This window comes from Streptomyces sp. ADI96-02, from assembly GCF_003846185.1.
Classification (GTDB): domain Bacteria; phylum Actinomycetota; class Actinomycetes; order Streptomycetales; family Streptomycetaceae; genus Streptomyces.
In genome coordinates this window covers 3,758,826-3,815,751 of sequence record NZ_ML123034.1, presented here as the reverse complement: position 1 = coordinate 3,815,751, position 56,926 = coordinate 3,758,826, and the positions used below count along the sequence as shown (strand labels likewise).

Sequence of the window (56,926 nt, the reverse complement as noted above, 5' to 3'; positions counted from 1 at the left end):
CCCTTGTTCTTCTGGGCCTGCCGCGCCCAGGCGGCGTAGTGCTCGTCGGCCGCCGCCGACGCCTTCCACGCCTTGGTCAGCGAGGTCGTCAGGTCCGCGTTCCGCGGCAGCTCGTCCAGGCTCAGGCCGCCGAGCCGGGTCACCAGGTCGCGGCGCTGCTGGGCGGCGCCCCGCAGGTCGGCGCCGGCCCGGTCCAGGTCCTTGCAGGACTTGATCTTCTCCACCGCGCTGATCACCGCGGCGCGGCTGTCGTTGCTGTCGGCCAGCAGCTTGTCCAACGCCTCGGCCTGGGGCTTCGCCGGGTCGACCGCCGCCTTCGTGGTGGGCTCCTCCTGCGCCGTGGTGCTCTGCGAGGCGACCGGCCGCTTGTCGTCGGCGGGCTCGTCGCCGCCGCTCATCAGCGCGCCCGCGCCGAGCCCGATCACGGCGCAGCCGCCGACGACCGCGGCGATCAGGACGCGCGCGGACCGCCGGCGCGGGGCGTCGCCGCCGTGCTGCCGGGGCGGCTCGTGCGGGCCGCCGCCGTGGGGCCCCTGGGGGCCGGGCCCGTAGCCCGGCGGGGTGTGGGGCGGCAACTGGCCGCCCGGGTAGGGCTGCTGGGGCGGCGGGGCCTGGTGCGGCTGCTGCTGCCCGTACGGGGGCGGGGGCTGCTGCCCGTACGGGGGCGGGGGCTGCTGGGCCGCGTCGAACCGCGGCATCTGCTGCGTGGCGCCCGCGGGCCCCTCCGCGCGGAAGAGGTTGTCGAACTCGGCGGGCGGCTGCCGGTCCCCCGGCGCACCCGGCCGGATGTCGTACGGGGCGCCGCCGGGCACCGGCGGTATGTACTGGGTCGCGTCCGCGTCGCCGCCCGGTCCCGGCGTTCCGGGGTAGCCGCCGGAGGCGGCCGGAGGCTGCTCGGGCGGCAGCCCGCCGGGCCCCGGGCCGCCGGGCACGGGGGCGATGAACTGCGTGGCGTCCGCGTCGCCGCCCGGCGCCCTGTGCGGGCCCGGCCCGCCGGCCTCCGGCGGCAGCGGCTGCGCGTACGGCTGCGGCTGCTGGTAGGGCCCCGGGTGGGGCGGCTGCTCGTACCCGCCCGCGCCCTGGCCGTATCCCTGCCCCGGCCCCTGCTGCACGGGCGGCAGCGGCTGCGGGTAGCCGTACGCCCCCGGCGCCTGCACGCCGGGCTGCTGCGGCGGGGCCTCGGGCCGCGGCTCCCAGGACCCGCCCCACGGCTGCCCCGCGGCGGGCGCCGCCTGTCCGCCCCGGTCGTCCTGACCGGCCGGGCCGCCGGTGGATTCCCCCGGGTTCCAGGGGGCCCCGCCGTCGGAGGGCAGCACGACACCTTCGTGCGCGGGTCGTCCAGCGGGGAGCTGTCGCTCGCCGCCCTGTCCGCTCTGCGTCACCGGGACTCCTACGTGTGAACCTACGGAATCGTCGGCTCACGCTATCGGGTGGCCACCCGGCTCCGCCAAGCGCGTCGTGCCCGCGCCGCCCCTTCACCGGCCGGGTAACACCCGGCCCGCCGACGGCGCTGTTATGGGGCGCGCCGGCCGGTCCGCGGCTCAGGCGGCCTGGAGCTCCAGCCGTTCGCCGAACTCGCGCACGGCCGGTTCCTGCCCGTACGGCACGAGCCGCTGCTGGAGGTCGTCCAGGTACTCCGCGCCCCGGCTGGAGCGCACCGTCCCCAGCAGCTCCATCGCCCGCGTGCCCGTGCGGCAGGCCCGCTCCACGTCGCGCTGCTGCACCTGCGCCGAGGCGAGCAGCACCAGGGCGATGCCCCGGCGTCGGGCCCGGGTCTCCGGCAGCTCGGCCAGCGCCTCCTTCGCCCGGCGCGCGGCGGCGTCCGCCTGGCCCAGGTCCCGGTGGCAGTGGGCCAGTTCGTCCGCGAGGTACCCGGTGTCGAAGTGCGCGATCCAGGCCGGGTCGTCGCCGCCCTTCGGGTCGGCCTGCTCCAGCGCGGCCACGGCCCGCCCCGCGACCGCGTCGCACGTGCGGGCGTCGCCCATCAGCGCGTGCCCCCGGGCCTCGGCCGCGTAGAACATCGCCTGCGCGCGCGGGGTGACCTGGCCCCGGGCCCCTTCCTGCGCGGCCCGCGCCAGTTGCGCGATCTCGCGCGGGTTGCCGAGCTGCGCGGCGAGATGGCTCATCGAGGCGGCCAGCACGTAGCCGCCGTAGGCCCGGTCGCCCGCCGCCTGGGCCAGGCGCAGCGCCTGGATGTAGTAGCGCTGGGCGAGTCCGGGCTGACCGGTGTCCACGGCCATGTAGCCGCCCAGCTCGGTGAGCCGGGCCACCGCGGCGAACAGCTCCCGGCCGACCGCCTCCCGGTAGGACCCCGAAAGGAGCCCGGAGACGACGCTGTTGAGGTAGTGCACGAGCACCGGCCGGACGTGGCCGCTGCCGAAGCGGTGGTCGAGGTCGACGAGCGCGGCGGTCATCGCCCGCACGGCCTCGACGTCCGCCGGCCCGACCCGGGACCCGGCGGACCGGGCGACCTGCGGATCGGCTCCCGAGATCAGCCAGTCGCGGCTGGGCTCGACCAGGGCGGACGCGGCCACGGCCGAGCCGGAGAGCAGATCGCGCCGGCCCACGTCGCTGCGCCACAGCTCGCAGACCTGCTCGATGGCTCCGAGCACGGTCGGCGCGTACTGGAGGCCGACGCCGGAGGCGAGGTTCTTGCCGTTGGCCATGCCGATCTCGTCGATCGTGACCGTGCGGCCGAGCTTGCGGCCGAGCGCCTCGGCGATGATCCCCGGGGCCCTGCCCCGTGGTTGCTGGCCGCGCAGCCAGCGGGCCACGGACGTCTTGTCGTACCGCAGGTCGAGTCCGCGCTCGGCCCCGACCATGTTGACGCGGCGCGCGAGGCCCGCGTTGGAACAGGCGGCTTCCTGGATGAGCGTCTGGAGCCGTTCGTTGGGCTGGCGGGCCACGAGAGGTCGTGCTGCCACATTTCCCCCTGAAACAGTCTGAATACGCGGTGATCGGTGGAAGGATCACTGCCCGTCACATACACAAGAAATGCGCATATTCCATCGGCATTCGTTGAGGGCACGGCGAGTTGCCCGGTCCCGCTGGTGGCTACCCGCGCGTCGGTGCGTCGGCCCCTGCGCGCCCCCGCCCGTGCACCGATGCGCCCCGCGTGCGGGGCCGCTGCGCCGGTCCCGGCTCCGCCGCGCCCGTAACCCCAGGTGGCGGCGGTAGTTGTGCTCAGCGTGGAAGAGCCCATCGGAGTCACGGAAGCCGCCCAGGTCCCCCAGCAGCGAGGGGATCACCTGCTCGACGCCGCGGTGCGGTACGCGGAGGAACGCCACTGGGACGTGTTCCCCGGCACCTGGCTGGAGGCGGCGGACGGTTCGGAGCGCTGCTCCTGCGGGGAGCCGGACTGCGCCCGCCCCGGAGCGCACGCGCCCCGGCCAGACTGGGCGGGCCAGGCGACCGGAAGCGGCGCGGCGGCCCGGCGCATGTGGTCCCGGCAGCCCCGGGCCTCGGTGCTGCTGCCGACCGGCCGCACCTTCGACGCCCTCGACGTCCCCGAGTCCGCCGGATTCCTGGCGCTGGCCCGGATGGAGCGGATGGACCTCACGCTCGGCCCGGTCACCTGCACGCCCGACCGCCGGATGTTCTTCTTCGTCGCGCCGGGCGCGGCGGCCAAGGTGACCGACCTCGTGCGCGCGCTCGGCTGGAACGCCCGCGCGATCGACCTGGTGGGCCGCGGCGAGGGCCACTACATCGCCGCGCCGCCCACCCGGATCGGCGGGCGCGGGGCCGTGCAGTGGGCCCGCCGGCCCACTCAGGTCAACCGGTGGCTGCCGGAGGTGGACGAACTGATCAGCCCGCTGGCGTACGCCTGTGCCCGCGAAGCCGCCGACGCCCGGGCGCGCCTTTCGTAGGCTGGTCCCCACCTATGGGGATATCGAAAGGCTGTGCCATGCCGGACCGGGCGGATGCACGTACGGATACAGAGGCGGAGGCGGGTGCGCGCGCGGCGCGGCCCGCCGTTCGCATACAGGGGCTGTGGAAGCGGTTCGGCGAGCAGGTCGCCGTCTCGGGCATCGATCTGGAGCTGCCAGCGGGGAAGTTCGTCGGCCTGGTGGGTCCCAACGGAGCGGGCAAGACCACCACGCTCTCCATGGTCACCGGCCTGCTCCGGCCCGACAGGGGGACGATCGAGGTCGCCGGGCACGACGTGTGGAGCGACCCGGTCGCGGTGAAGTCCCGGATCGGCGTGCTGCCGGAGGGGCTGCGGCTCTTCGAGCGGCTCTCGGGACGCGAACTGCTCGCGTACAACGGGCGGTTGCGCGGGCTGCCGGGCGCGGAGGTCGACAAGCGGGCCACCCAGCTCCTGGACGTGCTGGACCTCGCCGGCTCGCAGCACAAGCTGGTGGTGGACTACTCGACCGGGATGCGGAAGAAGATCGGCCTCGCGGCGGCGCTGCTGCACAACCCCGAAGTGCTCTTCCTGGACGAGCCGTTCGAGGGCGTCGACCCGGTGTCGGCCCAGACGATCCGCGGCGTGCTGGAGCGCTACACCCGGTCCGGCGCGACCGTGGTCTTCTCCAGCCATGTGATGGAGCTGGTCGAGTCGCTGTGCGACTGGGTGGCGGTGATGGCGGCCGGCCGGATCAAGGCGCAGGGCACGCTGGCGGAGGTCCGGGGCGACGCCCCCTCCCTGCAGAGCGCCTTCCTCGAACTGGTCGGCGCGGGCGGCCGGGACACCGGCGACTCGCTCGACTGGCTGGGCGGCGACCGATGAGCGTGCTGGACGCCCCGGTGGGCGGCGCGGCCCCGGCGGCCCCCACCACCCGCCTGACCCCCGTCTTCGTCCGGCTCAAGCTGACGCTCCTGCGCAACGGGCTGCGGCAGTCCGCCGGGCGCAGGGCGGCGTTCATAGCCTCGCTCGTCGTCACCCTGCTGCTCGCCGCGGGCCAGGTGCTGGGCCTGGTCCTGCTGCGCGGCCACGAGCACGCGGGCGCGCTCGTGGTGCTGCTGACCGGGGTGGTGGCCCTCGGCTGGGCCGTGCTGCCGCTGTTCTTCCCGAGCGGCGACGACACCCTCGATCCGACCCGGCTGGTGATGCTGCCGCTGCGCCCGCGGCCACTGGTCCGGGCCCTGCTGGTCTCCTCGCTGGTCGGCATCGGCCCGCTGTTCACGCTGTGCCTCGTGCTCGGCTCGGTGCTCGCGCTGGCGCACGGGGCGGCCGGCGTGGTCTTCGCGGTGCTCGCCGTCCCGCTGACGCTGCTGCTGTGCGTGGCGCTGTCGCGGGCCGTCGCCACCGCCAACGTCCGGCTGCTCAACTCCCGCAAGGGCCGCGACCTCGCGGTGCTGAGCGGGCTGGTGATCGCGGTCGGCATCCAGTTCGTCAACTTCGGTGCGCAGCGGCTCGGCCGGGCGGGCGGGCTCTCCGCGCTGGAGCCGGCCGCGGACGTGGTCCGGTGGCTGCCGGGGGCCTCGGCCGTCGCGGCCGTCGACGCGGCATCGCAGGGCGCGTACGGGGCCGCGGTCGCGCAGACGCTGATCACGGGCGCGGCGCTCGGCGCGCTGCTGTGGCTGTGGCGGCAGAGCCTGGTCAAGCTGATGACCTCGCCGGACGGCTCCACGCTGGCCGCGGCGGAGCCCGAGCGCAAGGAGTCGGGCCGCTCCGGGCTGTCGGCGCTGCTGCCGGAGGGCCGTACGGCGACGGTCGCGATGCGCAGCCTGCGGTACGTGGCGCGGGACCCGAAGACGAAGGCGGCCTGGGTGACGGCGCTGGCGATCGGGCTCATCGTGCCGGTGCTGAACGCGTTGCAGGGCGCCGGGTCGGTCTACTTCGCGTGCTTCGCCGCCGGGATGCTCGGCATGCAGATGTACAACCAGTTCGGCCAGGACACCTCGGCCTTCTGGATGGTGGCGCTGACGATCTCCTCGACCCGGGACGCGTACGTCGAGCTGCGGGCGCGGGCGCTGGCCCTGCTGCTGATCACCCTGCCGTACACGCTGCTGGTCTGCGTGGTGACGGCGGCGGTGCTCGGGGCCTGGCGGTCGCTGCCGGGGGTGCTGGGGCTGTCGCTCGCGCTGCTGGGCGCGATGCTCGCGACGGGCGCGGTGGCCTCGGCGCTGTTCCCGTACTCCATCCCGCAGGACGGGGCGTTCAAGAACGTGGTGCCGGGGCAGGGCGGGCTGGCGTGGATCTCGATCCTCGGCGGCATGGCGGCCTCCGCCGTGCTGACCGCGCCGGTGATCGCCCTGGTGGTCTGGCTGCACGTCTCGGACCGGCAGGACGCGCTGTGGCTCGTGGTGCCGATCGGGGTCGCGTACGGCACGGCCCTCGGGTGGGCGGGACTGCGCGTCGCGGCCCCGCGCACGGCGAACCGGCTGCCGGAGATCCTGGCCGCGGTCAGCAAGGGCTGACCGCGGCTACGGGGCGACCGGTTCGCGGTCCTCGCGGTTGTCCTCGGCGAGCTGTTCCAGGAACGGCTCCACCGCCGCCCGCCAGCCCTCCGGCTGGTCGTAGTGGACGAGGTGGCCCGCGTCCGCCACCTCGGCGTACTGGCCGCGGGGCAGGACGCGGACCATCTCCTGCGCCTCGGCCCGGCCCAGCTCGCCGTCCAGCCCGCGCAGCACCAGGGCGGGGCACCGCACCTGCGCCAGCTCCTCCCAGTGCGCGTCGAAGATCCAGGTGGCGCGGGAGCGGAGCATCTGGCGGCGGGAGAAGACCGGCCGCCAGCCGTCCTCGCGCTCGGCCATCACCTCGGCGTAGAACGCGCCGCGGGACGGGTTCGGCCGCTCGACCCACGGATCGTCCTCGCCGAACCACTTCCGTACGTCGGCGAGTGTGGCGAAGGGCAGCGGCCAGGAGGCGAACCAGTCGCTCCATTCGCGCTGCGAGGCCGCGCCCAGGGCGGAGGCCCGCATGTCGCAGATGACGACGGCGCGCACCAGGTCGGGACGCTTGGCGGCGAGCTGCCAGCCGGTGAGCGCTCCCATCGCGTGGCCGACCACGGTGACGGGGCCGAGCCCGAGCTGTTCGATCGCGGCCTCGGCGTCGCCGACGTAGGCGTCACGGGTGTACGGCCCGTCGGCGGGCTTCTCGCTGCGGCCGTGGCCGCGCTGATCGAGGCCGACCGCGCGGTACCGCTCGGCGAGCCAGCGGGCGGTGGGCGCCCAGTGGGAGGCCCGGCCCATCAGTCCGTGCAGCAGTAATACGCCCGGAGCCCCGTCCGCCTCCGCGCTCTCCTTGGGCGGATCCGCGAACTCCCACGCCGCGAGGTTCACGCCGTCGGCTCCGGTCACGTCGATGCGCCGCACCATAGTCCTGGCACCCCTTCTGGTCCTCGATCACCGACTGGCTGGTCCTCGATCGCCGACTGGTTCGCGTCCCGTCAGACTATCGAACCTTTATTCGAAAACGAGGATTCGCCGTTCAACATCCCACGTTCGAGTGACACCCTCCGAGGATTGGCCCCGGCGGCCCGGGAAAAGATCTATCCCGGGAGGCGGGCCGCTCGGGGACATCGGCCCACGGGAGTTGACCTTGAGAGCTCGGGGCTCCGGGTCAGCACGGGGGAGGACCGGCCCCGGCGCCCGCGAGCGCCGGGGCCGCCCCCTGTTCCGGACCGGCGCACGCCCCTCGCCCGACACGACGGCCCCCGAACGCCGGACGGGCCTGGGGCGCACAGCGTGAAGCCGTGCGCCCCAGGCCCGTCCGCCGACGGCGTTCCGTTCGACAACGTTGGCGAGGTGCGGCGCGAATCTCCGCCGCACCCGCGCCTTCACGTGCTCCAGGACCGGAGCGGGCGGCGTCGGGGCAGCCGGCAAGGGGGCGGGCGGCTCCGGCGCATCCGGGACCGCGACGCCCGCCTCGCGGTGCGCGTTCCGGTACGACGGGCGCATTTCCCGCTCCCTCCCCGGCCGCCGACCGCACCGGCCGGCGCCCTCAGGTCATATGCCTGACCTCAGCGTGGCACGCCGCGCGGCCGGGCGCTGCTGTTCCGCACGGAAATCGACGAGCGGGGCGTCACGGTTCGGTAGCCGTGGCGCCCCGCTCGCGGCGACCGGGTCAGCGCTTGGCGACGAAGACGTGCGCCGCGACGACGGAATCCAGCTCGGCGGCCTCCCCGCTGGAGCCGACCAGCACCCCGCCGGGCGACTCGGTCACGCTCACGACGGAACCGGGCTGCACGCCCGCCCGGCGCAGCGTGTACATCAGCTGGGCGTCCGTCTGGATCGGCTCCCCGATCCGGCGCACCACCACCGTCTTGCCGTCCGCGCCCGGGTCCAGCTCGGCCAGGCTCACCATGGAGTCGTCGAGGAACGGGTCGGCCTCGGTCTTCTCGCCCAGCTCCTCCAGGCCCGGGATGGGGTTGCCGTACGGGGACTCCGTGGGGTGGCGCAGCAGATCGAGCACCCGCCGCTCCACCGCCTCGCTCATCACGTGCTCCCAGCGGCATGCCTCGGCGTGGACCTGCTCCCACTCCAGACCGATCACGTCGACGAGCAGGCACTCGGCGAGCCGGTGCTTGCGCATCACGCGCGTCGCGAGGCGGCGGCCCTCCTCGGTCAGCTCCAGGTGCCGGTCCCCGGCCACCTGGACCAGCCCGTCGCGCTCCATGCGGGCCACCGTCTGGCTGACCGTCGGACCGCTCTGGTCCAGCCGTTCCGCGATCCGGGCGCGCATGGGGACCACGCCTTCCTCTTCGAGTTCGAGGATGGTGCGGAGATACATCTCCGTGGTGTCGATCAGTCCGGACATACGTGCCCCTCGATGCTGTGACAAACAAACGTCGTGCGATGGCCCTGCGTCAATTCTGACGCATCGCGCCGACAACCGTGCCGCGCCGACGGGAGGCCGGGCGGAAGGCTGGGCGGAAGGCTGGGCGGAAGGCTGGGCGGCGGAGCCCGCCGGGCCCTGTTGACAGGCCACTGGTCCAGACCGCAACGTAATCCGCGGCGCCGGCATTCCCACCCCGCGCAGAACGCCCCGATCCTCTCGATCATCCCGCCGAAAGGGCTCTCCCGATGAGCGACAGCAAGCTGGCCGGTCAGTTCTTCGACGCAGCGATCGGCCTGCTGACGCGGGTGCGCGACGAGGAGGCCGACGGCATCGCGACCGCCGGGGCGGCGATCGCCGACACCGTGGCGGCGGGCGGCCGGCTGTTCGCCTTCGGCGCGGGGCACTCCTCCCTCGCCGCCCAGGACGTCGTCTACCGGGCGGGCGGACTGGCCCTGATGAACCTGCTCACGGTGCCCGGCACGGTCGGCGTGGACGTCATGCCCGCCACGCTCGGATCGGCGCTGGAGCGGGTGGACGGACTCGCCTCGGCCGTCCTGGACTCCTCGCCCGCCTCCGCCGGCGACCTGCTCGTGATCATCTCGCTCTCCGGCCGCAACGCCCTGCCCGTCGAGATGGCGCAGAACGCGCGCGCCCTCGGCCTCACGGTCGTCGGCGTGACCTCCGTGGCGTACGCGGACGGCACCCGCTCCCGGCACGCCTCGGGCGGCTTCCTGCGGGACCACTGCGACATCGTCCTGGACAGCAAGATCGCGGTCGGGGACGCGGAGCTGACCGCGCCCGGCGTCGAAGCCCCGTTCGCCCCGGCCTCGACGGTGGTGACCAGCGCGATCATGCAGGCGGTGATGGCGGCGGCGGCCGAGCGGCTGGCCGCCCGCGGCGTCGAGCCGCCGCTCCTGCGCTCGGGCAACGTGGACGGCGGCCACGAGTGGAACGGCCGGGTCATGACGGAGTACCGCGACCGGATCTTCTACCGCCACTGACACGCGCCGCTGACACCCGCCGCCGATTCCGCCACCGGCACCGCCTCCGACCGGGCCTCGCCCGCGCCGCTACCGCCGCGTCGGCAGCGCGACCCGGGCGGTCAGGCCGCCGCCCGGATTGGCCCTCGCGCTCGCCTCGCCGCCGTGCGCCCGCGCGACCGACGCCACGATGGACAGGCCCAGACCCGCGCCCTCGCCAGGTGCGTGCCGACGGGCCTGCGCCCGGCGGAACGGCTCGAACAGCAGCGGCACGGTCGCCGGGTCCACCACCGGCCCCGTGTTCGACACCTCCAGCCCGCCCGCGCCCACCGTGACCCGTACGGTCCCACCGGGGTGGTTGTGGCGCACCGCGTTGGCGACCAGGTTGTGCACGAGGTGGTCCAGCAGGACCGCGTCGCCCTCGACGGCCACGGGCCGCGACGACACCTCCACGGTGACGGACCGGGCCTTCGCCTCGGCGGCCAGCCTCCCGGCGACCTCGGCCGTCGTCTCGTCCAGGGCGACGCGTTCGCGCCGGCGCAGGCCCTCGTCGGAGACCGCGAGCAGCAGCAGCCCCTCGATCAGCTGCTCGCTGTCGGCGGCGGTGTCGATGAGCTTGTCCCGGATCCAGGCGACCTTCTCGGGCGACGGGTCGTCGGCCAGACCGATCTCCGCCGCCGCGCGCTGCACCGCCAGCGGCGTGCGCAGCTCGTGCGCCGCGTTGGCGGCGAAGCGCTGGCGGGCGGCGACCAGTTCCTCGATCCGGTCGAGCATCCCGTCGAACGTGTCGGCCAGTTCCTTGAGCTCCCCGGGCGGGGCCTTCAGCGCGAGGCGCTCGTGCAGGTTGCTGCCGGAGAGCCGGCGGGCGCGGGCGGTGATCACGCCGACCGGCCGCAGCACCCGGCCCGCCATCCACCAGGCCATGGCGACCGAGAGCGCCGAGTACGCGGCGAGGGAGATCGCCGAGACGGTGAGCAGCTGGTTGAGCGCCGCGTCACCGGCCACCGTGCTGACCCGCTGGGCCATGGCGTACTGCCCCGGTTGCAGGACGGCGGTCTCCGCCAGGGCGGACGTCGGCAGCGCGGGCGCCACTTCGACGCCCCGCTGGACGGCGCCGGCGGGCACGGTCGGGGCGACCGCCATCAGGACATTGGCGTACAGGTCCTCGCTGACCAGCAGGTAGACGCCGCCCATCAGCAGCACCCCGGCCAGCACCAGCAGCCCGCCGTACAGCGCCGTGAGCCGGGCGCGCTCCCCGTTCACCGCGCGTCCTCCGGTCCGGCGGCGGGGCCCTCGCCGATGCGGTACCCCGCCCCGGGCACGGTCTCGATCACCGGGGGCGCACCCAGTTTCGCGCGGAGCTTGGAGAGGGTGACCCGGACCGCGTTGGTGCGGTAGCTGGTGTCCTCCTCCCACACCTCCTCGATCAGGTCGTCGCCGCTGACGACGGCGCCCTCGGCCCGCAGCAGGGTCTCCAGCACGGCGAACTCCTTGCGCGAGAGCGAGAGGTAGCGGCCGTCGCGGCAGACCTGGCGGCGGGCGGTGTCCAGGGTCAGTCCGGCCCGCTCCAGGACCGGCGGCAGCGCCGGGCGGGCCCGCCGGCCCAGGGCCAGGACCCGGGCCAGGAGCTCGTCGTACGCGAAAGGCTTGGTCAGGTAGTCGTCGGCGCCGATCCCCAGACCGGTGACCCGGTCCCGTACGGTCCCCGAGGCGGTGAGCATCAGGATGCGCGTCAGCAGGCGCGCGCCGACGACCCGGCGGCACACCTCGTCGCCGTGCAGCCCCGGCAGGTCGCGGTCGAGGATCATCACGTCGTAGGCGCCGAACCGGAGCTTGTCCAGCGCGGCGAGGCCGTCGCCGGCCACGTCCACCGCGATCGCGTCGCGGCGCAGCCCCTCGGCGATCATCCCGGCCAGGAATTCCTCGTCCTCCACCACCAGCACACGCATGGGTTCTGTGTACCCGAAGAGGTTGTTTCGTCGGCATAAGCGTTCGGGCTGAGAGAAACGAAACCGGCCCCTCGCGCACCCTCGGACCGTTCGCATCCGCCTGTCTGCAACGGACGAGGAGCCCTCATGAACGCGATCCTTTCCCGACCGAGCACCACCACGCGGTCCCGTCGGCGCACCACCGCCGCCGCCTGCCTGATGGCCCTGTCGGTGGTCCTGACCGCGACCGCGTGTTCGGGCGACAGCGGCGGCACCGGCACCAAGGGCGCCGGCTCGGCCTCGGACACCGAGAAGACGGCCGAGGACCAGGCGCTGGAGCACCGCAAGTGCCTGCGCGAGCAGGGCCTGAACGTCCCCGAGCCCAAGCCGGGCAGCAAGGAGATGTCCACCATCGACGGCGGCGGCAAGACCAAGGCGGAGATGGAGAAGGCGTTCAAGACCTGTCAGGACAAGTCCCCCAACGGCGGGCCCAAGGAGCTCAGCCAGGCCGAGAAGGACAAGATGCTCGCCTTCGCCCGGTGCATGCGCGAGAAGGGCATCGACATGCCCGACCCGAAGTTCGAGGGCGGCGCGATGGCGGCGGCCCCGGCGCTGAAGCCGGGGGACATGAAGAAGTTCGAGAAGGCCAACGCGGCGTGCGAAAGCGCCGGTCGATGAGGCGCGGACGCGTCGTGGCGGCCACCGCGGCGGTGCTCGCGGTGGCCGCCGCGTCGGTGGCCCTCACGCAGTTCGGCTCCGGACCGGAGGCGGCGGCCCCGAAGGACGGCGGGCTGCCGCCGGCCACGGCGCTCGTGGAGCGCGGCGACCTGCGCGACAGCGCGCGGGCCGACGGCACCCTCGGCTACGACAGGCAGCGCAAGATCAACGCGGCGGTGGCGGGCACCCTGACCTGGACCCCGCGCACCGGCTCCACGGTCGAGCGGAACGAGCGGCTGTACGAGGTCAACGGCAGGGCGGTCCGGCTGATGTACGGCTCCGGCCCGATGTACCGCACGCTGAAGCCGGGCGACAGCGGCCGGGACGTCGAGCAGTTGGAGCGCAATCTCGCACAGCTCGGCTACACCGGTTTCACCCCCGACGACGAGTACACCGAGCTGACCGCGGCGGCCGTCAAGCGCTGGCAGAAGTCCCACGGCGTCAAGCAGACCGGGAAGGTCGGGCCGGGGGACGTCGCGTTCGCCGCGGCCAAGGTCCGGATCAAGAGCGTCGCGGCGTCCGTGGGCGACCTCGCCCAGCCCGGCGCACCCGTCCTGACGACCACCGGCTCCGAACGCGTCGTGACGTTCCAGCTCGACGTCGCCGAGAGCCGGCTCGCCAAGGCCGGCACCGAGGTCACGGTCGACCTGCCCGACGGCAGCACCGCGCCCGGCACGGTCTCCTCGGTCGGCAGGACGGCCAAGCCCGGGACCGACCCGCAGGACACCAGCCCCAAGGTCACCCTGACCGTGTCGTTCGACAAGCCGGACGACGTCGACGGCTTCGACCAGTCGCCGGTCACGGTGAACCTGGCCGGGGAAACCCGCAAGGGCGTCCTCAGCGTCCCCGTGAACGCGCTCCTGGCCCTGCCCGCCGGCGGTTTCGGCCTCCAGATCGTGGCGGACGGCGGCGTCCGCGAGGTGAAGGTCGAGCTCGGCATGTTCGCCGAGGGCCGCGTCGAGGTGTCGGGCGCGGGAGTGCGCGAGGGCATGAAGGTCGGGGTGCCGAAGATATGAGCACGGTCGTCGGCCTCACGGGCGTCACCAAGGAGTACCCGGGCGGGGTCGCCGCGCTGCGCGGCGTGGACCTGACCGTCGAGGAGGGCGAACTCCTCTCCATCGTCGGCCCGTCCGGCTCCGGCAAGTCCACCCTGCTGCACATCGTCGGCACCCTGGACCGGCCCACCGCCGGTTCTGTCCACATCGCCGGGCACGACGTGGCGAAGCTCTCCGACCGCAGGCTCTCCGCACTGCGCGCCCAGCACGTCGGCTTCGTCTTCCAGGCGTTCCACCTGGTGCCGGGCGTGAGCGCCCTCGACAACGTCGCCGAGGGCCTGCTCTACTCCGGCCTGTCGCGTTCCGTACGGCGTCGCCGGGCCGCCGCCGCGCTGGAGCGGGTCGGGCTCGCCGACCGCCTCGACCACCGGCCGCACCAGCTCTCCGGCGGTCAGAAGCAGCGGGTCGCCATCGCGCGGGCCGTCGTCGGCGAACCGGCCCTGCTGCTGGCCGACGAGCCCACCGGCGCGCTCGACTCGGTGTCCGGCGCGGCCGTCATGGAGCTGCTGCGCGATCTGAACCGGGAGGGCGCCACCATCGCGGTGATCACGCACGACGGGGAGATCGCCCGGGGGCTGCCCCGCGAAGTGCGCATCCGGGACGGCCAGGTGGTCGCGGACGTGCGCAACGGGCCCGCGGCCGACCGCGCCCCCGCCGCGACGGGAGCGCGGCTGTGACGGGCCCGCGCCGGGACCCGAGCCCGACTGTGACGGCCCCGCGCCGGGACCCGGACGGCGGCGACCGCCCGCGCGGACGGCGGCTGAAGGCCGCCCGGCTCGGCCCCCGGGACGTCCTGCACGTCGGCTCCTCCGGACTGCGGAGCCGCCCGATGCGGGTCGTGCTGTCGGCCCTCGGCATCGCGATCGGCATCGCCACGATGATCTCGGTGGTCGGCATCTCCGCCTCCAGCCAGGCCCAGTTGCTGCGCGAGCTGGACCGGCTGGGCACCAACCTGCTCGTCGCCTCGCCCGGCGAGTCGATGTTCGCCGGGGAGGACGTCCGGCTGCCCGAGAACGCGATCGGGATGGTGGGCCGGATCAAGGGCGTCCAGGAGGTCGGGGCCACCGCCGACCTCGACGCGACCGCCCGCCGCACCGAGAAAATCGACGAGGAGGACACCGGCGGCATCACGGTCCGGGCGACCACCGAGGACCTGCTGAAGGTGCTGCGCGGCGAGGTCGCCGAGGGCAGCTGGCTCAACGCCGCGACCGCCCGCTACCCCTCCGTCGTGCTGGGCCACGTCTCCGCCGAGCGCCTGGGCATCACCGCGCCGGGCCAGCAGGTGTGGATCGGCGACCGGTACTTCACCGTCGTCGGCATCCTCGCCCCGCTGCCGCTCGCCCCGGAGATCGAACGCTCGGCGCTGGTCGGCTGGGAGGGCGCGAAGCGGCTGCTGGGCTTCGAGGGGAACCCGACCTCGGTGTACGAGCGCTCGGCCGACGCGGCGGTCCAGGACGTGCGCAAGGTGATGGCGGCGACCGTCGACCCGCGGAACCCGCAGAACGTGAAGGTCACCGACCCGTCGTCGGCGCTCCGCGCGAAGGCGGCCACCGAAGGGGCGTTCAGCAGCCTGCTGCTGGGCCTCGGCGGCATCGCGCTGCTCGTCGGCGGGGTCGGCGTCGCCAACACGATGATCATCTCGGTGCTGGAGCGGCGCTACGAGATCGGGCTGCGCCGCTCGCTGGGGGCCACCCGGGGCCAGATCCGCGTCCAGTTCGTCACGGAGTCCCTGATGCTCTCCGGGCTGGGCGGGCTGGCGGGGGTGGCGCTCGGCGCGGCGGCGACCGGCGTGTACGCGAGCGCCGGCGGGCTGCCGTGGGTGGTGCCGCTGTGGGCGGTCGGCGGCGGCTTCGGCGCCACGCTCGTCATCGGCACGGTCGCGGGCCTCTATCCGGCGGTGCGGGCGTCCCGCCTGTCCCCGACGCTGGCGCTGCACGCGGCGTGAGGCCGTCCGGCGGTCCGGCGGGCGGGCGGTCCGGCGGGCGGGCGGTCCGGCGGATGGGCGGTCCGGCGGGCGGGCCGTCGGGCTGGCGGCACGGCGATCCGGCGGATGGGCGGTCCGGCGGATGGGCGGCCCCACCCGCCGGACCGTCCCCCGTCACCCCTCGGCCGCTGCCACCGCCCGCGCCAGGTCGACGGCCCCCGCGACCCGGGCGGCCACCGTCTCCGCGTACGCCGCGTCCGGCCGTTCGAACCCGGCCCGGCCGGCGGCACGCAGGAACGTGAGCACACCGAGCGTCCGGCCCCGGCTCCGGAGCACCGCGCACAGCGCGTGCGCCGCGTCCCGGGGCCAGCGGTGCTCCGCCGCCCAGGCGGGACCGGCGTCGCCGGGGCCCGCGCTCGTACGGACGGTGCCGGTGCGCTCGACCGCCAGGAGCGCCGGGTGGCCGGGCCCGTAACGGGCCGGGAGGGAACCGCCGTCGACCGGCAGGCAGGGGCCGGGGCGGTCGGCGGGGGTGGCCGCCCTGCGGACCAGGCGCTCGCCGGCCGCCAGGTCGACCAGCACATGGTCCGCGAACCCGGCGAGGGCGTAGTCGAGGAGGGTGGTCGCCGCCTCCATCGGGTCCTCGCACTCGGACGCCGTACGGGCCGCCCGGTGCAGCTGCCCCGTCCGGAACCGCAGCCGGTCCGCCTCCCGCTCCGCGAGCTTCGCCGCCGTCACGTCCCGGAACAGCCAGCCCACCCCGAGCGGGACCGGCTCCTCCGCCAACGGCGAGGCCAGCCGCAGGAATCCGCTGCGCCAGCAGCGGCGGCGCTCGCCCCGGGCCGTGCGCAGCGTCACCCACAGCTCGGCCGGAGCGCTCGGCGCGCCCTCGGCCAGGACGTGCTGGAGCGCGCCCTCCAGCTCCTCGACGCCCTGCACGACCAGCTCGCCCAGCGGCCGGCCCAGCAGCGCGGTGCCGTCCCCGCCGAACGCGCGGGAGGCGTAGGCGTTGACGACGGTCGGGCGCAGGTCGACGTCGACGAGGACCACGCCCCAGGAGGCGTCCTCCAGCAGCGCCTCGCTCAGCGCGATGGCCCGTTCCAGGTCGATCCGGGCGTGCGTCTCGCTGAACGCGCAGTACACCCCGGCCGGCCGGCCGTCCGCGCCCCGCACCCCGGCCGACTGGCTCCGCACCAGGACCCGGCCGCCGTCCTTGCGCAGCAGCGCGAACTCGTGCACCTGGCGGCCCGGCGCGTCCATGGCGGACATCAGCCGCGTCCGCACCTCGTGCGCGTCGGCCCGGCGCACCGCCCACCCGGCGAACCCGCTGCGGCCCACCGCCTCCTGGGCGCTCCAGCCGAGGATCCGCTCCGCCTCGCGGTTCCAGTGGGTGACCGTCCCGGCCGCGTCGAAGGCGCAGAGCGCCGCGTCCATACCGTCGAGCAGCGCCGCCAGCAGCTCGGAACCGGTGTCCGGAAGCGGCGGCCCGACCTCGCGGACCGGCTGCTCCGGGGGCGCCGCGCCCTTCGGGCAACCGCTCCCGGGACCCTCCTCCGGTCCGAGCGCGTCGGTGGTGCCACTGCTTCTGGAAGCACTCACTCCGTACCCCCCGCAGAACGTGTCGGGCTGTCGCGCCGCGCGTCACCGCGCGTATTGCTGCACGTCAGACCATTCAACTCGAACGTGACCCAGCGCACAGCCACTTCGGCGAAATCGTTTCGGCCGACGCGGACCGCCGGCTCGAAAGCCGTGCCGAGGCGGGGAGTTCACCGGGGCCACGACGACGCGTGGTGTCCTCGTCACCCGGAGTGCACCGGGCGGGCCGACCCTTGGGTCGCCCTTCGAGCCCGGCCCGCCCCCGCGACGGGACCCGGACCCGCACCGCCCACCACCGCCCACCACTGCCCACCACTGCCCACCACTGCCCACCACCGTCCAGCAGCAAGGAGCCGTACCGTGACGCCCCTCCGCTCCGTACGCCCGGCGGCGACGACCGCCCTGGCCCTCTGCGCGGCCCTCGCGCTGACCGCCGCCGTCCCCGCCCACGCGCACCCCGGCCCCGCCGCCCTCCCCGCCGCCCTCCCCTCCGTCACCCCGCGCGCCCAGACCGCCCCGCTGTACGACGACGAGCAGGGCGGCAACGCCGACGCCGACGACCCGGCCATCTGGCGGAACGCGGCCCACCCCGGCCGCAGCCTGGTGATCGCCACCGCCAAGGAGGGCGGGCTGCGGGTCTACGACCTCGGCGCCCGCCTGGTGCAGTCCCTGCCCGCGCCCGCCGCGCCCGGCCCGGACCACGCTCCCGGCCGCTACAACAACGTCGACCTGGTGCGGGGCGTGCGGCTCTCCTCCGGCCGCGCGGACCTGGCCGTCGTCACCGACCGGGGCCACGACCGGCTGCGCGTCCACCGCATCGACCCGTCCCGGCCCGGCGCGCCGCTCACCGACGTCACCGACCCGGCGGCCCCCCGCGTCTTCTCCACCGGCCAGGACGAGGTCGACGAGCAGGCGACCGCGTACGGCCTGGCCACCTGGACGGACCGCGCGAGCGGCCGGTCCTACGCCCTGGCCAGCCGCCGCAGCCGCACGTCCCTCGCGCTGCTGGAACTGCTGCCGACGGCCGCCGGGACCGTCACCTACCGCAAGGTCCGCACACTCGACCTGCCCTCCGCGTTCCGGCTGCCCGACGGGTCCTCCTGGACCCCGTGCGGGGAGCCGGGCGAACTGCCGCAGGTCGAGGGCATGGTGGTCGACCCGGCCGACGGCACGCTCTACGCGGGCCAGGAGGACGTGGGCATCTGGCGGATGCGCGCCGACCTGACCGGGAAGCCGGCGCTGGTCGACAAGGTCCGCGAGTACGGGGTGCCGGGGACGTACGACGAGGAGAGCGAGGAGTGCGCCCCCGGCGCGGACCCCGGCTTCGGCGGCGCCCGCGTGGCGGCGGACGTGGAGGGCCTCGCCCTGCTCACCGAGCGGAACGGCGACGGATACCTGCTGGCCTCCAGCCAGGGCGACGACACCTTCGCCGCCTACGACCGCGCGCCCGCCGCCCGCAACGCGTACCGGGGCGGCTTCCGCGTCGGCTCCGCCCCGGGCGGCCCGGACGGCGTCGAGGAGTGCGACGGGGCCGCCGTCCTGGACGCGCTGCACTGACGGGGGCCGGGAACCTCGCCGCGTAAATGGCTTGAACCCGGCCCCGGACCGCTCCTAGGCTGAGGTCAGCGAAGAAAGGAGGTGTTCCGGAAGTGATTTCTTCTCGGACTCGTGAGGTGGCTGCGGGCTGACGCCCGTCGTCGCGCTCTTTGCAGTGCATGGCCGGACGCCGGCCAATTCCCAGCAGTCACCGACCCGCAGGCTCGCCGGTAAGTCCGGCCGGCTCCTCCGTGCACGGAGGACCGGAGCCTGCGGGTTTCTGCGTGTGTACGGGCGCAGGTGCGGGCCGGTGGTGCGGGGCCGGTGGTGCGGGCCCCGATGCCGAGCCCGCGGTCAGGGCGAGAGCCGTTCCACCCGCCATCCCTCCGCCCCACGCCCGTCCGCGCTCCGCCTCACGTACCGCAGCCGGTCGTGCAGACGGTTCTCGTGGCCCTGCCAGAATTCGATCGTCTCCGGAGCCACCCGGAAACCGCCCCAGTGCGGCGGGACCGGGACGCTCTCCCCCTCGGGGTGGCGGGCGGCCAGCTCCGCGAACCGGGCGACGATCTCCTCGCGCGAGGAGATGACGGTGGACTGGGCGCTGGCCCACGCGCCGAGCTGGGAGCCGTGCGGGCGGGTGTGGAAGTAGTCGGCGGTCTCCTCCCGCGAGACCTCGGCCGCGGTGCCGGTGACGATGACCTGGCGGGCCATCGCGTGCCAGGGGAAGAGCAGCGAGACGTGCGGGTTGGCGGCCAGCTCCCGGCCCTTGCGCGATTCGTAGTTCGTGTAGAACACGAAGCCCCGCTCGTCGTACCGCTTCAGCAGGACCGTGCGCGAGGACGGGCGGCCGTCCGGGGTGGCGGTGGAGACGACCATGGCGTTCGGCTCGTGGAGCACGCCGCCGGCGGCGACCTGGCGGAACCAGCGGGCGAACTGGTCCATCGGATCGGCGCTGAGGTCGCGCTCGGTGAAGTCCTCGGTGCGGTACTGCTCGCGCATGGCCGCCGGATCGGCGGGGGCGTCGGATCCGGCCGGGGCCGGGGGGACCCGGCGGGACACGTGTTCTGGTGTGGGCACGGGGCCATCCTGCCGCAGCGGCTCGGCTTTCCCCGGGGGAACGGAGGCAACCGCGCACCGCCGCCCGGGGCCCTGTGCCGGATGTCACGCTTCCCCGCACCGGGGGAACAGACCAATATCTTGGGGACGGGCCCCCGGGGCCTTCGTACAGCAGCGGCTCGCACACCTGCTTTCGTACGTGCGTGGCCGCGTCCGCCGCCGAACTGAGGGAGCCGCCTGATGTCCGACTTCGTACCCGGTCTCGAAGGGGTCGTCGCGTTCGAAACGGAGATCGCCGAACCGGACAGGGAAGGCGGTGCGCTGCGGTACCGGGGCGTCGACATCGAGGACCTGGTCGGCCACGTCTCCTTCGGCAACGTGTGGGGCCTGCTGGTGGACGGGGCGTTCAACCCCGGTCTGCCGCCGGCCGAACCGTTCCCCCTCCCCGTCCACTCCGGTGACATCCGGGTCGACGTGCAGTCGGCGCTGGCCATGCTCGCCCCGGTGTGGGGCCTGAAACCGCTGCTGGACATCGACGAGGCGACCGCCCGGGACGACCTGGCGCGGGCAGCCGTCATGGCGCTGTCGTACGTCGCTCAGTCGGCGCGCGGCCAGGGGCTGCCGATGGTGCCGCAGAGCGAGATCGACAAGGCGCACTCCGTGGTCGAGCGGTTCATGATCCGCTGGCGCGGGGAGCCGGACCCCCGGCACGTCAAGGCCGTCGACGCGTACTGGACGTCGGCCGCCGAGCACGGCATGAACGCCTCCACGTTCACCGCCCGGGTGATCGCCTCGACCGGCGCGGACGTCGCCGCCGCGCTGTCCGGGGCGGTGGGCGCGATGTCGGGCCCGCTGCACGGCGGCGCGCCGTCCCGGGTCCTCGGCATGATCGAGGAGATCGAGCGGACCGGCGACGCCACCGCCTATGTGAAGCGGGCGCTGGACCGGGGCGAGCGCCTGATGGGCTTCGGCCACCGCGTCTACCGCGCCGAGGACCCGCGCGCCCGCGTCCTGCGCCGCACCGCCCGCGAGCTGGCCGCCCCGCGCTTCGAGGTGGCCGAGGCGCTGGAGAAGGCCGCGCTGGAGGAGCTGCACGACCGCCGCCCCGACCGGGTGCTGGCGACGAACGTGGAGTTCTGGGCGGCGATCGTGCTGGACTTCGCCGAGGTCCCCGCGCCCATGTTCACGTCGATGTTCACCTGCGCCCGCACGGCCGGCTGGTCGGCGCACATCCTGGAGCAGAAGCGCACCGGCCGCCTGGTGCGCCCCTCGGCCAGGTACGTCGGCCCCGGCACGCGCGACCCGCGCGAGATCGAGGGGTACGACGGCATCGCCGGCTGATCGCCGCCGCGCGGTGGACGCGCCGCGGACGGGTATACGTACCGGCACCTGTCCGGCACCCAGGAGGCGCACCATGACCCCACGACCGACGATCATCCTGTCCAGCACCGTTCTGGACGCCCCGGACGCGGCGGAGCTGGCCGGCTTCTACCGCCGGCTGCTCGGCTGGGAGCCGGTGCAGGAGGAGCCGGACTGGGTCAAGCTGGCGGCGCCCGGCGGCGGGGCGGGGCTGAGCTTCCAGACCGAGAAGGCGTACGTGCCGCCGGTCTGGCCGGCCTCGCCCGACGACCAGCGGATGATGCTGCACCTGGACTTCGAGGTGACGGACCTGGAGGCCGGGGTGGCCCACGCGGTCGCCGAGGGCGCCACCCCGGCGGAGTTCCAACCGCAGCACGACGTACGGGTGCTCCTCGATCCGGCGGGCCATCCGTTCTGCCTGTTCGTCCGCGACCAGGTCCCCGGGCGGACTCCGGCGATCAGCCCGGAGTGGGTGGCCGAGCAGGCCCGCGACATCAGGGCGCAGGACCGGGTGACGGCCGAGGACGCGATGGCGGCCCGCCCGCAGGAGCCCGTCCGCCCGGTGGCGGAACCGGACGAGGCGGTGGGCGGCGTGTGAGAAGCGGGACGGCCGTGGGCTGTCCCGCTCCGACCGCGTCACGGCCCGGACCGCCGTCCGGGGTGATCCCGGACGGCCTCGCCGCCACCGTCAACGGCTGCGGGGCCCGACCGTACCGACGTCATCGGGACGCTCGTCGCCGCCTCGGCCCAGCCCCCGCTCCACCAGCGCCGCCCACTGCGCCACCACCCGGGCGCGGCGGGCGGCGTCGTCGGTGAGGAGGTTGGCGAGGCCGAGGCCGCGGGCCATGTCCAGGAGGCCCTGGACCGTTTCGCGGACGCCGGGCCGGGATTCGTCCGCGCCGAGGAGTTCGACCGCGATGCGGTGGGTCTCGCGGCCCACCCGCGCCTCCAGCTCCGTGACGCGCGGGCGCAGCGGCTCCTCGTCGGAGGCCGCCACCCACAGGTGCAGGGCCGCCCGGAACAGCGGGCCGGTGTAGAGGTCGACCAAGGCCGCGACCACCTCGGCGCGGCCCTGTACGGGCAGGGCGCGCAGGGCGGCGGAGCGCTGCTCGGCCACGTACTCGACGGCTCCGGTGAACAGGTCCTCGCGGGTCGGGAAGTGGTGCTGGGCCGCGCCGCGCGAGACCCCGGCGCGTTCGGCGACGGCGGAGACGGTGGAGCCGGCCCAGCCGTGTTCGGCGAGGCAGGCCACCGCCGCCTCCAGGAGCCGCTGCCGGGTGGCCCGGCTGCGGTCCTGTTTGGGCGCGTTGCCCGTCCTGTGCGCGCCGGTCGGCGTCGTCGTCACCGCAGCCATGCGGGGTCCCGTCGTTCGAGGAAGGCCGCCATCCCCTCCCGGGCCTCGTCGGAGGCGAACAGCGCGGCGGAGCGGGCGATGAGGTCTTCGGCGTACTGGTCGAAGCTGTTCAGCACGGTAGCGGTGACCAGTCGCTTGGACGCCGCCAGGCCCTGCGGCGAGGCCCGTCGCAGCCCGTCCAGGACCGGGACGAGCGCCCGGTCCACGTCCTCGGCGGCGAGCGTGACCAGGGAGATCCGGGCCGCCTCCGCCGCGTCGAACCGCTCCCCGGTGAGGTAGTAGCGGTTCGCCGCGACCGGATCGAGGCGGGGCAGCAGGGTCAGCGAGATGACCGCGGGCGCGAGGCCGAGGCGGGACTCGGTCAGGGCGAAGGTCGAGGCCGGGCCGGCCACCGCTATGTCGCAGGCCGCCAGCAGGCCGAGGCCGCCCGCCCGGACGTGGCCGTCGACCCGGGCCACGACCGGTTTGGGCAGCGCGACGACGTCCCGCATCAGGCCGACGATCTCCCGCGGATCGGGCGGCGCGCTCAGATCGGCTCCGGCGCAGAACGTCGAGCCGGTGTGGGTGAGGACCACCGCCCGCACGGTGTCGTCGGCCGCCGCCTCGGCCAGGGCCGCGCGCGCCTCGGCGACCAGCGCCGCCGAGAGCGCGTTGCGGTTCGCCGGGGCGTCCAGGGTCAGGACGGCCACGCCCCGGTCGTGTCCGGCACGGATGCGTTCGGTACGGATGCGTTCGGTACGGATGTCTCCGGTACCGATGCGTCCGGTAGGGATGTGTTCCACGCTTCCTCCGTCTTCCGCGGGCGCGCCGGCCTCAGTACGACTTGGGCAGGCCCAGCGACTGGTGCGACACGTAGTTGAGGATCATCTCGCGGCTGACGGGCGCGATCCGGGCCACCCGGGACGCGGTGACCAGCGAGGCCAGCCCGTACTCGCGGGTGAGGCCGTTGCCGCCGAGGGTGTGGACGGCCTGGTCGACCGCCTTCACGCACGCCTCGCCCGCCGCGTACTTGGCCATGTTCGCCGCCTCGCCCGCCCCGGCGTCGTCGCCGTCGTCGTAGAGCCGGGCGGCCTTCTGCGTCATCAGCCGGGCCAGCTCCAGTTCGATGTGGGCGGTGGCCAGCGGGTGCGCGATCGCCTGGTGGGAGCCGATGGGGGCCTTCCACACCTGCCGGGTACGGGCGTACTCGACGGCCCTGCCGAGCGCGTACCGGCCCATGCCGATGCCGAACGCGGCGGTCATGATCCGCTCCGGGTTGAGCCCGGCGAACAGCTGGAGGAGCCCGGCGTCCTCGTCGCCGACCAGGGCGTCGGCGGGCAGCCGGACGTCGTCCAGGACGAGTTCGAACTGCTTCTCCGGGGTGTGGAGTTCCATGTCGATGGCGGACCGCCCGAAGCCGGGCGCGTCGCGCGGGACGATGAACAGGCAGGGCTTGAGCCGTCCGGACCGGGCGTCCTCGGTGCGGCCGACGATCAGGGTGGCGTCGGCGATGTCCACGCCGGAGACGAAGACCTTGCGCCCGGTGAGCAGCCAGCCGGCGTCCTCGCCCGTGCCGTCGCGGCGGGCGGTGGTGGTGATCCGGTGGGAGTTGGAGCCGGCGTCGGGTTCGGTGATGCCGAAGGCCATGGTCAGGCTGCCGTCGGCGAGGCCCGGCAGCCACTGCCGCTTCTGCGCCTCGGTGCCGAAGCGGGCGATCACCGTGCCGCAGATCGCCGGCGAGACGATCATCATCAGGAGCGGCGATCCGGCCGCTCCCAACTCCTCCAGCACGATGGAGAGTTCGGCTATGCCGCCGCCTCCGCCGCCGTACTCCTCGGGGAGGTTCACGCCGAGGTAGCCGAGTCCCGCGGCCTCGGCCCACAGCTCGTGGGCGTGCGAGCCCTCGCGGATGACGGTGGTCAGGTAGTCGCGCCCGTACCGCTTGCCGAGGGACGCGACGGCGGTGCGCAGTGCCTGGTGCTCTTCGGTTTCGAGGACGGTGCTCATGCGTTCTCCTCCGGTACGGCGGTGGCGGCCTCGGGGCGGTGCCGGGCGTTTCGCGGGGCGGGCGGGAGCGGAGCGGCGGCCGGGGGCTCCGGGCCCTCGCGGACCACGGCGAGCAGGGTTCCGACCTCGACCTGGTGACCGGGGGCGGCGTGCAGGGCGGTGAGCGTGCCGGAGGCCGGGGCGAGGACGCGGTGCTCCATCTTCATCGCCTCCAGCCAGATCAGCGGCTGCCCGGCCTCGACGCGCGCCCCGGGCGCGAGCCCGTCCGCGAGGCGGACGACGGTCCCGGGCATCGGCGCGAGCAGCGAGCCCGGCGCGGCCTCGGCGGCGGGGTCGGTGAAGCGGGGCAGCACGGTGAAGGCGTACGCGGCCCCGGCGGTGTCCACGTACACCCGGTCGCCGTGGCGGGACACGTCGAAGCGGCGGGTGACGCCGTCCGCCTCCAGGGTGACCCGGTCGGGTGCGGCGGCCAGGACGCGGACGCCGGGGGCGTCGACCGGCTGCGGACCGGTGCGCGCGGTGCGGTAGGCGACCGTGTGCTCGGCGCCGTCGGGTTCGCTCCGGTAGCGCTTGGTGTGCGGCTGCGAGGGGACGTTGCGCCAGGCCCCGAAGCGGGCGACGGCGGGTTCGCCGGGGCGGTGGTCCACGGCGTCCGCGAGGGCGGCGGCGAGGCAGGCCGGGTACGGGTCGGCGGCGGGCGGGGCGGTCAGGGCGGCGAGGTGCCGGTCGTAGAAGCCGGTGTCCGGGCGGGCGGCGGCGAAGTCCGGGTGGCGCAGGGTGCGGACGAGCAGGTCCCGGTTGGTGACGGGGCCGTGGAGGCGGGTCCGCTCCAGGGCGTCGGCCAGCAGCCGGACGGCCTCGGCGCGGGTCGGGGCGTGGGCGACGACCTTGGCGAGCAACGGGTCGTAGTGCACGCCGACGGCGTCGCCCGGGGCGTACCCGGCGTCCAGCCGCAGGCCGGGCGCCTCGGGCACCTCCAGCGCGTGCAGCACGCCGGTCTGCGGCTGCCAGTCGCGGGCCGGGTCCTCGGCGTAGAGCCGGGCCTCGACGGCGTGGCCGCGGGGCTCGGGAGGCTCGGGCGCGGGCAGCGCTCCGCCCTCCGCGACGCGCAGTTGCAGCGCGACGAGATCGATGCCGAACACGGCTTCCGTGACCGGGTGTTCGACCTGGAGGCGGGTGTTCATCTCCAGGAAGTACGGCCGCCCGTCGGCGGAGACCAGGAACTCCACGGTGCCCGCGCCCCGGTAGCCGACCGCCCGCGCCGCCGCGGTGGCCGCCTCGTACAGCCGGGCGCGCAGGGCGGAGTCGAGCGCGGGCGCGGGGGCCTCCTCGACGACCTTCTGGTGGCGGCGCTGGAGCGAGCAGTCCCGGGTGCCGAGCGCCCACACCGTGCCGTGGTCGTCCGCCATGACCTGCACCTCGACATGCCGGCCGCGCTCCACGTACGGCTCCGCGAAGACCTCGCCGTCCCCGAACGCGGCGGCGGCCTCGGCGGCGGCTGCCCGCACCTCCCCTTCCAGTGCGTCGAGTTCGCGCACGACGCGCATGCCCCGGCCGCCGCCGCCCGCAGCCGCCTTCAGCAGCAGCGGCAGGTCACCGGCCCGCGCGGCGGCCGGGTCCACCGCCGGGAGCAGCGGGACTCCGGCGCGGCCCATCAGTTCCTTGGCGCGGGTCTTGGAGGCCATCAGAGCGATGGCCTCCACCGGCGGCCCGACCCAGCGGAGTCCGGCCTCCCGCACGGCCGCGGCGAAGCCCGCGTTCTCGGAGAGGAACCCGTAGCCGGGGTGCACGGCGTCCGCCCCGGCCGCCCGCGCGGCGGCCACCACGAGATCGCCGCGCAGATAGGTCTCGGCGGGCGTCGCGCCCGGCAGCCGTACGGCGAGGTCCGCCTGCCGTACGTGCCGGGCGTCGGCGTCCGGGTCGGAGTACACGGCGACCGTGGCGATGCCGAGGTCCCGGCAGGTGCGGAAGATCCGGCAGGCGATCTCGCCCCGGTTGGCGACGAGCAGAGTGGAGATCATCATCGGCCTCACATCCGGAAGACGCCGAAGCCGCCGCGGGCGCCCTCGACCGGTGCGGTGTGGATGGCGGACAGGCACAGGCCGAGGACGGTCCGGGTGTCGCGCGGGTCGATGACCCCGTCGTCGTACAGCCGCCCGGACAGGAACATCGGCAGCGACTCCGCCTCGATCTGCCGCTCGACCATCGCGCGCAGCCCGGCGTCCGCCTCCTCGTCGTACGGCCGGCCCTTCGCAGCGGCGGAGGCGCGGGCGACGATGGACAGGACCCCGGCGAGCTGCTGCGGCCCCATGACGGCGGACTTGCTGCTCGGCCACGCGAAGAGGAAGCGCGGATCGTAGGCCCGCCCGCACATGCCGTAGTGCCCGGCCCCGTAGGAGGCGCCCATCAGGACCGACAGGTGCGGGACCTTCGAGTTCGCGACGGCGTTGATCATCATCGCGCCGTGCTTGATGATGCCGCCCTGCTCGTACTCCCGGCCGACCATGTAGCCGGTGGTGTTGTGGAGGAAGAGCAGCGGGATGTCCCGCTGGTTGGCGAGCTGGACGAACTGCGCCGCCTTCTGCGACTCCTCGCTGAACAGCACGCCCCGCGCGTTGGCGAGGACGCCGACCGGATAGCCGTGCAGCCGCGCCCAGCCGGTGACCAGGCTCGTCCCGTACAGCGGCTTGAAGGCGTCGAAGTCCGATCCGTCCACCAGCCGGGCGATCACCTCGTGCGGGTCGAAGGGCGACTTCAGGTCGTCCGGCACGATCCCGAGCAGTTCGTCCTCGTCGTAGCGCGGCGGTGCGGCCGGTCCCGGATCGGGGTGCGCCTTGCGGTGGTGGAGGCGGGCGACGATCCGCCGGGCCTGGCGGATCGCGTCCTGCTCGTCGACGGCGAAGTGGTCGGCCAGGCCGGACGTGCGGGCGTGCATCTCGGCCCCGCCGAGCGATTCGTCGTCGCTCTCCTCACCGGTGGCCATCCGCACCAGCGGCGGCCCGCCGAGGAAGACCTTGGAGCGGTCCTTGATCATCACGGTGTGGTCGGACATGCCGGGCACGTACGCGCCTCCGGCGGTGGAGTTGCCGAACACGACGGCGACGGTGGGGATTCCGGCGGCGGAGAGCCGGGTGAGGTCGCGGAACAGCGCGCCGCCCGGAATGAAGATCTCCTTCTGGGACGGCAGGTCGGCCCCGCCCGACTCGACCAGGCTGACGCAGGGCAGCCGGTTGGCGAGGGCGATCTCGTTGGCCCGCAGCGACTTCTTCAGCGTCCACGGGTTCGAGGCCCCGCCGCGCACGGTCGGGTCGTTGGCCGTGATCAGGCACTCCACGCCCGCCACCACCCCGATCCCGGTGACGAGCGAGGCCCCGACCGCGTAGTCGCTGCCCCAGGCGGCCAGGGGCGACAGCTCCAGGAACGGGGTGTCGGGTTCGAGCAGCAACTCGACGCGCTCGCGCGCCGGGAGCTTGCCGCGCGCCCGGTGGCGGGCGGTGTACTTCTCGCCGCCGCCCGCGAGCGCCCGCGCGTGTTCGGCCTCCAGCGCGGCGAGCTTGCCGAGCATGGCGGCGCGGTGGGCCGCGTACTCGGCTCCGGCGGTGTCGAGCGCGCTGGGCAGGACGGTCATACGGTCACCTCCGGCGACGGGGCGTGGGCTCGCTCCAGCAGCGGTACGGGGACGGGCAGCCACCGCGAGCGCAGCCACTCCCCCACCGCCTTGGCCTGCGGGTCGAACCGGGCGCGGGCGGCGACGCCCTCGCCGAGCAGCCCGCGCACGGTGAAGTTCAGGGCGCGGAGGTTGGGCAGGACATGGCGGACGACGGTCAGTCCGGCGGTCTCCGGCAGGAGTTCGCGGAACCGCTCGACGGTCAGCTCGTGGGCCAGCCACCGCCACGCGTCGTCGTCGCGCACCCATACGCCGACGTTGGCGTCACCGCCCTTGTCGCCGCTCCGGGCCCCCGCGATCAGCCCGAGCGGGGCGCGCCGGGTGGGCCCGGCGGGGTACGGCTCGGGCAGCGGCGGCTCGTCCACGGGCGCGAGCGGCCGGGTCCGGACGGGGTGGTCCACGGCCTCGCGGCTCCCGTCGGGCCGCACCGCGACGTGCGCGACGTCCGCCGCGGGCACGTACCGGGCCTCGAACACGCCGTAGGGCGCGCCCGGTCCGGGCGGGGCGGTGACGTGGAAGCCGGGGTAGCTGCCGAGGGCCAGTTCCACGGCGGCCCCCGAGACGGCCCGGCCCACCGCGTCGGCGTCCCGGTCGCGGACGACCAGCCGGAGCAGCGCCGCGGCCCGTTCCTCGGTGCCGGCGTCGGCGTGGTCGGTACGGGCCAGCTCCCAGCGCACCTCGGCGGGCCCTCGCGCCCCGCTCCGCTCCAGGGCGTCGGTGAACTGGGCCCGCACCAGGCGGGCCTTGGCCTCGACGTCGAGGCCGGTGAGGACGAAGACGACCTCGTTGCGCCAGCCGCCGAGCCGCGTGAGCCCGGCCTTGAGGGTGGGCGGCGGGGCCTCGCCGCGCACCCCGTCGACACGGACCCGGTCCGGGCCGAGCCGGGTCAGCCGTACGGTGTCGAGGCGGGCGGTCGCATCGGGGCCCGCGTACCGGGCTCCGTCGGTCTCGTAGAGGAGTTGGGCGGTCACGGTCCCGACGTCGACCACGCCGCCCGTGCCGTCGTGCTTGGTGATGACGCACGAGCCGTCGGCGTGGATCTCGGCGACCGGAAAGCCGGGGCGGCGGACGTCGTGCTCCCCGAAGAAGGCGTAGTTCCCGCCGGTCGCCTGGGTCCCGCACTCCAGTACGTGCCCGGCGACGACGGCCCCCGCGAGCGCGTCCAGATCGTCGGGACCCCAGCCGAAGCGGGCGGCGGCGGGCCCGGTGACCAGGGCCGCGTCGGTGGTCCGGCCGGTGACGACGACATCGGCCCCGGCCCGCAGGCAGGCGGCGATCCCGCCGCCGCCGAGGTAGGCGTTGGCGGTGAGGAAGCCGTCGGGCACCGGCAGGCTGTCGCCCTCGACATGGCCGACCCGCGCCGGCACGCCCACCCGCTCGGCCAACGCCCTTACGGCGTCGGCGAGTCCGGCCGGGTCGAGGCCGCCCGCGTTGACGACGATCTTCACCCCGCGCTCGTGGGCGAGCCCCAGCCCCTCTTCGAGCTGGCGCAGGAAGGTGGCGGCGTACCCGCGGCCGGGGCCCTTCAGGCGGTTGCGTCCGAGGATGAGCATGGTCAGTTCGGCCAGGTAGTCGCCGGTGAGGACGTCGAGCGGGCCGCCGGTCAGCATCTCGCGCAAGGCGTCGAAGCGGTCGCCGTAGAAGCCGGAGGCGTTGCCGACGCGCAGCGGCGCGCCGCTCACGCCCCGGGCCGTTCGCCGCGCTCGGTGTGCTCGGACCGCCCGCCCGGCTCGGACCGCCCGCCCGGCTCGGGCCGGTCGGCGCGCTCGGGCCATTCGCCGCGCGGCAGGCGGCCCGGTCCCGGCGGCCCGGCGAACGCCTGGGCGATGCCGAGCCACTGGTCCGCCTCGCGGCCCTCCGCGGTGACGGCGAGGTCGAGGCGGTGGGCGCGCTGGGTGACCAGGAGGCAGAAGTCGAGCAGCGGGCCGGTGACGCGCTGGGCGGCCCCGGTCGGCCCGAACGCGATCGTCTCGCCGTGCGGGGTGTGCAGCTCGACCCGGAACTCCTCCTCGGGCGCGGCGATCCCGCGCACCGCGTACGCGTAGTCCCGCGCCCGTACGCCGATCCGGGCGACGTGCCGCAGCCGGGCCGTGGGGCGGCGGGCGACGCCGAGGGCGTCGGCGACGTCCTGGCCGTGCGCCCAGGTCTCCATGAGCCGGGCGGTGGCCATCGAGGCGACGCTCATCGGCGGGCCGTACCAGGGGATGCGGGCTCCCCGCGGAGCCTCGCGCAGCACGGCGTCCAGCCGCCCGCGCCCGGCGCGCCACCGGGCGAGCAGGGCGTCCGGCGAGAGGGCCGCGACCAGCTCCCCGGCGGCCTCGTCGACGAACGAGTCGGGAGCCGCCAGCGCCTTGGCGACCTCCTCACCGAACCGGTCCGGCTCGGTGGCGGCCAGCAGCGCGACCTCGTCGGTCCAGGTGAGGTGGGCGATCTGGTGGGCGAGGGTCCACCCGGCGGCGGGCGTCGGCCCGTTCCACCGCTCCGGAGCCAACTCCCTGACCATGGCTTCGAGTTCGGCGCTCTCCTCGCGCAGATCATCGATCACGGCTGCGGCATCGGACACGTGCGCTCCCCTCGGGACCGGATGTGGTGCCCAGGAGCATGGCAGCGGCCCGGTAAACAATCAAGCGCGCTTGCATGGTTTTCTGCGAGCGCGCGGGCGTCCGGGCCGCGCGGCAGGGCGGCGCGGCAGGGCAGGGCGGGGCGGACACGGGGCGGTGTGGCGGGCCGCCCGAACAGGTCGGCGCGTCTTCACGAACGGAAGCGGCGAACCCTACCTCCCAGTAGAACGGATCGGAAGATTCCCGACCGTCCGGTTCAGGTCAATCACACCCTGTTGCTAGCCGGATCTCGTTCCCTCTGACAGCGTGAGCGCAGTTCCAACGGGGGAACGGATGCGGGACACAGCTGTGCGTTCCCCCTGCCCTGACCAAGCAGGAGACGACATGACGCACTTCAGGCGGACCTCGCACGTCATCACACGATCCGCACTTCCCGCTGTCTCGCCCGACCACGGGAAGCGGGCCGCGGAGCTGACGCCGCCCACCACCGGCGCGCCCCTCACGCCGTGCCGGCGGGGGGACTCCTGTTGATCCACACCCCACGGGCCGGTCTTCCCTCCGGCCCCGCCCCCCACACCGCGTGGCCCGGACCGGCGAGCGCGCCCCCGGCCGCCGAGGCGGCGCCGGTCCGCACGGCGGACGTCCTCCCCGAACCGTTCTTCGGCGTGCTCGGGCAGCTGTCCGTCCGAGGCACCACCCTGTCCGTCACCTCGCCCGTCCGGCGGGCCGTCCTGACCGCGTGCCTGCTCCGCTTCGGCCAGCCCATCGGCATCGCGGAGTTCAGCGAGATCCTGTGGGACGAGCCCCCGGTGTCGGCCACCGCCAACCTCCGCAGCCACGTCACGGGACTGCGCAGGGACCTCGACGAGGTCGAGCCGGGGCTCGGTGAGCGGGTGCGGACCTACCGGGGCGGCCAGTGCGGATACGGACTGGAGATCGCGGCCGAGGAGTTCGACCTTCCGCATTTCACCGCGGCCGTCCAACGTGGCCGGAACTGGCTTCTGGCCGGCTCCCACGAGGCGGCGGTCGGCGCACTGGAGCAGGCCGTGGGCCTGTGGAGGGGGCCGTTCGGGCAGGACCTCCCGCCCACACGGTGGTTCAACGCCCACATAGCGGGGCTCAACAACATCCGTTTCGACGCCTATCAGGACCTCTTCACCGCCTCGGTCCTGGCCGGCCGCACCAGCATGCTGGCCTACCGCATCGAGAGCGTCATCGCGGAGGCCCCCTACCGGCAGCACCTGTGGGAACTGCTCGCGGCGGTGCACTGCCTGCACGGCGACGCGGTGGGCACGCTGTCGGTGGTCAAGCGCTGCCAGCGGCTGTTCGCGGAGGACCTGGGGCTCGATCTGCCGCCCGGTATCGAGGCGATGCGGAGCGCGGCGCTCAACTGGGACCGCGAGGAGGCGCTGCGGCTCGTCGCGTCCAGGGCGCAGGTCGCGGCGGAGCGGTGCCAGTGCCGAAGACCCCCGCGGACCCTGCCCTCCTGACGCGGCGGGCCGGTGCGGGAGCGGCGCGGGACGGGCGGCGGGCGCGGCGGCGGGCGCGGCAGCCGGACCGGGCGGCGGGGCCGGGCGGTCCGTCGGCACGGTTCCGGGCCGCGGGGCCGCCGGACCGCGCCGACCGCCGAGGGAGCACCGGGCTCAGGTCACGTCCCGCCGCCGCAGGAGCAGCGTCCCGGTGAGGCCGCCGAGCAGGCCGTAGGCGACGAGCACCACGGCCCCCGTCCACGCGGCCGGGGCCCCGGAGAACAGTTCGCCGGGCGTGGTCATGATCTGGGACGCGACGCCGGGCAGCAGCACCTGCGCCTGGAGCACCCAGTCCTCTTCGAGGACGAGGTCGTGGACGGCCTGGAACGCGAAGGCCACGACGACCGAGGACAGGAAGTACAGCACGGCGGCGGTGACGGTCGCGGCGGTCTGGCTGCGGATGAGCGCCCCCAGCCCGAAGCCGAACACGCCCCACACCAGGTAGGCGGCCAGGTTCAGCAGGACCGCGCCGGCCACGTCGCCGTCGCCCAGCCCGGGACCGGCGCCCTGGGAGGCGAGGAAGACGCCGCCGACGACGAGCCCGCCCGCCGTCGCCACCAGCCACAGCCCGGCGCAGCAGACCAGCACCGCGACGAGCTTGGCCGCGATCACGCGGCCCCGGCGGGGCACGGCCAGGAATGTGGCCGTCAGGGTCCGGTACTGGTACTCGTTCGTCACCAGCAGGACGCCCAGCACGCCCGCCAGCAGCAGCCCGGCGGTCTGCCCGGAGGTGTAGAGAGCGGCGGCGATGCGGTCGGGAGCGCTCTGCCTCTCCCAGAGGTCGCGCATCGCACCGACCTGCTCGGCCGACATGTCCTCGCGGGGGGTCAGGACCGCGCCCGCCAGGTAATCCTCGAAGGGCTGCATGAAGGTGTGGGCCTGCCAGCTGTTCCACAGCGCCGGCAGAACCGCCGCCACGGCCATGCAGAGCCCGGCGATCCACCAGGTGCGCAGCGTACGGACCTTGAGCAGTTCGCTGCCGATCAGTCCCATCACCGGATCTCCGCCTTCCCCTGCGTCAGCCGCAGGAACGCCTGCTCCAGATCGGGGGCTTCCTCGGCCAGTTCGTACAGTTCCCCGCCGTGTCCGGCGGCGACGGCGGCCACCGCGGCCGTCCCGAGGCCGCCCACGATCAGGAGGCCGTCCCCGGCGGGCGGGGACACCGTCGCTCCCGCCGCCGCGAGCGCCGCCGCCAGCTCCGCGGGCCGGGAGGAGCGCACCCGCACCCGGGCCTCGCCCCGTACCCGCCCGGCGATCTCGCGGCTCGACCCCTCCGCGACCAGCCGTCCCCGGCTGATGATCACGAGGTCGTCGGCCGTCTGCTCGACCTCGGAGATGAGGTGGCTGGAGACGAGCACCGTGCGGCCCTCGGCGGCCAGGTTCCGCAGCAGGGCGCGCATCCAGGCGATGCCCTCCGGATCGAGGCCGTTGGCCGGTTCGTCGAGGACCAGGACGGGCGGATCGCCGAGCAGCGCCTGGGCCAGGTTGAGCCGTTGCCGCATGCCCAGCGAGTACTCCTCGTAGCGTTTCCTCCCCGCCCGGAGGAGGCCGACGCGGTCGAGCACCTCGTCGGCCCGCCGGGCCGGAAGTCCCGTCGCCGCGCACTGCACGCGCAGGTGGTCGCGGCCCGTACGCCTGCGGTGCGCGCCGGACTCGTCGAGCATCGCCCCGACGGTTGCGAGCGGCTGCGCCAGGTCGCGGTAGCGCCGTCCGCCGACGGTCGCGGTCCCGGACGTCGGGGCGGTGAGGCCGAGGAGCATGCGGAGCGTCGTCGTCTTGCCGGCCCCGTTCGGGCCGAGGAAGCCGGTGACGCGTCCCGGCGCGACCGTGAAGGACAGGTCCTCCACCGCCCAGGTGTCGCGGTACCGCTTCGACAGGGCGGCGATCTCGATGGGCAGGCCGCCGGCCGGGGCCGACGCCCCCTTCGCTTCCGGTGGGGTCATGAACACCGTTCCTCGGTCTCGCGCGGCTGCCGTGCCGGACGCCGCCGGGCACGGCCGTGGGGGCCGCTGGTTCGTACACGGTCATCGCGGTGTGTGCGCAGGTCCTCCGCGAGATGCGACCTGCGCGGGCGGCGGGTGCGCAGCAGCCTGCGCCAGTCCGCCCGGGTGTCGTGCATCAGCTGCCGGTGGAAGTAGTTGACGTACTCCGCCAGGGCCAGCCCGTACAGCACCAGGCCGGGGACCCATGCGGACGGCGGACGGCCCGGCGCCGCGACGGCGAGGACCGCGAGGCCGGCCGCCAGGGCGAGGGCGCACAGCGGCCGGAGCCACCAGAACAGCCCGATCAGGGGCGGCTTGCGCGCCCCGGTGCGCAGTTGGCGCAGCTTCAGCGCCCAGTACGCCGAGCCGACGATCAGGAGTACGGCGACCAGTCCGTAACCGGCGGCGTTCGCCGGGCTGAAGGGCGCGCCGAGGGCCGCGAACACCGCCCAGCCGATCAGGGCGATGTTCGCCGCCTCCAGGAGGGTCAGCGTGCGCAGCCGCTTCAGGAGCGCCGCCCGGGTCCGCGTCGTCGAGGTCACGCTCCCAGCATCCCGGCCCGCGCCGGAACGCGGGGCCGTTGGCGGCGATCCGTCAGTCATGGACCAGTTGCTGTCCGACGAGGGCCGCGTACGCGCCGCCGCGCGCGACGAGTTGCCCGTGGTCGCCGTCCTCGACGATCCGACCGCGGTCGATCACCAGGATGCGGTCGGCGTCGCGCACGGTGCTCAGCCGGTGGGCGATGACGATGCGGGTGCAGTCGAGCTCCGACAGGTTCGCGTGCACCACCGCCTCGGTGGTCGCGTCGAGGTGGCTGGTGGCCTCGTCCAGCAGCAGGACCCTCGGCCGGTGCACGACGGCGCGGGCCAGCGCCACGCGCTGCCGCTGCCCTCCGGAGAGGCCGTTGCCGCCCTCGCCGAGGATCGTCTCGTACCCCATCGGCATACGGGTGATGTCGTCGTGGACCGCGGCGAGGCGGGCCGCCGCCACGACCTCGTCCAGGGTGGCGTCGGGCACGACCAGCGCGATGTTGGTCAGCACCGAGCCGCTGAAGATGTCCGCGTCCTGGGTGACCACACCGCACTGGCGGCGCAGGTGGCCGAGGTCCAGTTCGGTCAACGGCGTGGAGCCGTAGGTGATCTCCCCCTCGGTCGGGTCGTAGAGGCCGAGGATGAGGCGGGCCAGGGTCGACTTCCCCGAACCGCTCGCGCCGACGATGGCGATCTTCTCGCCCGGACGGACGGTGAGGGAGATGCCCGACAGCGCCTCCGGCCCGTCCCCGGAGTAGCGGAAGCTGACGTCGCTCAGGGTGATCGGCTCGCTCAGGTCCGCCTTCCCCTCCCCCTGGCCCAGGGACTCCGGCGGCTCGTCGATCACGTCGCGCAGCCGGTCGAGGTGGACCCGGATGGTCTGGAACGTCTTGATCCCGCGCCCGAGTTGGGCGACCGGTGCGAGCGCGGCCCCGGCCAGTGCGATGAGCGCGAGCATCGTCCCCAGCGACAGGGCGTCGCTGAACACGAGGTACGCGCCGAGCACCAGCATGAGCAGCGGCGAGGCGGTGCTCAGCATGCCGAGGACGCCGTCGATCGCGTTGTCCAGTCTGCTCCGGCGTACGGAGGACTCCAACTGCTCGGTGAACTTCTCCGACCACCGGCGCACCACCACGTGCTCCGCGCCGGCCGACTTGACCGTCTCGGCACCGGTCACCGCCTCCAGGAGCGTGCTCTGCGCCTCGCCGAGCGCCTGGAGTTCGCGTTCGGTCAGCCGCTGCGCGGTCCGCGCGGAGGCGAACATGACGGCGAGCTGGACGGCCGCCACGGCGAGGATCGCCCCGACGAAGAGCATCGACGTGAAGCCGATCACCACGAGGTAGACGCCCAGCAGGGCGACGTCGAGGAGGACCGCGAGGAGCTGGCTGGAGACGGCGTCGCGGACGTACGTCATGCTCGACACCCGTACGAGCAGGTCGCCCCCGGTGCGCAGTTGGAAGAACTTGTACGGCAGGGACATCAGATGGCGCAGGAACGTGCCCATCATCGACCAGTCCATGCGGGTCTGGAGCCACAGCAGCAGCTCGGCCCGCGCCAGCGTCGTCAGGGCGTGGCTCACGGTGTACGCGACGAGGCCCGCCGCCAGGATCAGCAGGGTGCCCTCGCTGCGGCCGGGCAGGACGCGGTCGACGACGTACGCCGTCAGGAAGGCCGGGAGCAGTCCGAGGAGCGTGAGCGCGGCCGAGGCCCCGATGACGGCGGAGACGACGGAGACGGAACGGGGCAGGAAGGGCCGGACGAAGGACCACAGCCCCGCCTCGACGGCGTCGCGGCGTTCGAGGTCGTCGGTCGGCTCCAGCTCCAGCGCCACCCCGGTGAAGGACGTGTCCAGCTCCGCGTACGTGATGCGCCGCCGCCCGGACGCCGGGTCGACGATGTCGACGCCTCGGCGGGTGAAGCGCTCGATGACGACGAAGTGGTTCATGCCCCAGTGCGCGATCAGCGGCAGGGCGAGCCCCCGCAGGGCCTCCGGCTCCGCGCGGAAGGCCCGCACCCTCATGCCCAGTTCACGCGCCTGGCGGGCGATGGCCGCCGCGCTCGCCCCGTCGCGGGAGAGCACCATCCGGTCCCGCAGCTCCGCGACGGGAGTGGCGCGTCCGTGGTGGCCGAGCACCATGGCGAGCGCGGCGACGCCGCACTCGACCGAGCTGGACTGGAGCCGTACGGGCACCCTGCGGCGCGTCGCGGTCACTGGTCGCCCCTTCCGTCCCAGATGTCCATGAGCAGCGGGCGGGTGCCCTGGTCGAGGACGACGCTCGCGCCCTCCTCCAGCCCGTCGGCGACGCCGTCGGGGAGTTCGACGAGCAGCATGGTGACCCGGGCTCCGCCCTGCCCGGCCCGGAAGTCCTCGACCCGGCCCTCCAGGGCCCGGCCGTCGACGCGCAGCAGGACGTCGCTGCCCTTGGCCGGCGGGCTGAAGCCGGGGAAGGCGAGCACGCCCCGGCGTCCGTCGGCCCCGGCCAGGGTGCCGGTCGGCCCGACCGGCACCCGCACCACGAGGCCCGCCGCCACCGTGGCGGCGAGCAGCAGGGCCCCGGCCAGGGCCCACCGCCAGCGCGGGCGCATCCGTTCGGGGTGGAAGCCGGTACGGGCCGCGCCGCGCGGGTTGGCGCGGTAGGCCGCCACCATGCTCGGCCGGTAGACGCCGTCCGCGAGCGCGCCGTCCGGCGGGGCCGCCGGCGCGGGCCCGCCGGTCACGGCGTCCCTCCCGGCCCGGCGGGGGCGGCCAGGGTCAGCAGGTCCGGCACCCGCTCGGGGGCGGCCTTGCGCGCCAGCCCCCAGGCGATGCCGGCCAGCCCGGTCATCAGGCCGGGCGTCTCCACCCCCTTCGGGACGCCGCACAGCCACCCGTTCTCCCGGCCCTCGTGCAGGAGCGTGTTCCACACCCGGGGCAGCAGGCCGGCGACCTCGGGTTCCCGGTCGGCTCGCGCGCTCGCCTCGATGATGAGCAGGTTGCCCACGTCCCCGTGGCACAGGCTGTGGTTGCCCAGCCCGGACACCGGGTCGAGGTCGAGGCCCGTCGAGACGGCGGCGAGGACGGCGGTGTGCCGGTCGCTCTCGACCAGGTCGGCCAGGTCGGCGGCGGTCCCGAGCCCCTGGAACGCGTCGCGGGCCAGCGCGATGCCCGGGGCCCCGTGGCACCAGGCGTTCATGACGGTGCGTCCGCCGAGGTTGGCGGGGCGCAGGTCGCGCCAGGTGCGCAGCTCCGGGTCGAAGACGGTCCGCTCGTACCGCAGCGCGTTCCGGACGGCCTCGCCGTACTCCGGGCGCGGGGCGACGGCGTCGAGCCGGGCGAGCGCGTACGCGATGCCGGAGGCCCCGTGCGAGAACCCGGCCAGCGGCGCCTCGGGGTTGATGGGGGTGGCCCAGCCCCAGCCCTCGGCGCACTCCTGCCGGGTGGCGAGCAGGCGCTCGGCGCAGCGCGCCGCGATCCGGGCCGCTCCGGCGGCGGGCCGGGCCTTCTCCAGCGCGAGGAGGGCGAGGATCGCGCCCGCCGAGCCGGAGACGACGTCCAGGAGCGGGTCCTCCTCGACGAGTTCGTCGATGGCGGGCAGCAGGGCGGCGGCCGCCTCGGCGTAGTCGGGGCGGTCGTGGCGTACGGCGGCGTGCGCCAGGGCGTACACCGCGCCGCCGAACGGGCCGAACGCGCCGATGCCGAACTCGGCGGCTCCCGGCTTCTTCGCCAGGGACGCCAGCGTCTCGGCGATGAGCACCGAGCGCTTCGCCACCTGGTCGAAGGCGGCCCGCGCCAGCTCGCCGGTCGCCTCGTCACCGGTGACGGCGGCGACGGCGTCCAGGGCGTGCGCGATGCCGGCCGTTCCGGTGTAGAGGCCGATCGGAGCGGGCGCGTACTGCCAGTACTTCTCGTCGACCAGGTCCAGTCCGATCCAGCCGAGCCCGTGTTCGTCGCGGACGCACAGGTCGCCGAGCCGGCGGGCCAGCCGCAGGGCCTCCTCGGCGAAGTCGCCCGGGTCGGCGGCGCCGTCCAGGCGGGGTCGGTGCCAGTTGGGCCAGCGCGCGTCGCTGTCGCCCATGGCGGTGGCGGCGACGCACGAGCGGATGACGCGCTCCTGGAAGGCGAGGTCGGCGTCCCCGAGGGCGGCGAGGCGTTCCCGTACGGCGGCGAGCGGCGGGTAGCGGGTGCCGATCGGCCGGCCGTCGAATCCGCCGCGCAGGGTCCCGGACTCCGCGTCGACGGTGAACATGGGGATGTCTCCGAGCGTCAGCTCGGCGACCTCGTCCTGGACCATCGCCTCGCGCGACTCCGGCATCTCGACGTGGCCGCCGGCCAGCCGGGCGAGGGAGCGGGCGTGGTCGAGTCCGTCGCGCAGGAAGTCGGGGTGGGTGCTCTCCAGCAGCAGGCGGCCGTAGATGTGCGTGGGCCGGGCGATGAGCCGGGTCCGCACGGAGCCGAAGGCGGCCAGCGGGCCCGCCGGGTCGAGCAGTTCGTCCCGGCCCGCCTCCAGCAGCCGGTAGACGTGGGTGAACCCGTCGACGAACGCGTCGACCCGGCCGACCAGGTCGATCGGTTCGCCGTCGGCGGTCATCGGGTGGTTGCGCTCGGCGTCCATCTCCATCCGGCGCTTGACCAGCCGCATGCGGTCGGTGCCGCTGTCCTCCCAGGTCGGCACCGGCATGGGGGTGAGCTGGCCGCCGTGTCCGGCCAGTCCGCTGACGTCCAGGCCGAAGGTGCCGTCCTCGCCGCGCACCAGCAGGTGGTTGGGCAGGATGCCCACCGACTGGACGGAGTCGGCGAGGGTGACCGCCGCGATGTCCGTCTCCCCGTCGATCTTGACGACGGCGGCGGTCTTGTCGTTGTGCAGCAGCGCCTCCAGGTCGACGAGGACCGGGTGCTCGCCGGCGGCCAGCACGTTCTCGAAGTGGAAGTCCGTGGCGTGCAGGAGGTAGAGCAGCGAGGTCAGCGCGCCCAGCCGCCACGCGTAGCGGTCGCCGCCGGCGGCGTCGGTGGTCGCGGTGGTGTCGACCTGTTCGACCCATCCGTGGCCGCCGCGCTCCAGGACGCCGATCCGGGCCAGGTCGTGCGGGGGCTGCTGCCGGTTGACCCAGGCCAGGAGCCCGTCGAACGCGGTGTCCATGGCCAGCGAGCGGGGTTTGAAGACCAGGGTGCCGGTGTCGAACTCGACCATGGCGACGGACCGGCCGCGCCGGTGCTTGTCGCCCGCGCCGAACTCCAGGCGTTCGAGCCGCCGGGGTCCGGGGGAGGGGAGCAGGCCGCCGCGCAGCGCGGGCAGGTCGGCGACGAGGGCGTCGATCAGCTCGACCCGCGTGTCGATCCAGAAGCGGAGCTGGTTCACCACCAGCCGGGCCAGGACCGGGTACTCGTCCCACAGGGCGAGGGCGTTGCCCTGTGACCGCAGCAGCTCGACGTAGGAGGAGAAGCGCTCCTCGGGGGTCTCGCCGCCGAGGCGCTCCTCGACGCGGGCGATGTTGAGTTCGAGGACCAGCGTGCGCTGCACGTGGCCGAGCAGGTCGGCGGCCGGGGCTGTCGCGCGGACCACGTCGAGGATGTGTCCGGGGTCGGCCATGACGGGGTCGTCACTGGCCCGTACGCGTTCCTCGACGAGCGCGTCCAGTTCGTGGACGGCGCCCTCGACGAGGGGGCGGATCACTTCCAGGAGGCCCATGTCGGGGTCGAGGCGGCGGGCGGCGTCCGTCGTGGCCATGCCCTCGGCCCACCAGCGGCGGAACGTGCGGTGCCAGTCGGGTTCGTCGGCCGTGCGGGCGGCGAGGGAGTCGTCGCTCTCGCCGAGCAGGGCGGTCAGTTCGGCGGCGTCGACGCCCAGCGGTGCCAGCCGTGCGTCCAGGGTGGCGCGCTCGCCGGTCAGCGGTGCCAGTTCCCGCCACATGGCCAGGCGCTTCTCGCCCCGCACCGGGTCGGACCGCGACGGAGTCCCGCCGAGCCTCTCGCTCAGCGTGGCGGCTCGGTGCCACGGGAGGTGGACCCCGTCCGGCCGGACGGTGGGGTGCTCGCTTGCGTCGTCAGGCATTCCGCTCTTCCTTCTTGGGGCATGAACATGACCGGCGGGGGCGCGCGGACGCCCGCCCCTGCCGGTCACGCCGTTTCTTCGGTACGCTGCTAGTTCTTGCAGGGCTTGCCGGGGTCGCAGGCGAGACCGCAAACGGTCCAGCCCGAGTACCACGGCAGGCACGAGCAGCACCCGAGAGTGCCGAGAACCCCGGAGCCCGCTCCGTTGATCTCGGTCAGCTCCTCGTCGGTGATTGCGGTGAGACCCTCGCCCGACGGATGGGCGGGGGCCTCACTCCCGAGGGACAACCGGTAGTCGGCGTCCTTCCAGGACCGGACTATGTCCACGAACATCACTCCTCGTACGTATCCGGCAGGCTCAACAACAGCCGCGCGTGCCCATGCTGCAACTGCCGCAGAGCGTCCCGGTCGGGGAGCACACCGTGACGGTCAGCGTGACCGTGGCGCACGCCCACGTGGTTCCGCCCGCGACGCCGTCGAGTTGATCGTCGGCCAGCTCGACGAGACCGGCCGGGTTGGCGGGAGCCTCGCTGAGGGTCGCCCGGTACTCCGGGTCCTTCCATGCGCGAACAAGGTTCATTTGTCTGTCACCTCCTCTCGCTGGGGATGGGAATCCGGCCGGTGGGGCCGGGTTCCGGGTGCCATCCTCAGCGGCCGGCATGGAGCGGGGATACCGCGCGGGCGGCGCTGTGCGCACAGGCCGCGCATACGCCGGAGAGCCGCCCCGCGCGGCTGCGCGGAACGGCTCCGGTCAAAGGCGCGGCGGCGGTCCGCTCACTCCCGGCGGCGGCCCGACCGGCTGCGGCGGCCCGACCGGCTGCGGACCGCGCCCATGCTCGCCCCGATGACCAGGGCGACGGCGAGCGCGTCCGTCGCGGACAGCGCCTGATGCAGGATCAGGAAGCCCGCCGTGGCCGCGATGGCCGGCTCCAGGCTCATCATCACGGCGAAGGTGGGCGCGGGCAGGCGGCGCAGGGCCATCAGCTCCAGGGTGTACGGGAGGACGGAGCTGAGCACGGCCACCGCCGCGCCGAGCGCCAGCGTCGAGGGCACGGTCAGCTTCGCCCCGGACTCGATGACGCCCAGCGGCAGGGAGAGGACCGCCGCGACCGCCATCGCCAGGGCCAGCCCGTCCGCCTGCGGGAAGCGGCGGCCGGTGCGCGCGCTGAACACGATGTACGCGGCCCACATCGCGCCCGCCCCCAGCGCGTAGGCCGCGCCGACCGGGTCGAGGCGGTCGAGGCCGCCGCCACCGAGCAGCACCACCCCGACGAGCGCGAGCCCGGCCCACACCACGTTGACCAGGCGGCGGGAGGCGAACACCGAGAGCGCGAGCGGGCCCAGCACCTCCAGGGTGACGGCGATGCCCAGCGGGATACGGTCCAGCGCCTGGTAGAAGAGCGTGTTCATGCCGCCCATCGCCACGCCGAAGGCGGCCACCGTGCCCCAGTCGGCCCGCGAGTGCCCGCGCAGCTTCGGACGGCAGACGACCAGGAGGATCAGCGCCGCCGCCGCCAGCCGCAGCGTGACGACGCCCAGCGCGCCCGCCTTCGGCATCAGCAGCGCGGCGACGGCCGAGCCGAACTGGACCGACAGCCCCCCGGCCACCACCAGGGCGACCGGCCCCAGCGCGGCCCGGCGTCCGGCGCGGGCCCGGAGGCCGGACGCACCCGGCTCGCCGGAGGCCGCGCCGGAGACTTCGAGCGCCGTCGCCGCCTCGGGCACGGCCACGGATGCGGCGGCCGGTTCCGCGCCGCTGTGCTGGTCGTTCACGGGTGGCCTCTCGTCAGGACGGGGAACAGGACGGGGAAGCGGCGGGCGGGACGGCGCGGCGCACCGGCAGGTTCACGATGCCGCACCGCCGCGCACGCCTCCCTCCTCACCGTAGAGACCGTCGCGCCTTCCGTGAAATGCCGACTGCGCTCCCGTTATGCTCCGCGTGCATGACCTCAGGACCTTCCTCCGGCCGCCCGGTCGAGCTGCGCCATCTGCGGGCCTTCCTCGCCGTCGCCGACGAGCTGAACGTCACCCGTGCCGCCGCCCGGCTCCGGCTCACCCAGCCGGCCGTCTCGCGCACCCTCGCCGCCCTGGAACGGCGCCTGGGCGTCCGGCTCGTCGACCGCTCCACCCACCACCTCGCCCTCACCCCGGAGGGCGTCGCCTTCCGCGACAAGGCCGCCTTCGCGATCGCCGCCTTCGACGAGGCGCTGGACTCCGGGCGGCTGCGCCGGTGGCCCCTGCGACTCGGGCACGCCTGGTCCGCCTTCGGCCCGTACACCACACCGCTGCTGCGCACCTGGCAGGAGCGCCACCCGCACACCCCGCTGGAACTCCTGCGGATCGACGACCGCACGGCCGGGCTCACCCGCGGCGAGGTGGACGCGGCGCTGCTGCGCGGACCGGTGGACGCGCCGGGCCTGGTCACCGAGGTGCTGTTCATCGAGAAGAGGGTGGCGGCGGTGACCTCGGACGGCCCGCTGGCGGCCCGCGCGTCGCTCTCGCTCGCCGACCTGGCCGCCGGCCCCGTGGTCCTGAACACCGTCTCCGGCACGACGACCCCCGGCCTGTGGCCGCCGCACGCCCGGCCCACCGCCACGCTCACCGTCGCCAACACCGACGACTGGCTGACCGCCATCGCCGCTGGGCGCGGCAGCGGGATCTCGGCCGCCTCCACCGCCGTCATGCACCCGCACGCCGGGGTCGCCTACGTGCCGCTGGACGACGCCCCGGGCGTCCCGGTGCTGCTGGCCCGCCGCGACGGGCCGGGCCATCCGGCGCTGCCGGGGCTGGCCGCCCTGGCCCGCGAGATCATCGCGCGCGGTCGGTGACGGCGTTCTCCGGCAGCCGTTCCGCGATCACCTCCGCGAGGTGCCGGGCCCGCCGTCCGGCGAGCTGCTCGATCTGGGTGCGGCAGGAGAAGCCGTCCGCGAGCAGTTCCGTCCCGGGCCCGGCCTCCCGCAGGGCGGGCAGCAGCCGCTCCTCGGCGCAGGCGACCGACACCTCCCAGTGGCCCTTCTCGAAGCCGAAGTTCCCGGCGAGGCCGCAGCAGCCGCCGCTCAGTCCGCCGGTCAGCCCCATCCGCTCGCGCAGCCGGCGCTCCGCCGCGTCCCCGAGCACCGCGTGCTGGTGGCAGTGCGTCTGGCCGGCGGCCGGGCGGTCGACGCGCGGCGGCGACCAGTCGGGGGCGTACTCCTCCAGGTACTGGGCCAGGGTCCGGACGGCGGCGGCGAGCCGCCCGGCGCGCGGGTCGTCGGGGAGCAGTTCGGGCAGGTCGGTGCGGAGGGTGGCGGCGCAGCTCGGTTCGAGGACGACGACCGGCCCGCCGTCCGGGAGGCGCACGCGGTCCAGGGTGCGGCGCATCACCGCGCGGGCCGCGTCCAGTTGGCCGGTCGACACATAGGTGAGGCCGCAGCACACGCCCGGCCCGGCGGGCCGCACCGCGCGGCCCGTCGCGTCCTCCAGCACCCGGACCGCCGCCCGGCCGACCTCGGGCGACAGATGCTCGGTGAAGGTGTCCGGCCACAGGGCCACCACCCCCGCGGAGGCGGGCCGCCGGGAGTGCCGGCGCAGCCACCGCGTGAACGTCTCGGCGGCCAGGACCGGAAGCGTCCGCTCCGGCGTGATGCCCGCGAGCCGCTTCGCGAGGGCGGCGACCGGGCGGAGGCGGGCCAGCGCGTTCAGCGGCCGGGCGAAGGGGGCGGCGAGCCGCAGCCACCGGGGGAGTCGGCCCAGCGCGTAGTGCGCGGCGGGCCGCAGCCGTCCCCGGTAGTGGTGGTGCAGGAACTCCGCCTTGTACGTGGCCATGTCGACGCCCACCGGGCAGTCGACCCGGCACCCCTTGCAGGACAGGCAGAGGTCGAGCGCGTCCCGCACCTCCTCGCTCCGCCAGCCGTCCGTGACGATCTCGCCCGCCAGCATCTCGTGCAGCAGCCGGGCCCTGCCCCGCGTCGAGTGGGCCTCCTCGCCGGTAGCCCGGAAGGACGGGCACATCACGTCGGCTCCGGTGGCCTCGGTCGTACGGCACTTGGCGACGCCGACGCAGCGGCGGACCGCGCCCGCGAAGTCGCCGCCGTCGTGCGGATAGCCGAAGGCCGCGTCCACCGGGCGGCGCGGCAGCACCGCGAAGCGCAGGTTCTCGTCGAGCCGGGCCGGGCGGGCGAGCACGCCGGGGTTCAGGCCGCCGTCCGGGTCCCACAGGTCCTTGAACCGGCCGAAGAGGGCGACGAGTTCGTCCCCGTACATGCGCGGCAGCAGCTCCGCCCGTGCCTGGCCGTCGCCGTGCTCGCCGCTGAGCGAACCGCCGTGCGCGACGACGAGGTCCGCCTGCTCCTCGGAGAAGCGGCGGAAGCGGGCCACGCCGTCGCCGCTCAGCAGGTCGAAGTCGATGCGCACGTGGATGCAGCCGTCGCCGAAGTGGCCGTACGGGGTGCCGCGCAGGCCGTGTGCGGCGAGCAGGGCGCGGAAGTCGCGGAGGTAGCGGCCGAGCCGGGCGGGCGGCACCGCGCAGTCCTCCCAGCCGGGCCACGCCTCGGTGCCGTCCGGCATCCGGGTCGCGGTGCCGGCGGCGTCCTCGCGGATCCGCCACAGGGCCCGCTGCCCGGCCGGGTCGGTGACCACCGCGGCGTCCAGGGCGTCGGCGGCGCGCAGGACGCGTTCGGCGTGCGCCCTCGCCTCCGTCGGGGTCCGGCCGCCCGTCTCGACGAAGAGCCAGGCGGCCCCGCGCGGCAGCCCGGCCGGTTGGCGTACGAGGTCGGCGGCCATGCCCTCGACGGTGAGCGGGCCGTACGGGAGGAGGCCGGGGGCGGCTTCGGCGGCGGCGGACTCGTCGGCGTATCCGAGGACGGCCAGGGCGCGGGCGGGCGGGGCCTCGACCAGGCGCACGGTCGCCTCGGTGACCACGGCGAGGGTGCCCTCGGAGCCGCAGAAGGCCCGCACCGGGTCGGGGCCGCCGGGGTGCTCGGGCAGCAGGGCGTCCAGCGCGTAGCCGGAGATGCGGCGCGGCAGGGCGGGGTAACCGGTGCGCAGCGCCGCGAGGTTGCCGTCCACGAGGGCGCGCACGCCCGCCGGGGTGTCGCCGCCGCCCTGTTCCAGGCGCAGCGCCTCGCCCCCGTACCGGACGACCGACAGCGCCGTCACGTTGTCCGCGGTGGTGCCCCACGCGACCGAGTGGGAGCCGCAGGCGTTGTTGCCGATCATGCCGCCGAGGGTGCAGCGGCTGTGGGTGGAGGGGTCCGGGCCGAAGGTCAGTCCGTGCGGTGCGGCGGCGGCCCGCAGGTCGTCCAGGACCACGCCGGGCTGGACCACGGCGGTGCGGGCGGCCGGGTCCAGGTCGAGGACCGCGCTCAGGTGGCGGGTGAGGTCGAGGACCAGGCCGGTGCCGGTGGCCTGGCCGGCGATGGACGTGCCGCCGCCGCGCGCCACGACCGGGACGCCGTGCTCCCGGCAGACGGCCAGAGCGGCGGCGATGTCGTCGGCGTCGCGCGGGGCGAGGACGCCGAGCGGTACGCGGCGGTAGTTGGAGGCGTCCATCGTCAGCAGGGCCCGCGCGGCGGCCCCGAAATCGCTCTCGCCCCGGACGGCGGCGCGCAGGGCCGGGACGAACGCGGGGTCCGGTCCGGCGGGAGGCCCGGTGCGCGGGGCGGGTCGCTTTCCGGTACGCGGTCCGGGGCGCGGTCGGTGGTGTTCGGCCATGACGTCAGGATGCCGTCGAACCGCGTGAACTCTTGGGATGCGGGCGGATGAAGGCGGGCAAGTCACACATAAAAGCCCACCAGAACTTCCCAAACTGATCGCCAATTCTCCTATAGTGACCAAGACTTGAGCAGGAATTATCAGCTCCAGTTGTCACGATCTTCCACTCTCGTGACGGACTGTCCTGATTCGCCCCTGCCCCCGCACCGTCCGCCACCGAGGACTCCGATTGCGCCCCTCATTCCGGCCCACCGCACTCGCCTTGCTGATCTCGGCAGCCGCCACCGGCGCCCTGACCCTGTGGGCCGTGATCGCGGCCCCCGACTCGGTGAGGACCCCGCTGGCCTGGGGAGCGGGCGCCGCCGCCGTCGTGGTGAGCGTGTGCGTCGCCGTCGCCGCGCACACCCTGGGGACCACCCGCACCCTGCGCGCCCGGCGGGCCGCCGACGCCGAGCGGTTCACCGCCGAGACCTCCCGCATGGTCTCGGCCTCCTCCGCCGAGGCCCAGCGCTTCACCGCGGAGACCGCCCGCATCAAGGGCGCCGCCTCCGCCGAGACCGCGCGGCTCGCGGCCGAGGCCCGCGCCGAGTCCACCCGGCTCACCGCCGAGGCCGCCGCCGAACGGGCCCGGCTGAACGCCGCCGTCGAACGGCTCACCGCCCGCGCCACCCGCGCCGAGACCGAGCGCTCCGCCGCCGTCGCCGCCTGCGCCAACGCCGCCGGCCGCATGCAGGCCCTGGCCACCAGCATGCTGGCCGACCTGCGCGAGATGGAGCACCGGCACGCGGACGAGTCCGTCCTCGGCGACCTGCTGCACCTGGACCACCGCACCGCCCAGGCGGGCCGGCTCGCCGACTCCATCGCCGTACTGACCGGGGCGCGCTCCGGACGCCGTTGGGCCAAGCCGATCGTCATGGAGTCGATCCTGCGCGGCGCGATGGGCCGCATCGGCAGCTACCAGCGGGTGCGCCTGCACTCCACGAGCGACGTCGCCATCGCGGGCCACGCGGCCGAGGGCGTCATGCACGCGCTCGCCGAACTCCTGGACAACGCGGCCAACTTCTCGCCGCCCACCGCCGAGGTCCACGTGTACGTGGAGGAGGTCCCGGCCGGCATCGTCATCACCGTCGAGGACAGCGGGCTCGTCATGAGCGAGGTCCAGCTGCGCCGCGCCGAGAAGGCCGTCTCCGCCGAGAACCAGGACCTCACCAACCTCTCCGGCACCCGGCTCGGCCTCGCCGTCGTCGGCCGGCTGGCCCGCAAGCACGGCCTGACCGTCTCCTTCCGGCCGTCCGCCCGGGGCGGCACCGGCGCGCTGATGATGCTCCCGCAGGACCTCATCTCGCGCGCCGCGACCCGTGTGCAGGGCGAGGCGGCCACCACGACCCCCGCGCGGCAGCCCGCCCCCGCCGAGCCCGAGCCCGCCCACGCACCGGCCGCGCGGCCCTCCGCGACCGCCGAGGCGTCCCGGCCCGCGCCCGGCGACGGCCACCAGGACTCCGCCGGCACAGCGCCGGACGGCAGCGCCTCCGAAGCCACCGGCGGCGTGCCCGCGTTCGGCGAGAGCGGCCTGCCCAAGCGCCGCCGCGGCCGGACCCTGGCCGCCGCCGAGTCCCGTACCGGCAACGCCGCCTCCGGCCGAGCCGAAACCGACCCGGGCCGCACCACCACCGACCCGAAGGTCCAGGCAGCCCGCTTCAGCACCTTCAGCAAGGCCGTACGAGCCAACACCCCGCTCCCGGAAGGCAACACCCGATGACCGCGACCACCGACGAGAAGCTCAACTGGCTGCTGGAGGGGCTGCTCGACCGCACGCCCGGCACCCGGCACGCGCTCGTCCTGTCCCGCGACGGCCTCAAGCTGTGCCGCACGCCCGAGCTGTCCGTCGACCAGGCCGACCAGCTGGCCGCGATCTCCGCCGGAATCCAGAGCCTGTCGCACGGCGCGTCCATCGAGTTCGGCGACGGCACCGGCGGCGTACGCTCCGCGATGGCCGAGTTCTACGGCGGCGTGCTGTTCATCGTCGAGGCGGGCGCGGGCGCGCACCTGGCCGTCGTCGCCGACGAGGACTCCGACGTCGGCCTGGTCGGCCACAACATGAGCGAGCTCGTCGAACAGCTCGGCGAACACCTCGTCGCCCCGCCGCGATCGCCCTCCGCGACCGCGACGGCGGCGGAAACCCCGGCCGTATGACGACGCCGCCCCGCTCCCGTCCGGGCCGCGACGACGATCCCGACCGGCTGTACACCCTCACCGGGGGCCGCAGCCGGTCCGACTCCGCCTCCTTCGACCTGGTGACGCTCGTCGTCGCCGAATGCGATCCGACGCCCGGCATGCAGTCGGAGCACGTCGCGATCCTGCGGATGTGCGCCGGACCGACCGCGGTCGTCGAGATCTCGGCCACCCTCGGCCTGCCGGTCAGCATCGTCCGCATCATGCTGTGCGACCTGCTCGACACCGGCCGGATCAGCGCCCGCCACCCCCGTACAGCCCGGGTCGCGGACCGGCTCCCCGACCCCGACATCCTGGAACAGGTGCTCGTTGGACTCCGCAACCTCTGACCGCGCCGCCCTGAGCGCGACGGCCGACAACGGACTCAAGATCGTTGTCGTCGGCGGCTTCGGGGTCGGCAAGACCACCATGGTCCGATCCGTGAGCGAGATCCGTCCGCTCAACACGGAGGAGACCATGACCCGCGCGGGCGAGGCCGTCGACCACCTCGACGGCGTCCAGGCCAAGACGTCCACCACCGTGGCGTTCGACTTCGGCCGCATCACCCTCGACGCGCGGTCCGTGCTCTACCTCTTCGGCGCTCCCGGCCAGGAGCGCTTCTGGTTCCTGTGGGACCGGCTGTTCTCCGGCACGCTCGGCGCGGTCGTCCTCGTCGACACCCGGCGGCTCGCCGACTCCTGGTACGCGATCGACCGGCTGGAGCACCACGGCACGCCGTTCATCGTCGCCTGCAACGACTTCGGCGGCCCGCTCCACTCCGAGCAGCAGATCCGCGAGGCCCTGGACCTCTCGGACGACGTGCCGCTCGTCGAGTGCGACGCCCGCGACCGGTCCTCCAGCAAGTACGTGCTCATCACACTCGTCGAGCACCTGCACAAGCTGTCCGCCGCCCGGTCGCCGCGGGCGGCCCTCGCCTCGGCCCGACCGACCCCGGAGCCCGCGCCGTGAACGCCGTCTCCGGCTGCCCCGTCCCCCACGGCTCCGTCCCGCTGTCCGGGCCCCGCTTCCAGAGCGACCCCGTGCGGCACTACCGCGACCTGCGGCGCGACCACGGGGCCGTGGCCCCCGTCGTGCTGGACGGCGACGTGCCCGCCTGGCTGGTCCTCGGCTACCGCGAACTCCACCAGGTCACCGGCGACCCGGCCCTCTTCAGCCGCGACTCCGACCTGTGGAACCAGTGGGACCGCATCCCGGACGACTGGCCGCTGCTGCCGATGATCGGGCGCAAGCAGCCCTCGATCCTCTACACCGTCGGCGAACGCCACAGCGTCCGCGCCAGGATGATCAGCGACGCGCTGGAGGGCGTCGACCCGTTCTCCCTCAAGCGCTACGCCGAGGAGTTCGCGGACGAGCTGATCGACCAGTTCTGCACCAAGGGCGCCACCGAGATCATCGCCGAGTACGCGAAGGTGCTCCCCGCCCTCGTGCTGGCCCGGATCTACGGCTTCGACGACGCGATGACCCACGTCCTCGTCGGCGCGATCAACGACATCGTCGACGGCCGCGAGCGGGCGCTCGCCGGACAGCGGCGGCTCGCCGCCTCCATGGCCCAGCTGCTCGCCGACAAGCACGCCGCGCCGGGCGACGACGTCGCCACCCGGATGCTCACCGCCGAGGGCGGCTTCACCGACGAGGAGATCGCCCAGGACCTCATGGTCATGATGGCGGCCGGACACCAGCCGACCGCCGACTGGATCGGCAACTCACTGCGCCTGATGCTCACCGACGACCGGTTCGCCGCCTCGCTCTCCGGTGGCCGGCACAGCGTCGCCGAGGCGATGAACGAAGTGCTCTGGGAGGACACCCCCACCCAGAACGTGGCCGGCCGCTGGGCCGCCCGCGACACCCACCTCGGCGGACGCCACGTCCGCGCCGGCGACCTGCTGATCCTCGGCATCGCCGCCGCCAACGGCGATCCGCAGATACGCACCCACGCCTCGGCGCTGACCGGCGGCAACAACGCCTTCCTCTCCTTCGGCCACGGCGAGCACCGCTGCCCCTTCCCGGCCCAGGAGACCGCCGAGGTCATCGCCCGCACCGGGATCGAAGTGCTCCTGGACCGGCTGCCGGACGTGGACCTGGCCGTGCCCGCCGACCGGCTCACCCGCCGCCCCTCGCCGTGGCTGCGCGGACTGACCGGCCTGCCGGTGGTCTTCACGCCCACCCCCGCCGTCGGAAGACCCGGAAGCCTCGGAGACCCGTCATGACCCGTATCGCGCTCGACCCGTTCGTCACCGACCTCGACGCCGAGAGCGCGGCCCTGCGGGCGGCCGGACCGCTGGCCGAGGTGGAACTGCCCGGCGGCGTGCACTGCTACGCCGTCACCCACCACGCCGAGGCCCGCGCGCTGCTCACCGACAGCCGCGTGGTCAAGGACATCAACGTCTGGAACGCCTGGCAGCGCGGCGAGATCCCGCCCGACTGGCCGCTGATCGGCCTGGCCAACCCGGGCCGCTCCATGCTGACGGTCGACGGCGAGGACCACCGCAGGCTGCGCACCCTGGTCGCGCAGGCGCTGACCGTACGCCGGGTCGAGCGGCTGCGGGAGGGCATCGAGGCGCTGACCCGGGCGGGCCTGGACCGGCTGGCCGCGCTGCCGGCCGACCGGCCGGTGGACCTCAAGGCGGAGTTCGCCTACCCGCTGCCGATGAACGTCATCAGCGAGCTGATGGGCGTGGACGCGGCCGACCACCCCCGGCTGAAGGAGCTGTTCGAGAAGTTCTTCTCGACGCAGACCCCGCCGTCGGAGGTCCCGCGGATGATGGCGGACCTCGGCGCGCTCTTCACGAAGATCGTCGACGGCAAACGGGCCGAACCCGGCGACGACCTGACCAGCGCCCTGATCGCGGCCTCCGAGAACGGCGACCACCTCACCGACGAGGAGATCGTCAACACGCTGCAACTGATCATCGCCGCCGGGCACGAGACGACGATCAGTCTCGTCGTCAACGTCGTCGCGGCCCTCCAGACCCACCCCGAGCAGCGCGAGCGGGTGCTGAACGGGGAGATCCCCTGGCAGGGCGTCATCGAGGAGACGCTGCGCTGGAACACCCCGACCTCGCACGTCCTGATCCGCTTCGCCACCGAGGACGTCGAGGTCGGCGACCGGGTCCTGCCGAAGGGCGAGGCCCTGATCGTCTCCTTCGGGGCGCTCGGCCGGGACGAACGGCAGTACGGCCCGACGGCCGGCGCGTTCGACGCCGCCCGCAGCCCCAACCGCCACATCGCCTTCGGCCACGGCCCGCACATCTGCCCCGGCGCGGCACTGTCCCGCCTGGAGGCGGGCATCGCGCTGCCCGCGCTGTACGAGCGGTTCCCGGACCTGGACCTGGCGGTAGCGGCGGACGACCTGCGCAACAAGCCGATCGTGACGCAGAACGACCTCTACGAGCTGCCGGTCCGGCTCGGCTGCCCGGCCGGCCACGACCGCACGGACGACGCCTGACCCGGCCCGGCCGGGCCGCCCCACACCGTACAAACGTCCGACGACCACATGACGGAGCGCTCGTCTCATCCGACGGACACGGTTGCTGAGCCGCGGCGTCGAGGGACTACGCTCCGACTCGTGGCCGACATCCAGATTCCCGCTGACATCAAGCCCGCCGACGGGCGCTTCGGCGCCGGTCCCTCCAAGGTGCGGACGGAGGCGCTCGACGCGCTGGCCGCCACCGGCGCCTCCCTCCTCGGCACGTCCCACCGCCAGGCCCCGGTCAAGAACCTGGTCGGCGAGGTGCGCGACGGCGTGCGCAGCCTCTTCTCCCTCCCCGAGGGGTACGAGGTCGTCCTGGGCAACGGCGGCTCCACCGCCTTCTGGGACATCGCGACGCACGGTCTGATCGAGGCGAAGTCGCAGCACCTGAGCTTCGGCGAGTTCTCCTCCAAGTTCGCCAAGGCCGCGCTCCTCGCGCCGTGGCTGGCCGACCCCACCGTGATCGCCTCCGACCCGGGCACCCACCCGGACCCGCGGGCGGAGCCGGGCGTCGACGTCTACGCCTTCACCCACAACGAGACCTCGACGGGCGTCGCGGCACCCGTCAAGCGCGTCGCCGGCGCGGACGAGGGTTCGCTCGTCCTGGTGGACGCCACCTCCGGAGCGGGCGGCCTGCCGGTCGACATCACCGAGACGGACGTCTACTACTTCGCCCCGCAGAAGTCCTTCGCCTCCGACGGCGGCCTGTGGATCGGCGTGTTCTCGCCCGCCGCCCTGGAGCGCGCCGCACGGATCCACGCCTCGGGCCGGCACGTGCCGGAGTTCTTCTCGCTGCCCACGGCGATCGACAACTCCCTCAAGAACCAGACGTACAACACCCCCGCGCTGGCCACCCTCTTCCTGCTGAACGAGCAGCTGAAGTGGATGAACACGCAGGGCGGCCTGGACTTCACCACCGGCCGCACCGCCGCCTCCTCCGGCCACCTCTACGGCTGGGCCGACGCGTCCACGTACGCGACCCCGTTCGTCACCGACCCGGCGAAGCGCTCGCAGGTCATCGGCACGATCGACTTCGCGGACGAGATCGACGCGGCGGCCGTCGCCAAGGTGCTGCGCGCCAACGGCATCGTGGACACCGAGCCGTACCGCAAGCTCGGCCGCAACCAGCTGCGCGTAGCGATGTTCCCGGCGATCGACCCGGCGGACGTCCAGGCGCTCACCGCCTGCGTCGACCACGTGATCGAGAAGCTGTAACCGGCGGCTCGTCCCGCTCCACGCTCCACGGCTGTACGGAAACGGCCCGGCACCCACGCGGTGTGCCGGGCCGTTTCCGCGTCACCCGACCGGGTCGGCATATGCCAGAAGACGATCTTCGGCTCTCCCGCCCTACGATGATGTTCTCGACACCAGCCCATTCCAGGAGGCCCGCAATGTCTGCAGCAGCAGCCGAGCACCCCTGTGACGATGAGCCGGAAACGCTGCTGGAAACGGCCAACCGTCTCACGGAGCAGCTTCCGGGGCATCGCGTCGAGATCATCGGAGGCGTCATCACCGTGGCACCACCCCCGGACGGCCCGCACGCCCGCGCACTCACCAAGTTGATGCGGCCCTTCATCGCTGCCGGGCTCGACGACGGCGACACCGAGGTCCTCCAGGGCATCGGCCTCTGGCTCCCCGGCGGCCCCGAGGACTACGCCATCCCGGACCTGGCGATCGTCGACGCCGATCTCGACGAGCACGTGGTCGCGAACAACTGCTACGACCCCGCCTGTTTCCGCCTGGTCCTGGAGGTCACCTCCGGGAACTACCAGAACGACCTGCGCAACAAGGTCGCCGCGTACGCCGCCGCCAAGATCCCCGCGTACGTCATCGTCGACCGCAGGCACGGCCGCGTCCACGTCCTGACCGAGCCGCTGGCAGCGGGGTACGACCGGCGCGAGGTCTACGCTCCGGGCCAGCAGGCTCCGCTGCCCGCCTCCATCGGCGCCGAGGTCGGCCTCGACGTCGCCGAGCTGATCCGGGCGGGCCGCCCCAGGCGCTGACCCGGGACGGCCCCGCCTTCCCCGCCCGGAAAACCCGGCCGCCCCCGTCCGCCCCCGGAGCCCGCCTCCCGAGCCCCCCTCAGCGGCTGAGGCGCTGGAAGCGCCGTACCGACAGCGGCAGGAAGACCAGCGTGATGGCCGCCGGCCAGACCAGGGCCATCAGCAGGGCGTGCTCCTCCACCCACGTGCCGCCCCCGGCGACCGGGTTGCCGAACAGTTCGCGCGCGGCGGTCGCGGTCGAGGAGACCGGGTTCCAGGCGGCCAGGGTGCCCAGCCAGCCCGGCATCAGGGACGGGGCGACGAAGGTGCTGGAGATCATCGTGACCGGGAAGGCGACCGCGTACAGGCCGCCGGCCGACTCCACGTTCGGGACGAGCAGGCCGAGCCAGACGCCCACCCAGATCAGGCTGAACCGCAGCAGCAGGAGCAGCCCGAACGCCCCCACCGCCGCCGCCACACCGCCGTCGGCGCGCCAGCCGATGGCCAGCGCGGTGGCGGCGAGGATCGCCAACTCGGCTGCGGCGAGCACGAGATCGGCGGTGCCGCGCCCCGAGGCGAACGCCGACGGCGCCATCGGCATGGACCGGAAGCGGTCGATGACGCCCTTGCCCGCGTCGGTGACGACGGCCATCGCGGTGTTCATGAAGCCCATCGTCATGGTGGTGGCGAACATGCCGGGCATCAGGTACTCGCGGTAGTCGCCGCCGCCGGGCACCTTCATCGCGCTGCCGAAGACGTACCCGTACAGCAAAACGGAGAGGATCGGGAAGCCGAGCTGCCAGATGATCGCGACGGGCTGGCGGCGGTAGTGGGTGAGGCTGCGCCGGGTGACGTTCCAGCAGTCGGCGAGCGCCCAGTAGAGCCGGCCGCGCTCCGGTACGGCGTCGAGCCGGCGGGGGTCGGGGGCGAGCGTGGTCGTGTCGAGCGCGGTCATGCCGCCGCCTCCGATGCGTCGTCGTGGGTCTCCGTGCCGGTGGTCTCCGTGCCGGTGGTCTCCGTGCCGGTGGTCTCCGTGCCGGTGGTCTCCGTGCCGTGTCCGGTCAGCCGGAGGAAGACGTCGTCCAGGCTGGGCCTGCGCAGCCCGATGTCCTCCACCGCGATCCCGTCGTCCTGGAGCGCGCGGGCCACCTCGGTCAGCGCGGCCACCCGGTCGGCGACCTGCGCGTGCGCCCGGCGGGCGGCGGCGTCCGTGACGACGAGCCCGCCGGCCGCCACCCGCTCGACCGCCCGGACGGCGTCCGGCAGGTCGCCCGCGTCGGCGACGACGACCTCGATCCGGTCGCCGCCGACGCGGTTCTTCAGCCCGTCCGGGGTGTCGTCCGCGATGGCCCGGCCCCGGTCGATGACGGTGATGTGCGAGGCGAGCCGATCGGCCTCGTCCAGGTACTGCGTGGTCAGCAGCACCGTGGTGCCGCCCGCGACCAGCGCCCGGACCGCGTTCCACACCTCGCCCCGGCCGCGCGGGTCGAGCCCGGTCGTCGGCTCGTCGAGGAAGAGGACGTCCGGCGAGAGGACCATCGAGGCGGCCAGGTCGAGGCGGCGGCGCATGCCGCCGCTGTACTCCCCCGCGCCCCGGTCGGCGGCTTCCACCAGGTCGAACCGCTCCAGCAGCTCCCCGGCGCGCTGCCGGGCCCGGCGACCGCCCAGGTGGAAGAGGCGGCCGAACATCTCCAGGTTCTGCCGCCCCGTCAGCACCTCGTCGACGGCGGCGTACTGACCGGTGAGGCCGATCCTTCCGCGCACCCGGCGCGCTTCCCGTCCCACGTCGAGCCCGGCCACCTCGGCCCGGCCGCCGTCGAACCGCAGCAGGGTCGCGAGCACCCGCACCGCCGTGGTCTTCCCCGCTCCGTTCGGGCCGAGCAGCCCGTGGACGGAACCGGGCCGGACGGCGAGATCGAAACCGTCGAGCGCCCGCTTCTCCCCTCCGCCCTTCTCCCGGTACCGCTTCACGACGCCCTCGGCGAGCACCGCGTATCCGGAAACGGACATGGCACAACCCCCTGATTCCCCGACGGCACTTCAATTGGGTACACCGTACCCCAATCAGAGTACGGTGTACCCACAGGCGCTGCGGCGCATTACTCTTGGCCCATGGCGAAAGACGGACCGGCATCACGACCGGCAGCGGCGGCGGACGGCACGACCACCGGGAGCGGCGACATCGCGCGCAGCCTGGAGCTCCTGTGGGGCACCGGCGAACGCCCGGCCCGCGGCCCCCGGCCCGGCCTCACCCTGGACCGGATCGTCACCGTCGCGATAGCCGTCGCGGACGCGGAGGGGCTGACCGCCCTCTCCATGCGCAGGCTCTCCACCGAGCTGGGCACGGGCACGATGTCCCTGTACCGCTACGTGCCCGGCAAGGCCGAACTCCTGGACCTGATGCTCGACCGCGTCCTGGGCGAACCGCTGACCGGCGATGCCGACCCCGTGCCCGACGACTGGCGGGCGGCCGTCGAGACGATGGCCCGCTCCTACCTGGCCAACCTCCGCGCCCACCCCTGGCTGCTCAAGATCAACCAGGCCCGTACGGTGCTCGGCCCCAGCGCGCTGCGCGGGCTCGAACTCGCCCTGACCGGGCTGCGTTCCATGGGACTGCGCGATCCCGAGCTGGTCGGCGTGATCATCACGGTCAACAGCTTCGTCGAGGGCCTGGCCCGCACCCAGAGCGACGCGGCGGAGGCGGTCCGGCAGACCGGGCTGAGCGACGAGGAGTTCTGGGCGCGCCAACAGCCCTACCTGGAGCGGGCCATGCTCAGCGGCGCGTACCCGCGGATGGCGGGCATGGCGGAGGACACCTTCAGCGCCGCCTTCGACCACTTCGAGTTCGGGCTCCAACGGCTCGTCGCCGGATTCGAGGCCCTGGTGGCGGAGCGCACGGGCGCGGCTGGACGCACGGGGGCGGCGGAGCGCACGGGGGCGGCTGGACGCGTGGGCGCGGCTGAACGTGCGGGCGCGGCGGAGCGCACGGGGGCGGCGGTACGGCCCGGACGACCGGAGGCGGGAGCCTGACGCGCGCCC

Annotated in this window: 49 protein-coding genes (1 of these 49 running past the window's edge); 22 read left to right on the top strand and 27 right to left on the bottom strand. The window is 74.5% G+C overall.

Annotated elements, in window-relative coordinates:
* Both EES43_RS16785 and EES43_RS16780 read right to left on the bottom strand, forming a co-directional pair.
* Window positions 1–1,382 carry the 5' portion of a hypothetical protein gene (locus EES43_RS16785; protein ID WP_124269464.1) on the bottom strand. The gene continues 157 nt to the left of window position 1, outside the view, so only the first 1,382 of its 1,539 coding nucleotides appear in the window; its start codon is at window positions 1,380–1,382; its stop codon lies off the left edge, out of view.
* 159 nt (window positions 1,383–1,541) lie between these two features.
* Complete coding sequence (locus EES43_RS16780; protein ID WP_124269463.1) at window positions 1,542–2,924, bottom strand: transcriptional regulator; 1,383 nt, start codon at window positions 2,922–2,924, stop codon at window positions 1,542–1,544.
* Window positions 2,925–3,179: 255 nt separating this feature from the next.
* Here EES43_RS16780 and EES43_RS16775 point away from each other — a divergent pair, with 255 nt between their 5' ends.
* From EES43_RS16775 to EES43_RS16765, 3 genes are read left to right on the top strand one after another with little or no spacing between them, the layout of a single operon-like run.
* The gene (locus tag EES43_RS16775; protein ID WP_124269462.1) at window positions 3,180–3,866 is read left to right on the top strand and encodes a bifunctional DNA primase/polymerase; all 687 of its coding nucleotides are present in this window, start codon (window positions 3,180–3,182) and stop codon (window positions 3,864–3,866) included.
* A gap of 38 nt (window positions 3,867–3,904) precedes the next feature.
* Window positions 3,905–4,729, top strand: a complete 825-nt coding sequence (locus tag EES43_RS16770; protein ID WP_124269461.1) for an ABC transporter ATP-binding protein — start codon at window positions 3,905–3,907, stop codon at window positions 4,727–4,729.
* The gene (locus EES43_RS16765) at window positions 4,726–6,363 is read left to right on the top strand and encodes a transporter (protein WP_124269460.1); all 1,638 of its coding nucleotides are present in this window, start codon (window positions 4,726–4,728) and stop codon (window positions 6,361–6,363) included. Before EES43_RS16770 ends, EES43_RS16765 begins: the two co-directional genes overlap by 4 nt.
* Before the next feature lie 6 nt (window positions 6,364–6,369).
* Here EES43_RS16765 and EES43_RS16760 read toward each other — a convergent pair whose 3' ends face one another.
* The gene (locus tag EES43_RS16760; RefSeq protein WP_124269459.1) at window positions 6,370–7,263 is read right to left on the bottom strand and encodes an alpha/beta fold hydrolase; all 894 of its coding nucleotides are present in this window, start codon (window positions 7,261–7,263) and stop codon (window positions 6,370–6,372) included.
* Between the two features lie 748 nt (window positions 7,264–8,011).
* Window positions 8,012–8,704: a metal-dependent transcriptional regulator gene (locus EES43_RS16755; protein ID WP_124269458.1), complete on the bottom strand. Its 693-nt coding sequence runs from the start codon at window positions 8,702–8,704 to the stop codon at window positions 8,012–8,014.
* Between the two features lie 266 nt (window positions 8,705–8,970).
* On the opposite strand from EES43_RS16755, the gene EES43_RS16750 reads away from it, so the two are divergent.
* On the top strand, window positions 8,971–9,726 hold the full coding sequence (locus EES43_RS16750) for an SIS domain-containing protein (protein WP_124269457.1): 756 nt from the start codon (window positions 8,971–8,973) through the stop codon (window positions 9,724–9,726).
* Between the two features lie 69 nt (window positions 9,727–9,795).
* Here the strand turns inward: EES43_RS16750 and EES43_RS16745 are convergent, their stop codons facing one another.
* Together EES43_RS16745 and EES43_RS16740 are read right to left on the bottom strand one after the other, a co-directional pair.
* A complete protein-coding gene (locus EES43_RS16745; protein WP_124269456.1) occupies window positions 9,796–10,968 on the bottom strand; it encodes a sensor histidine kinase in 1,173 nt (390 codons plus the stop codon).
* The gene (locus EES43_RS16740; RefSeq protein ID WP_124269455.1) at window positions 10,965–11,654 is read right to left on the bottom strand and encodes a response regulator transcription factor; all 690 of its coding nucleotides are present in this window, start codon (window positions 11,652–11,654) and stop codon (window positions 10,965–10,967) included. The genes EES43_RS16745 and EES43_RS16740 overlap by 4 nt, the downstream gene beginning before the upstream one ends.
* Before the next feature lie 126 nt (window positions 11,655–11,780).
* Between EES43_RS16740 and EES43_RS16735 the strand changes: the two genes are divergently transcribed.
* From EES43_RS16735 to EES43_RS16720, 4 genes are read left to right on the top strand one after another with little or no spacing between them, the layout of a single operon-like run.
* Complete coding sequence (locus EES43_RS16735; protein ID WP_124269454.1) at window positions 11,781–12,311, top strand: hypothetical protein; 531 nt, start codon at window positions 11,781–11,783, stop codon at window positions 12,309–12,311.
* Window positions 12,308–13,366, top strand: coding sequence for an efflux RND transporter periplasmic adaptor subunit (locus EES43_RS16730; RefSeq protein WP_206430068.1), 1,059 nt, complete (start codon window positions 12,308–12,310; stop codon window positions 13,364–13,366). Before EES43_RS16735 ends, EES43_RS16730 begins: the two co-directional genes overlap by 4 nt.
* Entirely contained in the window at window positions 13,363–14,082 is a 720-nt protein-coding gene (locus tag EES43_RS16725; RefSeq protein WP_124269452.1) for an ABC transporter ATP-binding protein, read from the top strand. The genes EES43_RS16730 and EES43_RS16725 overlap by 4 nt, the downstream gene beginning before the upstream one ends.
* Before the next feature lie 29 nt (window positions 14,083–14,111).
* Window positions 14,112–15,350, top strand: coding sequence for an ABC transporter permease (locus EES43_RS16720; protein WP_124272030.1), 1,239 nt, complete (start codon window positions 14,112–14,114; stop codon window positions 15,348–15,350).
* A gap of 153 nt (window positions 15,351–15,503) precedes the next feature.
* On the opposite strand, the gene EES43_RS16715 is transcribed toward EES43_RS16720, so the two are convergent.
* A complete protein-coding gene (locus tag EES43_RS16715; RefSeq protein WP_124269451.1) occupies window positions 15,504–16,928 on the bottom strand; it encodes a PAS domain-containing protein in 1,425 nt (474 codons plus the stop codon).
* A 357-nt stretch (window positions 16,929–17,285) separates the two neighbouring features.
* Here EES43_RS16715 and EES43_RS16710 point away from each other — a divergent pair, with 357 nt between their 5' ends.
* Entirely contained in the window at window positions 17,286–18,482 is a 1,197-nt protein-coding gene (locus tag EES43_RS16710; protein WP_124269450.1) for a phytase, read from the top strand.
* A 333-nt stretch (window positions 18,483–18,815) separates the two neighbouring features.
* Here the strand turns inward: EES43_RS16710 and pdxH are convergent, their stop codons facing one another.
* Window positions 18,816–19,460 (bottom strand): pyridoxamine 5'-phosphate oxidase, encoded by a 645-nt coding sequence (gene pdxH / locus EES43_RS16705; protein ID WP_124272029.1) that lies wholly within the window; start codon window positions 19,458–19,460, stop codon window positions 18,816–18,818.
* A gap of 297 nt (window positions 19,461–19,757) precedes the next feature.
* Between pdxH and EES43_RS16700 the strand changes: the two genes are divergently transcribed.
* Both EES43_RS16700 and EES43_RS16695 read left to right on the top strand, forming a co-directional pair.
* The gene (locus EES43_RS16700) at window positions 19,758–20,858 is read left to right on the top strand and encodes a citrate synthase 2 (RefSeq protein WP_124269449.1); all 1,101 of its coding nucleotides are present in this window, start codon (window positions 19,758–19,760) and stop codon (window positions 20,856–20,858) included.
* A gap of 73 nt (window positions 20,859–20,931) precedes the next feature.
* A complete protein-coding gene (locus EES43_RS16695) occupies window positions 20,932–21,474 on the top strand; it encodes a VOC family protein (protein ID WP_164493186.1) in 543 nt (180 codons plus the stop codon).
* A gap of 90 nt (window positions 21,475–21,564) precedes the next feature.
* Here EES43_RS16695 and EES43_RS16690 read toward each other — a convergent pair whose 3' ends face one another.
* From EES43_RS16690 to EES43_RS16660, 7 genes are all read right to left on the bottom strand, one after another.
* Window positions 21,565–22,230: a TetR/AcrR family transcriptional regulator gene (locus tag EES43_RS16690; protein WP_124269448.1), complete on the bottom strand. Its 666-nt coding sequence runs from the start codon at window positions 22,228–22,230 to the stop codon at window positions 21,565–21,567.
* Complete coding sequence (locus EES43_RS16685) at window positions 22,218–22,943, bottom strand: enoyl-CoA hydratase family protein (RefSeq protein ID WP_124272028.1); 726 nt, start codon at window positions 22,941–22,943, stop codon at window positions 22,218–22,220. Before EES43_RS16685 ends, EES43_RS16690 begins: the two co-directional genes overlap by 13 nt.
* 100 nt (window positions 22,944–23,043) lie before the next feature.
* On the bottom strand, window positions 23,044–24,216 hold the full coding sequence (locus tag EES43_RS16680) for an acyl-CoA dehydrogenase family protein (RefSeq protein ID WP_124269447.1): 1,173 nt from the start codon (window positions 24,214–24,216) through the stop codon (window positions 23,044–23,046).
* Window positions 24,213–26,240, bottom strand: coding sequence for an acetyl/propionyl/methylcrotonyl-CoA carboxylase subunit alpha (locus EES43_RS16675; protein ID WP_124269446.1), 2,028 nt, complete (start codon window positions 26,238–26,240; stop codon window positions 24,213–24,215). The genes EES43_RS16680 and EES43_RS16675 overlap by 4 nt, the downstream gene beginning before the upstream one ends.
* 5 nt (window positions 26,241–26,245) lie before the next feature.
* A complete protein-coding gene (locus tag EES43_RS16670) occupies window positions 26,246–27,844 on the bottom strand; it encodes an acyl-CoA carboxylase subunit beta (RefSeq protein ID WP_124269445.1) in 1,599 nt (532 codons plus the stop codon).
* Entirely contained in the window at window positions 27,841–29,565 is a 1,725-nt protein-coding gene (locus EES43_RS16665) for an acyclic terpene utilization AtuA family protein (RefSeq protein WP_241192461.1), read from the bottom strand. The genes EES43_RS16670 and EES43_RS16665 overlap by 4 nt, the downstream gene beginning before the upstream one ends.
* Window positions 29,562–30,446: a TIGR03084 family metal-binding protein gene (locus EES43_RS16660; RefSeq protein ID WP_124269443.1), complete on the bottom strand. Its 885-nt coding sequence runs from the start codon at window positions 30,444–30,446 to the stop codon at window positions 29,562–29,564. The genes EES43_RS16665 and EES43_RS16660 overlap by 4 nt, the downstream gene beginning before the upstream one ends.
* Window positions 30,447–30,971: 525 nt before the next feature.
* Here EES43_RS16660 and EES43_RS16655 point away from each other — a divergent pair.
* Window positions 30,972–31,934 (top strand): AfsR/SARP family transcriptional regulator, encoded by a 963-nt coding sequence (locus tag EES43_RS16655; protein ID WP_241192460.1) that lies wholly within the window; start codon window positions 30,972–30,974, stop codon window positions 31,932–31,934.
* Window positions 31,935–32,087: 153 nt separating this feature from the next.
* Here EES43_RS16655 and EES43_RS16650 read toward each other — a convergent pair whose 3' ends face one another.
* The 9 genes from EES43_RS16650 to EES43_RS16610 all read right to left on the bottom strand — a co-directional run bounded on the left by EES43_RS16650 (window position 32,088) and on the right by EES43_RS16610 (window position 42,286).
* Window positions 32,088–32,966 (bottom strand): ABC transporter permease subunit, encoded by an 879-nt coding sequence (locus EES43_RS16650; protein ID WP_241192669.1) that lies wholly within the window; start codon window positions 32,964–32,966, stop codon window positions 32,088–32,090.
* A complete protein-coding gene (locus EES43_RS16645) occupies window positions 32,966–33,916 on the bottom strand; it encodes an ABC transporter ATP-binding protein (protein WP_124269441.1) in 951 nt (316 codons plus the stop codon). Before EES43_RS16645 ends, EES43_RS16650 begins: the two co-directional genes overlap by 1 nt.
* The gene (locus EES43_RS16640; protein WP_241192459.1) at window positions 33,913–34,497 is read right to left on the bottom strand and encodes a multidrug transporter; all 585 of its coding nucleotides are present in this window, start codon (window positions 34,495–34,497) and stop codon (window positions 33,913–33,915) included. Before EES43_RS16640 ends, EES43_RS16645 begins: the two co-directional genes overlap by 4 nt.
* Window positions 34,498–34,549: 52 nt before the next feature.
* A complete protein-coding gene (locus EES43_RS16635; RefSeq protein ID WP_241192458.1) occupies window positions 34,550–36,697 on the bottom strand; it encodes a peptidase domain-containing ABC transporter in 2,148 nt (715 codons plus the stop codon).
* Window positions 36,694–37,203 (bottom strand): hypothetical protein, encoded by a 510-nt coding sequence (locus EES43_RS16630; RefSeq protein WP_124269440.1) that lies wholly within the window; start codon window positions 37,201–37,203, stop codon window positions 36,694–36,696. Before EES43_RS16630 ends, EES43_RS16635 begins: the two co-directional genes overlap by 4 nt.
* The gene (locus EES43_RS16625) at window positions 37,200–40,514 is read right to left on the bottom strand and encodes a type 2 lanthipeptide synthetase LanM family protein (RefSeq protein WP_241192457.1); all 3,315 of its coding nucleotides are present in this window, start codon (window positions 40,512–40,514) and stop codon (window positions 37,200–37,202) included. The genes EES43_RS16630 and EES43_RS16625 overlap by 4 nt, the downstream gene beginning before the upstream one ends.
* Window positions 40,515–40,603: 89 nt before the next feature.
* Complete coding sequence (locus tag EES43_RS16620; RefSeq protein WP_124269439.1) at window positions 40,604–40,846, bottom strand: mersacidin/lichenicidin family type 2 lantibiotic; 243 nt, start codon at window positions 40,844–40,846, stop codon at window positions 40,604–40,606.
* A 25-nt stretch (window positions 40,847–40,871) separates the two neighbouring features.
* On the bottom strand, window positions 40,872–41,093 hold the full coding sequence (locus EES43_RS16615; protein WP_006126649.1) for a mersacidin/lichenicidin family type 2 lantibiotic: 222 nt from the start codon (window positions 41,091–41,093) through the stop codon (window positions 40,872–40,874).
* Window positions 41,094–41,287: 194 nt separating this feature from the next.
* Window positions 41,288–42,286 carry an EamA family transporter gene (locus tag EES43_RS16610; protein WP_124269438.1) on the bottom strand — a complete coding sequence of 333 codons (999 nt, stop codon included), beginning with the start codon at window positions 42,284–42,286 and terminating at the stop codon, window positions 41,288–41,290.
* A gap of 170 nt (window positions 42,287–42,456) precedes the next feature.
* On the opposite strand from EES43_RS16610, the gene EES43_RS16605 reads away from it, so the two are divergent.
* On the top strand, window positions 42,457–43,341 hold the full coding sequence (locus EES43_RS16605) for a LysR family transcriptional regulator (RefSeq protein ID WP_124269437.1): 885 nt from the start codon (window positions 42,457–42,459) through the stop codon (window positions 43,339–43,341).
* Here EES43_RS16605 and EES43_RS16600 read toward each other — a convergent pair.
* Entirely contained in the window at window positions 43,322–46,042 is a 2,721-nt protein-coding gene (locus EES43_RS16600; protein WP_241192667.1) for an FAD-binding and (Fe-S)-binding domain-containing protein, read from the bottom strand. The genes EES43_RS16605 and EES43_RS16600 overlap by 20 nt on opposite strands.
* 391 nt (window positions 46,043–46,433) lie before the next feature.
* Here EES43_RS16600 and EES43_RS16595 point away from each other — a divergent pair, with 391 nt between their 5' ends.
* From EES43_RS16595 to EES43_RS16560, 8 genes are all read left to right on the top strand, one after another.
* Window positions 46,434–47,963 (top strand): sensor histidine kinase, encoded by a 1,530-nt coding sequence (locus tag EES43_RS16595; RefSeq protein WP_124269435.1) that lies wholly within the window; start codon window positions 46,434–46,436, stop codon window positions 47,961–47,963.
* Window positions 47,960–48,397, top strand: a complete 438-nt coding sequence (locus EES43_RS16590) for a roadblock/LC7 domain-containing protein (RefSeq protein WP_124269434.1) — start codon at window positions 47,960–47,962, stop codon at window positions 48,395–48,397. The genes EES43_RS16595 and EES43_RS16590 overlap by 4 nt, the downstream gene beginning before the upstream one ends.
* A complete protein-coding gene (locus EES43_RS16585; RefSeq protein ID WP_124269433.1) occupies window positions 48,394–48,765 on the top strand; it encodes a DUF742 domain-containing protein in 372 nt (123 codons plus the stop codon). Before EES43_RS16590 ends, EES43_RS16585 begins: the two co-directional genes overlap by 4 nt.
* Window positions 48,746–49,384, top strand: coding sequence for a GTP-binding protein (locus EES43_RS16580; RefSeq protein ID WP_124269432.1), 639 nt, complete (start codon window positions 48,746–48,748; stop codon window positions 49,382–49,384). The genes EES43_RS16585 and EES43_RS16580 overlap by 20 nt, the downstream gene beginning before the upstream one ends.
* A complete protein-coding gene (locus EES43_RS16575) occupies window positions 49,381–50,643 on the top strand; it encodes a cytochrome P450 (RefSeq protein ID WP_124269431.1) in 1,263 nt (420 codons plus the stop codon). The genes EES43_RS16580 and EES43_RS16575 overlap by 4 nt, the downstream gene beginning before the upstream one ends.
* Complete coding sequence (locus EES43_RS16570; RefSeq protein ID WP_124269430.1) at window positions 50,640–51,881, top strand: cytochrome P450 family protein; 1,242 nt, start codon at window positions 50,640–50,642, stop codon at window positions 51,879–51,881. Before EES43_RS16575 ends, EES43_RS16570 begins: the two co-directional genes overlap by 4 nt.
* 120 nt (window positions 51,882–52,001) lie before the next feature.
* A complete protein-coding gene (gene serC, locus EES43_RS16565; protein WP_124269429.1) occupies window positions 52,002–53,120 on the top strand; it encodes a phosphoserine transaminase in 1,119 nt (372 codons plus the stop codon).
* A gap of 176 nt (window positions 53,121–53,296) precedes the next feature.
* Window positions 53,297–53,908, top strand: coding sequence for a Uma2 family endonuclease (locus EES43_RS16560; protein WP_124269428.1), 612 nt, complete (start codon window positions 53,297–53,299; stop codon window positions 53,906–53,908).
* Between the two features lie 79 nt (window positions 53,909–53,987).
* Here the strand turns inward: EES43_RS16560 and EES43_RS16555 are convergent, their stop codons facing one another.
* Window positions 53,988–54,842: an ABC transporter permease gene (locus EES43_RS16555; protein ID WP_124269427.1), complete on the bottom strand. Its 855-nt coding sequence runs from the start codon at window positions 54,840–54,842 to the stop codon at window positions 53,988–53,990.
* The gene (locus EES43_RS16550) at window positions 54,839–55,897 is read right to left on the bottom strand and encodes an ATP-binding cassette domain-containing protein (protein ID WP_124269426.1); all 1,059 of its coding nucleotides are present in this window, start codon (window positions 55,895–55,897) and stop codon (window positions 54,839–54,841) included. The genes EES43_RS16555 and EES43_RS16550 overlap by 4 nt, the downstream gene beginning before the upstream one ends.
* 102 nt (window positions 55,898–55,999) lie before the next feature.
* On the opposite strand from EES43_RS16550, the gene EES43_RS16545 reads away from it, so the two are divergent.
* Complete coding sequence (locus EES43_RS16545; RefSeq protein ID WP_124269425.1) at window positions 56,000–56,917, top strand: TetR/AcrR family transcriptional regulator; 918 nt, start codon at window positions 56,000–56,002, stop codon at window positions 56,915–56,917.
* Window positions 56,918–56,926 lie beyond the last annotated feature (9 nt).

Coding starts and splice junctions, on each gene's coding strand:
- EES43_RS16695 (WP_164493186.1), top strand. CDS start 20,932: ATGACCCCACGACCGACGATCATCCTGTCCAGCACCGTTCTGGACGCC.
- EES43_RS16740 (WP_124269455.1), bottom strand. CDS start 11,654: ATGCGTGTGCTGGTGGTGGAGGACGAGGAATTCCTGGCCGGGATGATC.
- EES43_RS16675 (WP_124269446.1), bottom strand. CDS start 26,240: ATGATGATCTCCACTCTGCTCGTCGCCAACCGGGGCGAGATCGCCTGC.
- EES43_RS16760 (WP_124269459.1), bottom strand. CDS start 7,263: ATGGTGCGGCGCATCGACGTGACCGGAGCCGACGGCGTGAACCTCGCG.
- EES43_RS16605 (WP_124269437.1), top strand. CDS start 42,457: ATGACCTCAGGACCTTCCTCCGGCCGCCCGGTCGAGCTGCGCCATCTG.
- EES43_RS16600 (WP_241192667.1), bottom strand. CDS start 46,042: ATGGACGCCTCCAACTACCGCCGCGTACCGCTCGGCGTCCTCGCCCCG.
- EES43_RS16650 (WP_241192669.1), bottom strand. CDS start 32,966: ATGGGACTGATCGGCAGCGAACTGCTCAAGGTCCGTACGCTGCGCACC.
- EES43_RS16545 (WP_124269425.1), top strand. CDS start 56,000: ATGGCGAAAGACGGACCGGCATCACGACCGGCAGCGGCGGCGGACGGC.
- EES43_RS16725 (WP_124269452.1), top strand. CDS start 13,363: ATGAGCACGGTCGTCGGCCTCACGGGCGTCACCAAGGAGTACCCGGGC.
- EES43_RS16625 (WP_241192457.1), bottom strand. CDS start 40,514: ATGCCTGACGACGCAAGCGAGCACCCCACCGTCCGGCCGGACGGGGTC.
- EES43_RS16690 (WP_124269448.1), bottom strand. CDS start 22,230: ATGGCTGCGGTGACGACGACGCCGACCGGCGCGCACAGGACGGGCAAC.
- EES43_RS16620 (WP_124269439.1), bottom strand. CDS start 40,846: ATGTTCGTGGACATAGTCCGGTCCTGGAAGGACGCCGACTACCGGTTG.
- EES43_RS16570 (WP_124269430.1), top strand. CDS start 50,640: ATGACCCGTATCGCGCTCGACCCGTTCGTCACCGACCTCGACGCCGAG.
- EES43_RS16590 (WP_124269434.1), top strand. CDS start 47,960: ATGACCGCGACCACCGACGAGAAGCTCAACTGGCTGCTGGAGGGGCTG.
- EES43_RS16750 (WP_124269457.1), top strand. CDS start 8,971: ATGAGCGACAGCAAGCTGGCCGGTCAGTTCTTCGACGCAGCGATCGGC.
- EES43_RS16680 (WP_124269447.1), bottom strand. CDS start 24,216: ATGAGCACCGTCCTCGAAACCGAAGAGCACCAGGCACTGCGCACCGCC.
- EES43_RS16645 (WP_124269441.1), bottom strand. CDS start 33,916: ATGACCCCACCGGAAGCGAAGGGGGCGTCGGCCCCGGCCGGCGGCCTG.
- EES43_RS16770 (WP_124269461.1), top strand. CDS start 3,905: ATGCCGGACCGGGCGGATGCACGTACGGATACAGAGGCGGAGGCGGGT.
- pdxH (WP_124272029.1), bottom strand. CDS start 19,460: ATGCGCGAGCAGTACCGCACCGAGGACTTCACCGAGCGCGACCTCAGC.
- EES43_RS16560 (WP_124269428.1), top strand. CDS start 53,297: ATGTCTGCAGCAGCAGCCGAGCACCCCTGTGACGATGAGCCGGAAACG.
- EES43_RS16670 (WP_124269445.1), bottom strand. CDS start 27,844: ATGACCGTCCTGCCCAGCGCGCTCGACACCGCCGGAGCCGAGTACGCG.
- EES43_RS16615 (WP_006126649.1), bottom strand. CDS start 41,093: ATGAACCTTGTTCGCGCATGGAAGGACCCGGAGTACCGGGCGACCCTC.
- EES43_RS16730 (WP_206430068.1), top strand. CDS start 12,308: ATGAGGCGCGGACGCGTCGTGGCGGCCACCGCGGCGGTGCTCGCGGTG.
- EES43_RS16585 (WP_124269433.1), top strand. CDS start 48,394: ATGACGACGCCGCCCCGCTCCCGTCCGGGCCGCGACGACGATCCCGAC.
- EES43_RS16765 (WP_124269460.1), top strand. CDS start 4,726: ATGAGCGTGCTGGACGCCCCGGTGGGCGGCGCGGCCCCGGCGGCCCCC.
- EES43_RS16755 (WP_124269458.1), bottom strand. CDS start 8,704: ATGTCCGGACTGATCGACACCACGGAGATGTATCTCCGCACCATCCTC.
- EES43_RS16700 (WP_124269449.1), top strand. CDS start 19,758: ATGTCCGACTTCGTACCCGGTCTCGAAGGGGTCGTCGCGTTCGAAACG.
- EES43_RS16735 (WP_124269454.1), top strand. CDS start 11,781: ATGAACGCGATCCTTTCCCGACCGAGCACCACCACGCGGTCCCGTCGG.
- EES43_RS16555 (WP_124269427.1), bottom strand. CDS start 54,842: ATGACCGCGCTCGACACGACCACGCTCGCCCCCGACCCCCGCCGGCTC.
- EES43_RS16550 (WP_124269426.1), bottom strand. CDS start 55,897: ATGTCCGTTTCCGGATACGCGGTGCTCGCCGAGGGCGTCGTGAAGCGG.